44 protein-coding genes and 4 tRNA genes (1 of these 48 cut by a window edge) are annotated in these 49,662 nt (G+C 61.5%); 24 read left to right on the forward strand and 24 right to left on the reverse strand.

Annotation, left to right across the window (positions count from 1 at the left end):
• The 3 genes from xdhC to guaD all read left to right on the forward strand — a co-directional run.
• Nucleotides 1-38, forward strand: the end of a protein-coding gene (gene xdhC, locus BLU17_RS26140) for a xanthine dehydrogenase accessory protein XdhC (RefSeq protein WP_092003498.1). Its footprint begins 1,012 nt before the window's first position; the window shows 38 of its 1,050 coding nt (coding positions 1,013-1,050); its start codon lies beyond the left edge, outside the window; its stop codon occupies nt 36-38.
• Between the two features lie 37 nt (nt 39-75).
• Complete coding sequence (locus BLU17_RS26145) at nt 76-1,119, forward strand: adenosine deaminase (protein ID WP_092003501.1); 1,044 nt, start codon at nt 76-78, stop codon at nt 1,117-1,119.
• 184 nt (nt 1,120-1,303) lie between these two features.
• A complete protein-coding gene (guaD, locus tag BLU17_RS26150; RefSeq protein WP_092003504.1) occupies nt 1,304-2,611 on the forward strand; it encodes a guanine deaminase in 1,308 nt (435 codons plus the stop codon).
• 81 nt (nt 2,612-2,692) lie between these two features.
• Here guaD and BLU17_RS26155 read toward each other — a convergent pair whose 3' ends face one another.
• The gene (locus BLU17_RS26155; protein WP_092003506.1) at nt 2,693-3,397 is read right to left on the reverse strand and encodes a DUF4136 domain-containing protein; all 705 of its coding nucleotides are present in this window, start codon (nt 3,395-3,397) and stop codon (nt 2,693-2,695) included.
• Nucleotides 3,398-3,787: 390 nt separating this feature from the next.
• Between BLU17_RS26155 and pepN the strand changes: the two genes are divergently transcribed.
• The 5 genes from pepN (at nt 3,788) to BLU17_RS26175 (ending at nt 9,686) form a co-directional block, all read left to right on the forward strand.
• Nucleotides 3,788-6,487 (forward strand): aminopeptidase N, encoded by a 2,700-nt coding sequence (gene pepN, locus BLU17_RS26160; RefSeq protein WP_092003509.1) that lies wholly within the window; start codon nt 3,788-3,790, stop codon nt 6,485-6,487.
• A gap of 260 nt (nt 6,488-6,747) precedes the next feature.
• On the forward strand, nt 6,748-7,764 hold the full coding sequence (locus BLU17_RS26165) for a class 1 fructose-bisphosphatase (RefSeq protein ID WP_092003512.1): 1,017 nt from the start codon (nt 6,748-6,750) through the stop codon (nt 7,762-7,764).
• Between the two features lie 65 nt (nt 7,765-7,829).
• Nucleotides 7,830-7,905 (forward strand) — tRNA-Thr (locus tag BLU17_RS26170).
• An 815-nt stretch (nt 7,906-8,720) separates the two neighbouring features.
• Nucleotides 8,721-8,870, forward strand: a complete 150-nt coding sequence (locus tag BLU17_RS33325) for a hypothetical protein (protein ID WP_176929199.1) — start codon at nt 8,721-8,723, stop codon at nt 8,868-8,870.
• A 225-nt stretch (nt 8,871-9,095) separates the two neighbouring features.
• The gene (locus tag BLU17_RS26175) at nt 9,096-9,686 is read left to right on the forward strand and encodes a chorismate mutase (protein WP_092003515.1); all 591 of its coding nucleotides are present in this window, start codon (nt 9,096-9,098) and stop codon (nt 9,684-9,686) included.
• A gap of 31 nt (nt 9,687-9,717) precedes the next feature.
• Here BLU17_RS26175 and BLU17_RS26180 read toward each other — a convergent pair whose 3' ends face one another.
• Together BLU17_RS26180 and BLU17_RS26185 are read right to left on the reverse strand one after the other, a co-directional pair.
• Nucleotides 9,718-10,884 (reverse strand): exonuclease domain-containing protein, encoded by a 1,167-nt coding sequence (locus BLU17_RS26180; protein ID WP_092003518.1) that lies wholly within the window; start codon nt 10,882-10,884, stop codon nt 9,718-9,720.
• A gap of 275 nt (nt 10,885-11,159) precedes the next feature.
• Nucleotides 11,160-11,363, reverse strand: coding sequence for a cold-shock protein (locus BLU17_RS26185; protein ID WP_092003521.1), 204 nt, complete (start codon nt 11,361-11,363; stop codon nt 11,160-11,162).
• Between the two features lie 1,144 nt (nt 11,364-12,507).
• Here BLU17_RS26185 and BLU17_RS26195 point away from each other — a divergent pair.
• Entirely contained in the window at nt 12,508-13,680 is a 1,173-nt protein-coding gene (locus BLU17_RS26195) for a porin (protein WP_092003528.1), read from the forward strand.
• 62 nt (nt 13,681-13,742) lie between these two features.
• Here BLU17_RS26195 and greB read toward each other — a convergent pair whose 3' ends face one another.
• Nucleotides 13,743-14,312: a transcription elongation factor GreB gene (gene greB, locus BLU17_RS26200; protein ID WP_092003531.1), complete on the reverse strand. Its 570-nt coding sequence runs from the start codon at nt 14,310-14,312 to the stop codon at nt 13,743-13,745.
• A 135-nt stretch (nt 14,313-14,447) separates the two neighbouring features.
• Here greB and BLU17_RS26205 point away from each other — a divergent pair.
• Nucleotides 14,448-14,524 (forward strand) — tRNA-Arg (locus tag BLU17_RS26205).
• Between the two features lie 73 nt (nt 14,525-14,597).
• Nucleotides 14,598-14,674: transfer RNA gene (locus BLU17_RS26210), tRNA-Arg, on the forward strand.
• 85 nt (nt 14,675-14,759) lie between these two features.
• Here BLU17_RS26210 and BLU17_RS26215 read toward each other — a convergent pair.
• The 5 genes from BLU17_RS26215 to BLU17_RS26235 form a co-directional block, all read right to left on the reverse strand.
• Nucleotides 14,760-15,236 (reverse strand): phage protein NinX family protein, encoded by a 477-nt coding sequence (locus BLU17_RS26215; protein WP_092003534.1) that lies wholly within the window; start codon nt 15,234-15,236, stop codon nt 14,760-14,762.
• 133 nt (nt 15,237-15,369) lie between these two features.
• On the reverse strand, nt 15,370-17,733 hold the full coding sequence (locus BLU17_RS26220) for a RelA/SpoT family protein (protein ID WP_092003539.1): 2,364 nt from the start codon (nt 17,731-17,733) through the stop codon (nt 15,370-15,372).
• 117 nt (nt 17,734-17,850) lie between these two features.
• The gene (rpoZ, locus tag BLU17_RS26225; protein WP_006400783.1) at nt 17,851-18,054 is read right to left on the reverse strand and encodes a DNA-directed RNA polymerase subunit omega; all 204 of its coding nucleotides are present in this window, start codon (nt 18,052-18,054) and stop codon (nt 17,851-17,853) included.
• Between the two features lie 40 nt (nt 18,055-18,094).
• On the reverse strand, nt 18,095-18,832 hold the full coding sequence (gene gmk, locus BLU17_RS26230) for a guanylate kinase (protein ID WP_425434143.1): 738 nt from the start codon (nt 18,830-18,832) through the stop codon (nt 18,095-18,097).
• 14 nt (nt 18,833-18,846) lie between these two features.
• Entirely contained in the window at nt 18,847-19,785 is a 939-nt protein-coding gene (locus BLU17_RS26235; protein WP_092003541.1) for a YicC family protein, read from the reverse strand.
• Between the two features lie 299 nt (nt 19,786-20,084).
• On the opposite strand from BLU17_RS26235, the gene rph reads away from it, so the two are divergent.
• The 5 genes from rph to BLU17_RS26260 all read left to right on the forward strand — a co-directional run bounded on the left by rph (nt 20,085) and on the right by BLU17_RS26260 (nt 24,250).
• Complete coding sequence (gene rph / locus BLU17_RS26240; RefSeq protein ID WP_092003542.1) at nt 20,085-20,825, forward strand: ribonuclease PH; 741 nt, start codon at nt 20,085-20,087, stop codon at nt 20,823-20,825.
• A complete protein-coding gene (gene rdgB, locus BLU17_RS26245) occupies nt 20,818-21,477 on the forward strand; it encodes an RdgB/HAM1 family non-canonical purine NTP pyrophosphatase (RefSeq protein ID WP_092003544.1) in 660 nt (219 codons plus the stop codon). The genes rph and rdgB overlap by 8 nt, the downstream gene beginning before the upstream one ends.
• A 44-nt stretch (nt 21,478-21,521) precedes the next feature.
• The gene (gene hemW / locus BLU17_RS26250; RefSeq protein ID WP_425434144.1) at nt 21,522-22,691 is read left to right on the forward strand and encodes a radical SAM family heme chaperone HemW; all 1,170 of its coding nucleotides are present in this window, start codon (nt 21,522-21,524) and stop codon (nt 22,689-22,691) included.
• A gap of 65 nt (nt 22,692-22,756) precedes the next feature.
• Nucleotides 22,757-22,846, forward strand: a tRNA-Ser gene (locus tag BLU17_RS26255).
• A 153-nt stretch (nt 22,847-22,999) separates the two neighbouring features.
• Entirely contained in the window at nt 23,000-24,250 is a 1,251-nt protein-coding gene (locus tag BLU17_RS26260; protein WP_092003550.1) for a tyrosine-type recombinase/integrase, read from the forward strand.
• Between the two features lie 871 nt (nt 24,251-25,121).
• Here the strand turns inward: BLU17_RS26260 and BLU17_RS26265 are convergent.
• The 10 genes from BLU17_RS26265 to BLU17_RS26305 all read right to left on the reverse strand — a co-directional run bounded on the left by BLU17_RS26265 (nt 25,122) and on the right by BLU17_RS26305 (nt 31,991).
• Nucleotides 25,122-27,992 (reverse strand): DUF927 domain-containing protein, encoded by a 2,871-nt coding sequence (locus BLU17_RS26265; protein ID WP_092003553.1) that lies wholly within the window; start codon nt 27,990-27,992, stop codon nt 25,122-25,124.
• Nucleotides 27,993-28,142: 150 nt separating this feature from the next.
• Nucleotides 28,143-28,547 (reverse strand): hypothetical protein, encoded by a 405-nt coding sequence (locus BLU17_RS32660; RefSeq protein ID WP_143189338.1) that lies wholly within the window; start codon nt 28,545-28,547, stop codon nt 28,143-28,145.
• A gap of 9 nt (nt 28,548-28,556) precedes the next feature.
• The gene (locus tag BLU17_RS26275) at nt 28,557-28,904 is read right to left on the reverse strand and encodes a hypothetical protein (RefSeq protein ID WP_092003559.1); all 348 of its coding nucleotides are present in this window, start codon (nt 28,902-28,904) and stop codon (nt 28,557-28,559) included.
• Complete coding sequence (locus BLU17_RS33330; RefSeq protein WP_176929200.1) at nt 28,897-29,160, reverse strand: hypothetical protein; 264 nt, start codon at nt 29,158-29,160, stop codon at nt 28,897-28,899. Before BLU17_RS33330 ends, BLU17_RS26275 begins: the two co-directional genes overlap by 8 nt.
• Nucleotides 29,153-29,365, reverse strand: a complete 213-nt coding sequence (locus tag BLU17_RS32665; RefSeq protein ID WP_143189339.1) for a hypothetical protein — start codon at nt 29,363-29,365, stop codon at nt 29,153-29,155. The genes BLU17_RS33330 and BLU17_RS32665 overlap by 8 nt, the downstream gene beginning before the upstream one ends.
• Nucleotides 29,358-29,534, reverse strand: a complete 177-nt coding sequence (locus tag BLU17_RS26285; protein ID WP_092003565.1) for a hypothetical protein — start codon at nt 29,532-29,534, stop codon at nt 29,358-29,360. The genes BLU17_RS32665 and BLU17_RS26285 overlap by 8 nt, the downstream gene beginning before the upstream one ends.
• Nucleotides 29,535-29,866: 332 nt before the next feature.
• A complete protein-coding gene (locus tag BLU17_RS26295; RefSeq protein WP_092003568.1) occupies nt 29,867-30,163 on the reverse strand; it encodes a hypothetical protein in 297 nt (98 codons plus the stop codon).
• Nucleotides 30,160-30,378 carry a helix-turn-helix transcriptional regulator gene (locus BLU17_RS26300; protein ID WP_092003571.1) on the reverse strand — a complete coding sequence of 73 codons (219 nt, stop codon included), beginning with the start codon at nt 30,376-30,378 and terminating at the stop codon, nt 30,160-30,162. The genes BLU17_RS26295 and BLU17_RS26300 overlap by 4 nt, the downstream gene beginning before the upstream one ends.
• Nucleotides 30,379-30,541: 163 nt before the next feature.
• Nucleotides 30,542-31,414: a hypothetical protein gene (locus BLU17_RS32670; RefSeq protein WP_143189340.1), complete on the reverse strand. Its 873-nt coding sequence runs from the start codon at nt 31,412-31,414 to the stop codon at nt 30,542-30,544.
• A 322-nt stretch (nt 31,415-31,736) separates the two neighbouring features.
• Nucleotides 31,737-31,991 carry a hypothetical protein gene (locus tag BLU17_RS26305; RefSeq protein ID WP_092003574.1) on the reverse strand — a complete coding sequence of 85 codons (255 nt, stop codon included), beginning with the start codon at nt 31,989-31,991 and terminating at the stop codon, nt 31,737-31,739.
• A 185-nt stretch (nt 31,992-32,176) separates the two neighbouring features.
• On the opposite strand from BLU17_RS26305, the gene BLU17_RS26310 reads away from it, so the two are divergent.
• Both BLU17_RS26310 and BLU17_RS26315 read left to right on the forward strand, forming a co-directional pair.
• Entirely contained in the window at nt 32,177-32,770 is a 594-nt protein-coding gene (locus tag BLU17_RS26310; protein WP_092003577.1) for a recombinase family protein, read from the forward strand.
• 234 nt (nt 32,771-33,004) lie between these two features.
• A complete protein-coding gene (locus tag BLU17_RS26315; protein WP_092003580.1) occupies nt 33,005-35,215 on the forward strand; it encodes a nuclease-related domain-containing protein in 2,211 nt (736 codons plus the stop codon).
• A 510-nt stretch (nt 35,216-35,725) separates the two neighbouring features.
• Here the strand turns inward: BLU17_RS26315 and BLU17_RS26320 are convergent.
• Nucleotides 35,726-35,926 (reverse strand): hypothetical protein, encoded by a 201-nt coding sequence (locus BLU17_RS26320; RefSeq protein ID WP_092003583.1) that lies wholly within the window; start codon nt 35,924-35,926, stop codon nt 35,726-35,728.
• A 349-nt stretch (nt 35,927-36,275) separates the two neighbouring features.
• On the opposite strand from BLU17_RS26320, the gene BLU17_RS26325 reads away from it, so the two are divergent.
• Nucleotides 36,276-38,132, forward strand: a complete 1,857-nt coding sequence (locus BLU17_RS26325; RefSeq protein ID WP_092003586.1) for a DUF6538 domain-containing protein — start codon at nt 36,276-36,278, stop codon at nt 38,130-38,132.
• A gap of 123 nt (nt 38,133-38,255) precedes the next feature.
• On the opposite strand, the gene BLU17_RS26330 is transcribed toward BLU17_RS26325, so the two are convergent.
• The gene (locus BLU17_RS26330; protein ID WP_092003589.1) at nt 38,256-39,188 is read right to left on the reverse strand and encodes a replication initiation protein; all 933 of its coding nucleotides are present in this window, start codon (nt 39,186-39,188) and stop codon (nt 38,256-38,258) included.
• Between the two features lie 1,008 nt (nt 39,189-40,196).
• Here BLU17_RS26330 and BLU17_RS26340 point away from each other — a divergent pair.
• Genes BLU17_RS26340 through BLU17_RS26350 form a run of 3 tightly spaced genes read left to right on the forward strand, consistent with a single transcriptional unit; the run spans nt 40,197 to nt 41,960 of the window.
• A complete protein-coding gene (locus tag BLU17_RS26340; RefSeq protein WP_092003596.1) occupies nt 40,197-40,559 on the forward strand; it encodes a hypothetical protein in 363 nt (120 codons plus the stop codon).
• Nucleotides 40,549-41,142, forward strand: coding sequence for an HAD domain-containing protein (locus BLU17_RS26345; protein WP_092003598.1), 594 nt, complete (start codon nt 40,549-40,551; stop codon nt 41,140-41,142). The genes BLU17_RS26340 and BLU17_RS26345 overlap by 11 nt, the downstream gene beginning before the upstream one ends.
• Entirely contained in the window at nt 41,142-41,960 is an 819-nt protein-coding gene (locus BLU17_RS26350) for a replication initiation protein (protein WP_176929201.1), read from the forward strand. The genes BLU17_RS26345 and BLU17_RS26350 overlap by 1 nt, the downstream gene beginning before the upstream one ends.
• A 682-nt stretch (nt 41,961-42,642) precedes the next feature.
• Here BLU17_RS26350 and BLU17_RS26360 read toward each other — a convergent pair.
• Both BLU17_RS26360 and BLU17_RS26365 read right to left on the reverse strand, forming a co-directional pair.
• The gene (locus BLU17_RS26360; protein WP_092003603.1) at nt 42,643-43,260 is read right to left on the reverse strand and encodes a DUF4276 family protein; all 618 of its coding nucleotides are present in this window, start codon (nt 43,258-43,260) and stop codon (nt 42,643-42,645) included.
• A 2-nt stretch (nt 43,261-43,262) separates the two neighbouring features.
• Complete coding sequence (locus BLU17_RS26365) at nt 43,263-44,519, reverse strand: AAA family ATPase (protein ID WP_092003606.1); 1,257 nt, start codon at nt 44,517-44,519, stop codon at nt 43,263-43,265.
• A 1,125-nt stretch (nt 44,520-45,644) separates the two neighbouring features.
• Between BLU17_RS26365 and BLU17_RS26370 the strand changes: the two genes are divergently transcribed.
• Nucleotides 45,645-46,253 (forward strand): recombinase family protein, encoded by a 609-nt coding sequence (locus BLU17_RS26370; RefSeq protein ID WP_092003609.1) that lies wholly within the window; start codon nt 45,645-45,647, stop codon nt 46,251-46,253.
• Nucleotides 46,254-46,641: 388 nt separating this feature from the next.
• The gene (locus BLU17_RS32675) at nt 46,642-46,860 is read left to right on the forward strand and encodes a hypothetical protein (protein WP_143189342.1); all 219 of its coding nucleotides are present in this window, start codon (nt 46,642-46,644) and stop codon (nt 46,858-46,860) included.
• A 209-nt stretch (nt 46,861-47,069) separates the two neighbouring features.
• Here BLU17_RS32675 and BLU17_RS26375 read toward each other — a convergent pair whose 3' ends face one another.
• Nucleotides 47,070-47,699 (reverse strand): hypothetical protein, encoded by a 630-nt coding sequence (locus BLU17_RS26375; protein ID WP_092003612.1) that lies wholly within the window; start codon nt 47,697-47,699, stop codon nt 47,070-47,072.
• Nucleotides 47,700-49,662: the final 1,963 nt, after the last annotated feature.

A 49,662-nucleotide genomic window follows, 5' to 3' on the forward strand; every position in this document is an offset into this window, starting at 1 on the left:
CGAGCGCCGCCCAGGCGCCCGCCCCCCATTCCGCGTGATGTCAAACCCCGAACCTATAAGCGAACCGAACCGACCATGACGATCACGACCACCGCTGCCCACGTTGCACCGCTCGTCGAAAAGGCCGCCAGCGCGCCCAAAGCCGAGTTGCACATCCACATCGAAGGCTCGCTCGAACCCGAGCTGATCTTCGCGCTCGCGCAGCGCAACGACGTGAAACTCGCTTACGACTCGATCGAAGCGCTGCGCGCCGCTTACGCGTTCACCGACCTGCAGTCGTTCCTCGACATCTACTACGCGGGCGCGAGCGTGCTGCTCACCGAGCAGGACTTCTACGACATGACGATGGCCTATTGCGAGCGCGCGCTCGCCGACAACGTCGTGCACGCCGAAATCTTCTTCGACCCGCAAACGCATACCGAACGCGGCGTGGCGATCGAAACGGTGGTCGCGGGCATCGACCGCGCGCTCGGCGACGCCGAACAGCGCGGCCTGTCCAGCAAGCTGATCCTCTGCTTCCTGCGTCATCTGAGCGAAGCCGACGCGCTCGCCACGTTCGAAGCCGCGCGCCCGCTGTTCTCGCGCTATGCGCGCCTGATCGGCGTGGGGCTCGATTCGTCCGAGCGCGGCCACCCGCCTTCGAAGTTCGAGCGCGTGTTCGAGAAGGCGCGCGCGATGGGTCTGAAGCTCGTCGCGCACGCGGGCGAGGAAGGGCCGCCCTCGTACATCTACGAAGCGCTCGATCTGCTCAAGGTCGATCGCGTCGATCACGGCGTGCGCAGCATCGAAGACGCGGCGCTCGTGGCGCGCCTCGCCGATACGCGCGTGGCGCTCACCGTATGCCCGCTCTCGAACCTCAAGCTCTGCGTGTTCGACGACATGACGAAGCACACGCTCAAGGATCTGCTCGACGAGGGCGTGGCGGTGACCGTCAACTCCGACGATCCCGCCTACTTCGGCGGCTACGTCAACGAGAACTACCGCGCGATCATCGAAGCGCTCAAGCTCGACGACGACGAGGTCTACACGATCCTGCGCAACGGCTTCGAGGCGTCGTTCGTGACGCCCGCCGAGCGTGCGGCGCTGATCGGCAAGCTCGACGCGAACTGGGCGAACTGATCCGCACGTCAAGCCCCGGCCCGGGCTGCAACCCGATCCGGCCCGGCGCGCGAGCGCCGGACCGTGGGCTTCGTCGTGCGCGGCGGACATGAAGCCGGCGTAAGCGCCGCCTTTTCAGGAGCGGCACGCGCCATGCGGACCAGGCATTGGACAAGTACCTGACTTTTTCGGAGACGATGTTCCCATGACTCAATCGGCTTACCGCGCGAAACTGTTGACGTTCACCGGCGACCCTGCGCAATCGTCCGACGCCGCTGTCTTCGACGAAGACGGCGGCGTGATCGTCGAAGACGGCCACGTGGTCGCCTCGGGCGCGTGGTCCGCGCTTCGATCGCGCGTGAACGACGCCGCGACGGTCCGCGACCTGCGCGACAAGCTGATCGTGCCGGGCTTCATCGACACGCACATCCACTATCCGCAGACGGACATGATCGCCTCGCCGGCGCCGGGCCTGCTGCCGTGGTTGAACACCTACACGTTCCCCACGGAGCGCGGCTTCGCAGACGAAGCCGTGGCGCAGGACACGGCGCGCTTTTTCGTCGGCGAACTGCTCGCCTGCGGCACGACCACGGCGCTCGTCTACTGCACCGTGCACAAGCAGTCGGCCGACGCGCTTTTCGCGGCGAGCGAAGCGAAGAATCTGCGCATGGTGGCGGGCAAGGTGCTGATGGACCGCCACTGCCCCGAGTTCCTGCGCGACACGCCGCAAACGGGCTACGACGACAGCGCCGAGCTGATCGGCCGCTGGCATGGCCGCGGACGCCAGATGTACGCGCTCACGCCGCGCTTTGCGCCCACCTCGACCGAAGCGCAGCTCGAAGCGTGCGGCGCGCTCGCGAAAGCGCACGCGGACGTGTTCATCCAGAGCCACGTGGCCGAGAACCCGGACGAAGTGAAATGGGTCAAGGAACTGTTTCCGGGCCACCGCAGCTATCTCGACGTCTACGACGACTACGGGCTGTTGCGCCGCCGCGCCGTGTACGGCCACTGCATCTGGCTCGACGACGAAGACCGGCGCCGCATGGCGCACACGGGCGCCGTCGCCGCGCACTGCCCGACCTCGAACCTGTTCCTCGGCAGCGGCCTGTTCGACTTCGACAAGGCAAGCGCGACCTCCATGCCCGTGACGCTCGCCACCGACGTGGGCGGCGGCACCTCGTTCTCCATGCTGCAAACGATGAACGAAGCGCACAAGGTCGCGCGCATGGGCGGCCATCACCTCACGGCCACGCGCATGTTCTGGCTCGCGACGGCAGGCGCGGCACAGGCGCTCGATCTCGCCGACAAGATCGGCACGCTCGCGCCGGGGAGCGAAGCGGACTTCGTCGTGCTCGATCCGCGAGCCACGCCGCTGCTCGCGCGACGCACGGCGCGCGCCGAATCGCTCGAGGAACTGCTGTTCGCGTTCGCCCTGCTCGGCGACGACCGCGCCGTATTCGAAACCTGCGCAGCGGGCCAGCGCGTGCACAGCCGCGACGGCGCGCCTCGCTGACTTCCGCGGGCCCGCATGAAAAGACGCGCCGGACATGGTGTCCGGCGCGTCTTTTCAATTTCGAAGCGCGGCGATACCCGCCTACTTCGCCGGGGCGCTCCCCGCGGCGCCCTGCGTCGCCGGCGCACCGCCCGGCCCCGCGGCCGCCGCGCCCGTCTCGTTCGGCACGCCGCCGCTCTTGCCGACCGGAATCCGGATCTCCGTCACCGTGCCGTTGGCCAGCGGGAAGTTCGCGAGCGCGCTCTGCACGAGATAGGGCATGACGCGCACCAGCGACGGCTCGTCGCCCGAGGTGCGCGCCGTCACGTTATAGAGCTCCTTGCCGCCCGCCTTGTCGGTGATGCGAATGCCGAGCGCATGCGAATACACGGGATACGTCTGGTTCACATAGGCGGGTTGATACGGTCCCCATGGCCCCCACGGGTTCCATGGCCCCCAGTACGGCCCCGGCCAGGGGTTGTAGAACACGGGCTGAGCGACCGTCACCGTGTCCATGCGGCTGCCGTAGGCGAGGCCCACGAGATAGTGCGCCTGCGGCTCCTCCACGAGACGGAACGCATGCATGGCGAGACCGTTGGCGACGAGCTGCTCGTAGGTGCTCTGCTCGATGCTCTGGCTCTGCTCGGGGCTGCGTTTGAAGGCAAAGGTGCGCGTGGCGTCGCTGCCGCCGTTCCACGCGGAGAAAGCGGTCACCTGGCTCGTCACGTAAGTCGTGCAGCCGGAGAGCGTCAGTGCGAGCGCCGCCAGCAACAGGAGGGCGCGGCGGGTCCATCGATCGTGCATCATGGTCTTCTCGTAGCAAGGTTGCTTCAGCGGGAAAAGTCAGTCGTGGGGACCGCTCTCTCCGATACGATCTTTCCGCCGCGCTTATTCCATATGTGTTCCATGCGCGTTCCGGGCGCATTCGACGCCGGTCGCGTGGTTTCGCGGTCCGCTTCTTATCCAGCCGCGGCGCACCACAGGGCCCGATCATACTGACTCGCGCCGCGGCGTGAAAGTTCGGGGGCCGCCTGCCCGGCTCCGGGCGGCTTCCCGCATCCCCGGACAAGCGGCACGAGCCTTTGTACAATGGGGCGAAACGCCGTGCTCCGTTGAGGGCCGCCGCCCGCGGGGCGCTCCCGCAGGCGCAGCCGGCCACACCGATCCCTACCGATCCGAGACGTCACTATCCAGACCATGTCCGATACCGCCACGCCCACCGTGATCCGCCGCGAAGATTACGCGCCGCCCGCCTTCCTGATCGATACCGTCGACCTCGAATTCGACCTCGTGCCCGAGCGCACCGTCGTCAAGAGCACGTTGCGCGTGCGGCGCAACCCCGACGCGAAACCCGCAGCGCATCTCGAGCTGATGGGCGAGCAGCTCGAATTCATCGGCGCGGCCATCGACGGCGAGCCCTATGCGACCGTGCGCGCGCACGAGCACGGCCTCACGGTCGAAAACGTGCCCGACGCCTTCACGCTCACGCTTACCGGCGCGTGCGATCCGGCCGCCAACACCACGCTGTCGGGCCTGTACGTCTCGGGCGGCAACTTCTTCACGCAGTGCGAGGCCGAGGGCTTTCGCCGCATCACGTGGTTCCTCGACCGCCCCGACGTGATGGCCACCTACACCGTCACGCTGCGCGCCGACAAGACCGCATATCCGGTACTGCTTTCGAACGGCAACCTGATCGCCGAGGGCGACCTGTCCGACGGCCGCCACTATGCGAAGTGGGAAGACCCGTTCCGCAAGCCGAGCTATCTGTTCGCGCTGGTGGCGGGCAAGCTCGTGGCGCTCGAAGAGCACATCACGAGCGGCTCGGGCAAGGAGAAGCTGCTGCAGGTGTGGGTCGAGCCGCACGACCTCGACAAGACGCGCCACGCGATGGACTCGCTCATCCACGCGATCCGCTGGGACGAGCAGCGCTTCGGCCTCGAACTCGATCTCGACCGCTTCATGATCGTCGCCGTGAGCGACTTCAACATGGGCGCGATGGAGAACAAGGGGCTCAACATCTTCAACACGAAATACGTGCTGGCGAACCCCGAAACGGCCACCGACGTCGACTTCGCCAACATCGAGGCCGTGGTCGGCCACGAATACTTCCACAACTGGACCGGCAACCGCGTGACCTGCCGCGACTGGTTCCAGTTGAGCCTGAAGGAAGGGCTCACGGTGTTCCGCGACCAGGAGTTCTCGGCGGCCATGTCGGGGGGCGACGAAAACGAGGCCGCGCGCGCGACGAGGCGCATCGAGGACGTGCGCGTGCTGCGCCAGATGCAGTTCGCCGAGGACGCCGGCCCGATGGCACATCCGGTGCGCCCCGAGAGCTACGTCGAGATCAACAACTTCTACACGATGACCGTCTATGAGAAAGGCGCGGAAGTCGTGCGGATGTACCAGACGCTGCTCGGCCGCGACGGCTTCCGCAAGGGCATGGACCTGTACTTCCAGCGCCACGACGGCCATGCCGTGACCTGCGACGACTTCCGCCGCGCGATGGCCGACGCCAACGGCCGCGACCTCGCGCAGTTCGAGCGCTGGTACAGCCAGGCGGGGACGCCGCGCGTGGCGGTCACGACGAGCTATGACGAAGGCACGCGCTGCTACAGCGTGACGCTCACGCAGGGCTACACCAACGGCTCGCCCGCCGCGCGCGAGACGCAGAAGGGCCCGCTGCACATTCCGTTCGCGATCGGCCTGATCGGCCCGGACGGCGCGGACCTGCCGCTGCGCCTCGAAGGCGAGACCGCCGCGCAAGGCACGACGCGCGTGCTGGAGCTGACCGAAACGCAGCAAACCTTCACGTTCGCCGACGTGCTGGCGAAGCCCCTGCCCTCGCTGCTGCGCAACTTCTCGGCGCCCGTCGTCGTCGATTACGACTATGGCAACGACGAGCTTGCGTTCCTGCTCGCGCACGACAGCGACGCGTTCAACCGCTGGGAAGCGGGCCAGCGCCTCGCCACGCGCGAGCTGCTCGCGCTCGCCGGGCGCGCCGCCGCGAGCCAACCGCTGGAAATCAACGACGCGCTCGTCGACGCCTTCCGCCGCGTGCTGACCGACGAATTGCTCTCGCCGTCGTTCCGCGAACTCGCGCTCATGCTGCCGTCGGAAACCTATCTCGCCGAGCAGATGGCGCAATCCGATCCTGCCGCCGTGCACGCCGCACGCCAGTTCGTGCGCAAGCAACTGGCGGCCGCACTGAAGGCGCAATGGCTCGCGGCCTATGAGCGCAATGTCACGCCGGGCGCGTACGAGCCGACGCCCGAGGCGGCCGGTCATCGCGGACTGAAGAACCTTGCGCTCTCGTATCTCTCCGAACTCGACGATTCCGCCGAAGCGGTACGGCTCGCCACGGCGCAGTACGAAGCCGCGAACAACATGACCGACCGCTCGGCCGCGCTTTCCGCGCTGCTCAACGCACAAACGGCCACGGGCGGCGCGCTTGACGACCCGGCGCGCGCGGCGCTCGAAGACTTCTACGTGCGCTTCGAAAAGGAGCCGCTCGTCATCGACAAGTGGTTCGCGCTGCAGGCCACGCAGCGCGGCACGGCGCAACGCCCGACCATCGAAACCGTGCGCGCGCTCATGGGCCACCCCGCGTTCAACATCAGGAACCCGAACCGCGCACGCTCGCTGATCTTCAGCTTCTGCGCCGCGAACCCCGCGCAGTTCCATGCGGCAGACGGGTCGGGCTATACGTTCTGGGCCGACCAGGTGATCGCGCTCGACGCGCTCAATCCGCAGGTCGCGGCACGCCTTGCCCGGAATCTCGAACTGTGGCGCCGCTTCACGCCCACGCTGCGCGACGCGATGCGCGCGGCGCTGGAACGCGTCGCCGCAGAAGCGAAATCGCGCGACGTGCGCGAGATCGTCGAAAAAGCGCTGGCTTGATCCGACGGAAAGGAAAGCGATGAAGAAGCGCGACGCATTCACGGCGCCGCGCGGCAGACAACCAGCCGGCCTTCGCGCCGGCTTTTTTTTGCGCATTCTTTCCGTTTTTTTTCGGGGGCACCCCACGCCCGATCTTCGCCCGGAAGTGCCGCCCGGCGCGGCAAGCCGCGCTGGCGCTTTATTTTGCACGGCTGTGCGGCGGCCGGCCACAGTCGAGCGGGTAGAATTGCGCTATTCCCAAGCGTATCCGGAGTACTGCAATGGCTTTGCAACGTCGCACCACCCTTACCAAGTATCTGATCGAGCAGCAGCGCCAGCACCGCAACCTGCCCGCCGACTTGCGTCTTTTGATCGAAGTCGTCGCGCGCGCGTGCAAGGCGATCAGCTTCAACGTCAGCAAGGGCGCGCTCGGCGATGCCCTCGGCACGGCTGGCAGCGAGAACGTCCAGGGCGAAGTGCAGAAGAACCTCGACATTCTCTCGAACGAAATCCTGCTCGACGCCAACGAATGGGGCGGCAACCTCGCGGCGATGGCTTCGGAGGAAATGGAAACGTTCTTCCCGATCCCGGCCAACTATCCGAAGGGCGAATATCTGCTCGTGTTCGATCCGCTCGACGGCTCGTCGAACATCGACGTGAACGTCTCGATCGGCACGATCTTCTCGGTGCTGCGCTGCCCGGACGGCCAGCAGGCGACCGAAGAATCGTTCCTTCAGCCAGGCACGCAGCAGGTCGCCGCAGGCTACGCCGTGTACGGTCCGCAAACCGTGCTCGTGCTGACGACCGGCCACGGCGTGAACTGCTTTACGCTCGACCGCGAACTCGGTTCGTGGGTGCTCACGCAGAGCGACATGCGCATTCCGGAAGACACGCGCGAATACGCGATCAACGCTTCGAACGCGCGCCACTGGTATGAGCCGGTGCAGAAGTACGTCGGCGAACTGAACGCAGGCAAGGACGGCGCACGTGGGGAGAATTTCAACATGCGCTGGATCGCCTCGATGGTCGCCGATGTGCACCGCATCCTGAACCGCGGCGGCATCTTCATGTACCCCGCCGACCGCCGCGACCCGTCGAAGCCGGGCAAGCTGCGTCTGATGTACGAAGCGAATCCGATGTCGCTCATCGTCGAACAGGCGGGCGGCATGGCGACCAACGGCGAACAGCGCATTCTCGACATCCAGCCGAGGAGCCTGCATGAGCGCGTTGCGGTGTTCCTCGGCTCGAAGAACGAGGTCGAGCGCGTCACGCGCTACCATCGCGAAGCAAAAAAATGAAAAAGATAAGGAAAGGGCTTGCATAGTTCGAGTCACTTTCCTATAATCTTTCTTCTCTGATGCACGCCGGAATAGCTCAGACGGTAGAGCAGCGCATTCGTAATGCGAAGGTCGGGGGTTCGATTCCTCTTTCCGGCACCAGGATTCAAGCAAAAAGCCCAGTCTCATGACTGGGCTTTTTGCTTTTACAGGCCAACAGCATCACGAGCGATTCAATCAGACGCCCCCGAAGGGGGCTTCAGGCGCGTCACATTTCCGAGCTGGTGCATCTGCATAATTTGGGCTCGTCAGGCAACCTGACGAGCCTGGGCCGGGACGTCGAGGAAGCCGCTTCGCAGCGATTCTTCGGTCTTGATGTCAACGCTGGCGGCAACTTCAACTCATCACTCGAGCCTGCCATCCGTTTCCACACCGTATCAGGCCCGCATTCATGCCAGGCGGACACACGCACCACGGCTATAGCGAATTATCGAAGCGCTCAATACGCCTCGTCCGCGAAAGCGGCAATTTACGCGGCTTCGATTGTTAAATCGCTGTCAAATCGTATCGAGCGCAAGTATTAATCGGTCAATTCGATGGAAATGGACGCTTACATAATTTTAATTGTTATTAACGTTTACGCATCAACGTCCGAGCATAATCATCCGTTGTAGCCAGAAAGCGCGGCGCGCCAACGCGGCATGGCGCCTGTGCGGCAGAGGCCACACGGCCATGAGGAGAGCGATTGAAGGATTGTGCAACTGCAGCACTCGCTGCGCGCGGAAGCCGCTTCACCTGACTCACGGCGCATACAGCTGAGTGAAGAACAACCCAGCAATTGTATTCTTACGCCGTTAATAAGTTATATCGCTGTACGAATAAAGCAACATAGGCGCGCGAAAAGCACTGTTACGGCGAGCGGGACTAGCGCAGTCCAAGTGGAGAGCCGGATAATTGGCTCATATAGGAGAAAGATCATGGATGCCAAACCGCCAAGGATTCCGACCCCGGACCAAGTTTTCAGCCCGGATCCGGAACCGGTGGCTGTCGAGTTCCTCGGCGACGAATTGCCCGCGCATGTGCGAGCCTTTCTTGACGAGCAACGCAAGTCGCACGAACAGAAGTGACGGGAAACGCACACGTCCGCTCACGCGTGATTACGCGCGGAATGACCGTGCATATGCATAACGGTGTCGCGCTTCCGCGCTCACCGCGGTCGTAGGTGCCACTGGCGCACCAACTGCAAGTTCGTCGCCGGGCGGTGGCCGACACTACCGCCGCGCCAACAAACGCAAGCGCGCCCTAACCGGCTATGCTTCGCTTTTTGCCACCGGCGTCTTTCTTCCCACCCGATGACCTTCCTGATCCGCGCGAGCGCGCGTTGCGCTGCCGCCCTGCTCTTCGCCATGCCGATTGCGTCCGTCCACGCGGACGGCGCCGACACCGCCCTTACCAATCTCGTCGCGCTCGTGTCGCAGCGGCTCTCGCTCGCCGAGCCCGTCGCGCACTGGAAATGGCAGCACCAGAAGCCGATCACCGATACGCCCCGTGAAGACGCCCTGCTCACCGAAGTGCAGAAGCGCGCTTCCGCGGCCGGCGTCGACCCCGCATTCGCGCGCGCGTTCTTCCGTGACCAGATCGACGCCAGCACGCAGATGCAAAAGTCGCTGTTCGATACCTGGCGCGCCTCCCAAGCCCCTTCCGACCCTGCCCCGGATCTCGCCGCTGTCACGCGGCCGCAACTCGACCGGCTCACGGGGGAACTGATCGGCGCGCTTGCGCGCGTGCAGCCGCTACGGGGCGCACCGGATTGCCCCGCGCGCGTCGCCCGATCGGTTGCGGACTGGAAGGAAATCACGCGATACGACTCGGAGCGCACGAGCGCGATGCATCACGCGCTGGCCCATGTCTGCGAGTCAGGCGGTGTAGGCGGCCTCGCCTGAATACCGCCTGCCTCTCCGCTCATCGCATGCGTTACACCGGGCTCGCAAGGTCGTCGGCTTCCGAAGGTTGCAGCACCTGCACACGAAGACCGCGCTCGAAGCGGCCTTGCAGAATGCGCCAGGTGGAAAGCTCGAATCGCCGCTCGGTGCTCGGGTCCATCACCAATCCGGCCTCGGCGGCGCTCGGAAAAGCGCCCACGTAGCACCAGCGATCAATCACGTGAAAGACGTCGGCGCCATTTGTCGTGTCTTGCTCCTGTACGAGCACCGCACCGCCGAACGGCCACGGCGCCGCGTTCAGGTCGGCCGGATCGCGCTTCGAAACGCGCTGCACACGGTTGAACGAGGGCTTGAGCGCGGCGATCCACTGCGCCTCGACAAGGAGTGCGCCCAGTTCGCCGCCCGTCGCGCGCCACTCCACCCTGCGCACCAGTTGCGCCATACGTTGCTCTCGCGCCGAACGCCGCTCGCCGCAAAGGTGCGCCCGGACGCGCTGGCGCACGCGCACGCTGCGCCCGACATAGAGCGGAACGTCGCTTTCGCCATAGAACGCATACACGCCGTGGCCGGCCGGCGCCGTTTCGATGAATTCGTCGGTAATGTCGCCGGCCAGCACGTGGCGCCGCGTCGTGCGCTCGATCTGCGCCGCCAGTGTCTGCGCCGGCACGAGCGTCGGCAGGCGTTGCCAGAACTGCCAGAGGAGGTCGGCGTCGGCGAGCGCGCGATGGCGGTCCGACGGCACGAGCGAGTGGCGCTCGACCAGCGCATCGAGACCGTGGCGCTTCTCGCCCGGAAAGAGCGCTCGCGACAGACGCACCGTGCAGAGCACGTCGGGATTGAAGGAATAGCCAGCGCGCTCGAATTCGGCGCGCAGAAAACCGCGGTCGAACGCGGCGTTGTGGGCGATGAAGAGTTTCCCGGCGAGCCGCTCGTGCAGCTCGGCCGCGATGTCCGCGAAGCGCGGCGCGCCGCGCACCATCGCGTCCGTAATGCCGGTGAGCTGCTGGATAAAGGGCGGGATAGCCTGGCCGGGATCGACGAGCGTGCTCCATCGCGTCACCTGCCCTCCCGCCACCTCCACGACGCCGACTTCGGTGATCCGGTGCTCGCCTACCGCCCCCCCCGTTGTCTCTAGATCGACGAAGACGAGGGGAAGATCGCCGACGGCCGGCGCGGCGCTCAAGGGGAATTCAAACATGGTGAAACGGCGGGGAAATGGAAAACGGCCCAAGTATGCACCGTTTGGACGCCGCGCGCCGACGGTTCTGGCAACGTAAGTCCCGTTTACGGTTTTCGCGAAAGCCGATTCCGCATATCTGGTTATCTCAGGGTTTATCCCAATTAAATGTGCGACAAAAAAACGCGGTCAGTGTCGATGCATGAATATCAATATGCAAAAACAAAAAGCCCCGGGATTGCCCGGGGCTTTTTCAGCATGAGCGCTCTCGTACACCGAGCGCTGGCGCGCAGCACTTACAGCGGCTGGATGTTCGCAGCCTGCTTGCCCTTCGGGCCGACCTTGACGTCGAACGAGACACGCTGGTTCTCCTTCAGCGACTTGAAGCCGTCGATGCGGATTTCCGAGAAGTGCGCGAACAGATCGTCGCCGCCGGCGTCAGACGTGATGAAGCCAAAGCCCTTCGCATCATTGAACCATTTGACGATACCGGTTTCCATGTTTCAGTTTCCCTCAAGATTTTAATGACGCGGGCCATTACCCCTCACGCCGCATCCAACCAATTCCCGCTATCCCGCGCAAATGAATTTCACATTTTGCAATTGATTGCTGCGGAACGAAAATCAGCATTGGTGTTATACGAGGAACGACAATCGCCAGTCAAGCGAATTTTTTATAACAGCATTCCCGATTTCACGATAAAAGCGGTACGCATCAACAAGTCTCGAGAAAATCGCATGCGCCGCGAATCAATTTCGAATCTGTCTTTTTTACCCGCCATTATCTTTTGTGCTGTTTCGGCCGGAAAGTTTTCCCGAGATGTAACAATCCGTGTCAAACGTAAGTGTTTCTCCCGGTTGTTCGAGTAATACATTCAATTCATGATTGGTATTGTTAGCGGCATAGGAGGTCATCATGCTGACGACTCTGCGGCGATGGATTCATTGGCTTGTGCAAACGGACGGGATTACGTCGACGGCTGAAGAAGCCGAAGCCTACGGCGCATGGCACGGGGACCACTGGCACAACCTGCTATGTTCCCCTATGGACGCCCGGCACTACGTAATGGAAGACTGGAGCCTGCAACCAGAACCGCCGCACGCGAACACCAGATAAAGCTGGCGCGCAAGCTGGTTTAAGCGGGCAAAAAAAAGCGCGGCTGGAAGGCCGCGCCGACAAAGGTTTGGAGATCTTTTTCGTCAACGAAAAAGTCTGCTTCGGAAAGCAGCATTTACAGTATAGCCGCACACATGTCTGACGATTAAGCATTGGACGCACAACCATCTGTTACGCTGGGCGCAATAATCCGTTCAGGCCGTTTAACGCGTTTTTCACAATCAATTGCTGTAGCGATCGCACAACGCCCGTGCGATTGACAGCCCCGCGCCCTCCCCGGGAAATCAGCCCAAAGCCTTTACTGGCAGGGCCTGGAGCGGGCGAAATAATAATTTCCGTTGCCGCAATACTTTATTGCGCAAATCGGAATCCCTCCTCTTCGAACACGCTCTCTACACTCTGGCTGTCTGGAAACCGACTTGGACGGATTAATTCGTACTACGCGGACTTGGCATCGCTGCGCTTCGCGTAGACGGTTTCCCAAACAGGGTTCAACGAAACCCACCTCTGTTCTCGGAGTTTACAAAGATGAAAAAGACTCTCATGGTCGCTGCCCTGACGGGCGTTTTTGCAACGGCTGCGCACGCGCAAAGCAGCGTTACGCTGTACGGCCTCATCGATGCAGGCATCACCTACACGAACAACCAGAACGGCCACAGCGCCTGGCAAGCCACGAGCGGCACCATCAACGGCAGCCGTTGGGGCCTGCGCGGCGCTGAAGACCTCGGTGGCGGTCTGAAGGCCATCTTCACGTTGGAAAACGGCTTCAGCATCATGAACGGCACGGCTTCCCAGTCGGGCCGCATGTTCGGTCGTCAGGCGTTCGTCGGTCTCGCAAGCGACCAGTTCGGCGCGGTCACCCTCGGTCGTCAGTACGACTCCGTGGTCGACTACCTCGCACCGCTTTCGAACACCGGCACGCAATACGGCGGCACGATCGCTGCTCACCCGTACGATAACGACAACCTGAACAACTCGGTCCGTTTCAACAACACGATCAAGTACTCGAGCGTCAACTACGCTGGCTTCAAGTTTGGGGGCACGTACTCGTTCTCGAACAGCACCGACTTCGCGAACAACCGTGCATACAGCTTCGGCGGTTCGTATAGCTGGGGCGGCCTGAATGTTGCAGCCGGGTACCTGCAGTTGAACAACGACGTTCCGAACGCTCCGTTCACGAACGCGAACGGCCCGGCTTCGACGGCAGCCGGCGCGCAAACCGGCGAATGGACGTTCCTGGCAGGCCGCCAGCGCACGTTCGGCGGCGGCGTGAACTACACGTTCGGCTCCGCTACGGCTGGCTTCGTCTACACGCAGACGAACCTCTCGGGCACGGCGAACGGCGGCATCTCGGCCAAGCAGTCGGGCACGACCGCCGGTGTGGGCTTCAATGGCGACAGCGCACGCTTCCAGAACTTCGAAGGCAACATCCGTTACGCTCTGACCCCGGCTCTCAGCCTGGCCGGCGCGTATACCTACACCCGTGCCAATTTCGGCGGCGGCGTGAACCCGAACTACAACACCGTCGCACTGCAGTCGGATTACGCACTGTCGAAGCGCACCGACGTCTACCTGCAAGGCGACTGGCAGCACATCTCGTCGAACTCGGACAATATCGGCCCGTTCCTGAACGGCCTGTCGTCGGCTTCGCGCACGCAAGACCAGGTGGCTGTGACGGTCGGTATGCGTCACCGCTTCTAAGCAGCCCGTTGCTGGCCACTTCGGCCAGCACCGCAGTTGAAAAAGGCGCCGCTTGCGGCGCCTTATTTGTTTGTGGCCCCGGCAGACGGATAACGCACGTCGAGCACATCGATCGGCTCCGGCCCCGCCGGCGTATGCAGCGTGACCTGATCGCCGATCTTCGCCTTCAGGAGTGCGCGCGCAATAGGGGAGATCCAGCTCACGTGGCCACGGTCGAGGTCGACTTCGTCGATACCGACGATCGTGACGGTATGCGCCTCACCGTCCTCCGTGCCATATTCGACAGTCGCCCCGAAGAAGACCTGGTCGACGCTTTCCTGCCGGCTGCTGTCCACGACCTCGGCCAGATCGAGCCGCTTCGTAAGAAAACGGATGCGGCGGTCGATTTCGCGCAGCCGGCGCTTCCCGTAGATGTAGTCCCCATTCTCGGACCGGTCGCCGTTGGAAGCCGCCCAGGAAACGAGCTTGACCACCTCGGGCCGCTCCTCGTCGATCAGATGCAGCAGTTCGCTGCGCATACGCTCGTAGCCGGCAGGCGTGATGTAGTTCTTCGTGCCGGCGGGAATTTCCGGGTGACCGGCTTCGAGATCGTCGTCGCTGTCGGTCGATTCTTTGACAAAGGCCTTGTTCATGATGAATTGCTGCGGTGATGGTGCCTGGCGGTGTTGATCCTTACTACACGCAGGTTACACGAAGCGCGCCGCAAGACAAATCGCGACAAGGGCCTTCCCTTTTTTTGATCCTTTGCTATAATCTCACTTCTGCGTGCGGCTGTAGCTCAGTTGGATAGAGTACTTGGCTACGAACCAAGGGGTCGTGGGTTCGAATCCTGCCAGCCGCGCCATTTTTTCGAAGCGTTTCCCATCGTTTTTTCGGGAAGCGTCTCACGCAGTATGCAAGTTGTATCGTTTTAGCGTGCGGCTGTAGCTCAGTTGGATAGAGTACTTGGCTACGAACCAAGGGGTCGTGGGTTCGAATCCTGCCAGCCGCACCATCAATCGAAGGGCCTTTCCATACGGAAAGGCCCTTTGTCTTTTCAGCACCGCGATAGCGGCGCGCCTGCCCGGCTCAAGGCGCCGTTAGCGCGGCGGCGTCCCGATGTCGCCGATCTGCGCACCGGGATGCGGCAGGTCCTCCACGTCGCCTATTGCACTGGGCTCAGCCGCCGGCTCCATGCCCATGCCGATCAGCACTTGAGGTTGCCGCAGCATCTCCCCCACTGTTTCTCCGAAGCGGCTCGCCACGAACGCGCGTAGCAGCGCCTCGCGCGCCGTCTCGCCACGGGCTTCGATCGGCCGCCCATTCTCGAATTCGGCCACGCACGACGCCGGTTCGCCCTCGCGCAGCTCGACGCGCGTGGCGCGCTCGAGCACCACGCCCGCCGCCTCCCACGAGTCGCTGGGCATGAAGCGCCCATCCCATGGACGACCGCGATCGTTGCCGCGCACGGCGACTGTCTCGCCACTGTCGGTGAAATAAATTTCGCGCACGAAGTCCGGCAAGCTGCGCGCCACCCAGTAGTCGAGCGTGAGGCCGGTCAGTTCAGCTACGTTCATTGCGTGCCCCTCGTTTCAGGTCGAAGGAAGTCGTGCAGCAACGGTGTTCGCGCCATGGATCGATGCGTCGCGACAATACGACGATACGACTACGCGCCGCGAACCGCCGCCCGTCCGGCACCAGTCGTCCGGCTCAATAATCCGCGCGCTCGCGTTCGATACGCATCCCGCCGTCGTGGCGATGATGGCCGTCTTCGCTTGGCCGTTCGCGCGTAATGCGCATCACGTCGGGGTTCGTGCGCACACGGCGCATGACGTTCGCGAGATGCACGCGGTCGCTCACCTGGATCACGAAACGCAGCAGGTTCGATTCCTGCGCCAGATCGTCGTCCATCGCGATGTGCACGATGTTGGCGTCCGCCGACGTAATGTCGGCCGCCACACGCGCAAAGACGCCCTTGGTGTTTTTCACGAGCACCTTCACGGCGACGTCGAACAGACGCCCCGGCTGCGGCGCCCAGGCCACGTCGATCCAGCGGCCCGGATCGCGCCGGTGAATGCGCTGCGCCACACGGCAGTCGGTCGTATGGATCGCCATGCCGAGGCCAATGCCGATGTAACCCATGATGCTGTCGCCGGGAATCGGGCGGCAACAGGCCGAAAGCTGCACGGACATGCCTTCGGTGCCCGTGATGACGACAGGCGGCGCGGCCGGCGCATTCGCGTCGCGCGGCGGATGATGCTCGGCGTCGTCGGCGTCCTGGCCGCTCATCAGCACTTCGATGCGCTTGGCCATGACCGCCGCCACGCGCCGGCCGAGACCGATGTCGGCGAAGATTTCCTGGCGGTTCTTGTTGCCGGTCCACTGGACCAGCTTTTCCCACACCTCTGGCGTGACTTCCGACAGCTGGTAACCGTAGCCCTTGAGCGCCTGATCGACGAGCCGCTCGCCAAGCTGCACCGATTCCGTGAGACGCATCGTCTTCAGATAGTGCCGGATCGCGGAGCGCGCCTTGCCGGTGCGCACGAAGCCGAGCCAGGCGGGATTCGGCTTCGAGTACGGCGCGGTAATCACCTCGACGATGTCGCCGCTCTTCAGTTCCGTACGCAGCGGCAGCAGTTCGTTGTTGATCTTCACGGCCACGCACTGGTTGCCGAGGTCGCTATGGATCGAGTACGCGAAATCGAGCGCCGTGGCGCTGCGCGGCAGCGCCATGATCTTCGACTTCGGCGTGAACACGTAGACGGCGTCCGGGAACAGGTCGATCTTGACGTGTTCGAGGAATTCGCTCGAGTCGCCCACTTCGCTCTGGATGTCGAGCAGCGACTTGAGCCACTGGTGCGCGCGCTTTTGCACGTCGTTCAGGTCCGCGCCGCCGTTCTTGTAGAGCCAGTGCGCGGCCACGCCCGCTTCGGCGATCTCGTGCATCTTGCGCGTGCGCACCTGGAACTCGATCGGCGCGCCGAACGGACCCACTAGCGTTGTGTGCAAGGACTGGTAGCCGTTCACCTTCGGAATGGCGATGTAGTCCTTGAACTTGCCCGGCACCGGCTTATAGAGCGCATGGAGCGCGCCGATGCAGGTGTAGCACTCGAGCGCCGACTCGACCACGACGCGAAAGCCGTACACGTCCAGCACCTGCGAGAACGACAACTGCTTGTCGCGCATCTTCTTGTAGATGCTGAAGATGGTCTTCTCGCGGCCGGTGACTTCGGCGTCGATTTTCGCGTCGGCGATCGCGCGCTGCACGGCTTCAAGAATCTTGCCGACCACTTCGCGACGGTTGCCGCGCGCGGCCTTCACGGCCTTTTCGAGCGTGGCGTAGCGATTCGGGTTGAAGTTCGCGAAGCTCAGGTCCTGCAACTCGCGATAGGTGTTGTTCAGGCCAAGGCGGTGCGCGATCGGCGCGTAGATGTCGAGCGTCTCGCGCGCCACGCGGCGGCGCTTTTCGGGCGGCACCGCGCCGAGCGTGCGCATGTTGTGCAGACGGTCGGCGAGCTTCACGAGAATCACGCGCACGTCGCGCGCCATCGCGAGCAGCATCTTGCGGAAGTTTTCCGCCTGCGCTTCCTCGCGGTTGCGAAACTCCATCTTGTCGAGCTTCGACAGGCCGTCGACCAGTTCCGCGACCTTCGCGCCGAAGCGCTCGGCGAGTTCGGCCTTGGTCACGCCCTGGTCTTCCATCACGTCGTGCAGGAGCGCGGCCATGATCGACTGCGCGTCGAGCTTCCAGCCGGCGCAGATTTCCGCGACGGCGACGGGATGGGTGATATAGGGTTCGCCGCTCTGGCGATATTGCCCGAGGTGGGCTTCGTCGCTGAAGTGGAACGCCGCCTTGACCTCCTTGATCTCCTCGGGGGTGAGGTAACCGGAGAGCGCGGCGGTCAGATTGGCGATGGAGACGACCCCGTGCTTGCGGGGCTGCTCCGGCGTCGCGGTCGGTCCGAACAGATGGCGAAACGACTGTTCGAGAACCGCGTCGATGTAATTGCGCGCAGGGCTCGCAGTCTCGGCTTCCTGGTCCACCTCGGTGGCCGGCGAGGGCGTGGTGCTCATGTTCCCCTCCGTATCAGGTTTGGCGTTGACGGTTCAAGCGGATCGAGGCAAGGTCGATGCAACTGCGCGCGACACGAACTACATGATGGCTCGCGAAATAACGTGACGACGGCGCCGTTAAACGGGCACCTTCTTCAGCATTTCGAGGCCGACCTGGCCAGCCGCGATCTCGCGCAGCGCGACGACGGTAGGCTTGTCGCGGCTCTCGATCTTGGGCGTGTGACCTTGTGCGAGCTGGCGTGCGCGATACGTCGCGGCGAGTGCCAGTTCGAAGCGGTTCGGAATCTGTTTCAGACAGTCTTCGACGGTGATGCGGGCCATGTCGGGTTCCTTCTCATTCTCAGCAGGTTCTTATTCTACCTTATGTGCCCGATGCGCCGGGCTGCGGGTGATGGATACCGAGCTGCACGAAGAGCTCCGTATGCCGCGCGTATTGCGAAGCGAAGCGCAAGCGCGTTGCACTCACGATATTGCGCAGTTCCTGCAGCGCGGTATCGAAGTGCTCGTTGATGACGACGTACTCCGATTCGCTCGCGTGCGCGATCTCGCTACCCGCCGCCAGCAGGCGTCGCGTGATGACATTGGGCTCGTCTTCGCCACGCTTTTTCAGGCGGTCGGCGAGTGCCTCGAGCGACGGCGGCAGGATGAAAATTTCCACGGCGTTGCGGAACTGCTTCTTCACCTGCTGAGCGCCTTGCCAGTCGATTTCGAGCAGGACGTCATGGCCGATTTTCATCTGGTCCTCGATCCACACGCGCGACGTCGCATAGTAGTTGCCATGCACTTCCGCGCTCTCGAGGAACTCGCCCGCGGCGTGGCGCGTGAGGAAGTCGTCGACGGTCGTGAAGTGATAGTGCTCGCCGTCGCGCTCCTTCGAACGCGGCGTGCGCGTCGTGTACGAAATCGACAGGCGAATCGCGCTGTCTTCGGCGAGCAGCGCGTTCACGAGCGTCGACTTGCCCGCGCCCGAAGGGGCCACCACCATGAAGAGGTTGCCCGGATACATGCCAGCGTACGGATTGCGCTTCTTGTCCTGCTGCTTGTCCTGCGCCTTGTCCTGCTTCGCGTCCGCATTCGGGGCGCTGCTGTGGTCGGTCATGTTCGTTGCTTCCTTCATTCGAGATTCTGGACCTGCTCGCGCATCTGCTCGATGAGCAGCTTGAGCGTCATCGAGGCGTCCGCGAGTTCCTTCGCCGCCGCCTTCGAGCCGAGCGTGTTCGCTTCGCGGTTGAGTTCCTGCATCATGAAGTCGAGACGCTTGCCGACGCGGCCGCCCTTCTCGATCACGTGGCGCGTTTCGTTCAGGTGCGCCGTGAGACGCGAGAGCTCTTCGGCGATGTCGATGCGAATGCCGTACATCGTCACTTCCTGGCGAATGCGCTCGGCGATTTCCTCACGCGAAATGTTGCCGATGCTGCCGCCGTTGCCGTTGCTGTCCGGCGCGGCGATGCCGAGCGCCTCCTGCAGGCGCTCGACGATCTTCTGCTGATGCTTCGCAATGAGCTCCGGCACGAGCGGCGTGATGCGCGCGACGATCGCCTCCATTTCGGTGACGTTCGCAAGCAGCATGTTGGCGAGCTGTGCGCCTTCGCGCCCGCGCACGTCGATCAGGTCGGCGATCGCCTGCTTGCCGCAGCCGAGCACCGCGTCGCGCAGCACTTCGGGCGCCACACCGCTTTCGGCCAGCACGCCGGGCCAGCGCAGGATCTCGCCCGTGCGCAGGCGGCCCGATTCGGGGAACGCTTCGAGCACGGCGCGCTCGAGCACGGCGAGCTGGTCGAGCGCGTCGCGGTTGAGTGCGCCCGCGTTGGCGCCCTGCTCGCTCTTCTGGATGTTGATGCGGATGTCGACCTTGCCGCGCGAGAGCTTCGTCATCAGCATCTCGCGCAGCGTGGGCTCACACACGCGCACGTCTTCGGGCATGCGGAAATTCAGGTCGAGAAAGCGCGAATTCACGGTGCGCAATTCGACGGAGACACTGGCGCCGCCCGTGCCCGATGCCGCAGCAAGCTCGCGCGTGGCGCTGGCATAGCCGGTCATGCTGTAAATCATGGTTCGTCTCGCGAAGAAGCCGTGGCGTCGTGCGGCAAGGCACGGGGCACGGCGGAGGAATCGAGGCGCCCGGCGGGTAGTCGCGAACGGACGGGAACGGACGATAGCGCGGGGCGGAGAAACCGTATTATCCCATTTTTGAACGCGCACTCTCGCGCGCGCGGACCGCGCAGCGCGCCCGGCCGCGGCGGCATCCTTTCCGCCTTCCCGGGGCCTGCCGGCCGTGCCCGTCGCGGGACACGCGAAAACGGTAAAATTACGGTTTCCCTTCCCTCTCGCGCTCCGGCGCACGCTCCACGATGACCCAATCCAACCAGCGCCCTTCCGGCCGCGCCGCCGACCAGCTGCGCGACGTCCGCATCACCCGCCACTATACGAAGTACGCCGAAGGGTCGGTACTCGTCGAGTTCGGCGACACGAAGGTGCTGTGCACCGCGAGCGTCTCCGAAAGCGTGCCGCCGTTCCTGCGCGACAAGGGCCAGGGTTGGCTCACGGCCGAATACGGCATGCTGCCGCGCGCGACGCACACGCGCAGCGACCGCGAAGCCGCGCGCGGCAAGCAGACAGGCCGCACGCAGGAAATCCAGCGCCTGATCGGCCGCGCGATGCGCGCGGTGTTCGACCTCGAAGCGCTCGGCGCGCGCACCATCAACCTCGATTGCGACGTGCTGCAGGCCGACGGCGGCACGCGCACGGCGAGCATCACCGGTGCGTTCGTGGCTGCCCACGACGCCGTCTCGAAGCTGCTCGCCACAGGACGCATCGAGCGCTCGCCGATCACCGACTACGTGGCCGCGATCTCGGTGGGCGTATACGAAGGCGTGCCGGTGCTCGATCTCGACTACGACGAAGACTCGCAGTGCGACACCGACATGAACGTCGTCATGACGGGCTCTGGCGGCATGGTCGAAGTTCAGGGCACGGCGGAAGGCGCGCCGTTCACGCGCGAAGAACTGAACGCGCTGCTCGACCTCGCGCAAGGCGGCATCCGCTCGCTGATCGAGAAGCAAAAGGCGGCGCTGGAGATTACGCATGGCTGATCTGCAGCCTGACCCGAAGCCTGGCTTGCAGGCCAGAACGGCGGCCAACGCGCTCTCGCGCGTCGTGCTCGCCTCGAATAACGCGGGCAAGCTGCGCGAATTCGCGGCGCTGCTCGGCGCGGCGGGCATCGAACTCGTGCCGCAAGGCGCGCTCGACGTGCCGGAAGCCGAGGAGCCGCACGCCACCTTCGTGGAGAACGCGCTCGCCAAGGCGCGCCACGCGGCGAAGCTCACCGGCCTGCCCGCGCTCGCCGACGACTCCGGCCTGTGCGTGCGCGCGCTGCGCGGCGCGCCGGGCGTCTATTCGGCGCGCTACGCTCAACTCGCCGGCGGCGAGAAGAGCGACGCGGCGAACAACGCGCGGCTCGTCGCCGAGCTGAAGGACCATGCGGATCGCCGCGCCTACTACTACTGCGTGCTCGCGCTCGTGCGTCACGCCGACGACCCCGAGCCGCTCATCGCCGAAGGCCGCTGGCACGGCGTCGTGCTCGACGCGCCGCGCGGCGACAACGGCTTCGGCTACGACCCTTACTTCCATGTTCCCGAGTTCGAAGCCACGGCGGCCGAACTCGATCCGGCGCTCAAGAACGCGTCGAGTCATCGCGCGATCGCCCTGCGTCAACTGCTCGCGCGGCTCCAGGAGGAAGCGTGAGCCAGCAGCATCGAACCGGCATCGACGTGGTCCGGTCGTTCACGATGCCTGGCAGCATTCGCCTGACTTCGCTGCCGCCGCTCGCGCTCTACGTGCATTTCCCATGGTGCGTGCGCAAGTGCCCCTATTGCGATTTCAACTCGCACGAGTGGAAAGGCGAGCGCTTCCCCGAAGACGATTATCTCGACGCGCTGCGCGCCGATCTCGAACAGGCGCTGCCGCTCGTGTGGGGGCGGCAGGTGCATACGGTGTTCATCGGCGGGGGCACGCCGAGCCTGCTTTCCGCGGCGGGGCTCGATCGCCTGCTCTCGGACGTGCGCGCCCTGCTGCCGCTCGACGCCGATGCCGAAATCACGCTCGAGGCGAATCCCGGCACATTCGAGGCCGCGAAATTCGCGCAGTTTCGCGCGAGCGGCGTGAACCGGCTTTCGGTGGGCATCCAGAGCTTCAACGAAGCGCATCTCAAGGCGCTCGGGCGCATCCACGACGCGGCGCAGGCGCGCCATGCGGTCGAGGTCGCGGCGAGCACCTTCGACAACTTCAATCTCGATCTGATGTTCGCGCTGCCGCAGCAAACGCTCGCGCAATGCCAGACCGATATCGAGACGGCGCTCTCGTTTGCGCCGCCGCATCTGTCGCTCTATCACCTGACGCTCGAACCGAACACGCTGTTTGCGAAGTTCCCGCCCGCCCTGCCCGACGACGACCAGTCCGCCGACATGCAGGACTGGATTCACGAGCGCACTTCGAGCGCGGGATACGGGCGCTACGAGGTTTCGGCATACGCCCGGCCGAACCGCCAGAGCCGGCACAACCTCAATTACTGGCGCTTCGGCGACTATCTGGGCATCGGCGCGGGCGCGCACACGAAGCTCTCGTTTCCGAACCGCATCGTGCGCGAGGCGCGCTACAAGCATCCGGCAACGTTCATCGAACAGGCCCGCGCAGGCACGCCGGTCCAGGAAGCGCACGAAGTGAGCACGCGCGATCTGCCGTTCGAATTCATGCTCAACGCGCTGCGGCTCGTGGAGGGTTTTCCGGTGCATCGCTTCATCGAGCGCACGGGCTTGCCGATCACGACGATCGGACCAGCGCTTCAGGAAGCGGAGCAGCGTGGGCTGATCACGCGCGATTACGAGAAAATCGCGCCGACCGAGCTGGGCCAGCGTTTCCTCAACGATCTGCAGGCGCTGTTTTTGAAGGACGAGCGCTGAGGCCGGAGCGGTTGGACTGCGCGTCTGCCGCCGTGCGCGGGTTTCAGGTTACAATGCGCGGCTTCGGAGGTGTGGCAGAGTGGTTGAATGCACCGGTCTTGAAAACCGGCGAAGGGGTAACCCTTCCGTGAGTTCGAATCTCACCGCCTCCGCCAGAACAGCGTTTCTAGGCGGCCCGCAAAATCCCGGAAACCCCCACCACATGGGGATTTCCAGCGAATCCGAAGTCTCAGAAAGTCTCACAAAAAACCAAAAAATACCCGAAAATGGCGGGTACTTTTCCGGGTACTTTTTGACGGATTCCAATCATGGCCGAGAGCCTGTTACGCGATCTCCAATGCCGCAATGCCAAGCCTCGCGATAAGGCTTATCGCCTCAACGATGGCGGCGGACTGTGCCTCAACGTCAAACCAAACGGGCTGCGTTACTGGCAATTTCGCTATACCAAACCTGACGGCCGAGAAGGCCTAGTGCAGGTCGGACCATATCCACGCATCACCCTTGAAGCCGCACGAACAGCGCGGCACGACCTACGTGCGGCTGTATCGCGTGGCGATGATCCCGCGACGCTACGGAAACAGGACAAGGCCCGCCGCAAGATCGAGGCGGCCCGCTCCCTGACGTTCGAACAGTGCGCCGCCGAATTCATCAAAGCGCGCAGTGCTGAATGGGCGAACGCCAAGCACACTCAGCAGTGGACGAATACGCTCAAGACCTACGCGTATCCCGTGATCGGCTCACTACGCCCGCAGGACATCGACACCGATCTTGTGTTGCGCGTGCTTCAGCCGATCTGGACAAAGAAAAACGAAACCGCCTCGCGCCTGCGTGGCCGGATCGAAAACGTGATGGACTGGGCGAAGGTACGCAGCCTGCGCGCCGGCGAAAACCCCGCTCGCTGGAGCGGCCACCTAGACCAGTTGCTAGCCGCACCGTCGAAAGTGCAGAAAGGCGGCCATCATGCGGCCCTGCCTTATCCAGATATCGGACCTTTCGTGATGGAGCTGCAAGCCGCGAACGGTACTGCTGCCCGCCTGCTTGAATTCACGATCCTGACGGCGGTCCGCACGGGCGAATCGCTCTATGCGGATTGGGAAGAGTTTGACCTCGACGCCATGCTATGGACCGTTCCAGCCGAACGCATGAAAGCCAAACGCGAGCACCGTGTGCCACTCTCGACGGCTACCGTCGCACTGCTCCAAAAACTCCCGACCTTCGGCGCTACCGGCCTCGTTTTTGAAGGCGTGAAGGAAGGCCGTGCGCTATCGAATATGGCGATGCTCGCCCTCCTGAAGCGCATGAAACGCGGCGAACTTACGACCCACGGCTTTCGCTCGACGTTCCGCGACTGGGCGGCCGAATGCACGGCATTCCCGAACGAGGTTGCAGAGATGGCACTCGCGCATGCGATCCGGGACAAAACGGAAAGCGCCTACCGCCGTGGCGACCTGTTCGAGAAGCGCCGGGCACTGATGCAGGCATGGTCCGACTACATCGACCAGCAAACCGGTGCGAACGTAATCGAAATGCCAGGCAGAGGTGAGGCCGCTGCCGGATAGCGCAGATGAGACAGGCTGGCGGATTGACCACCGCACGGATCGACTACCCGACCACCCGAGAGTGACCACCTGACCACCAAGGTAGCCACCCGGTAGCCACTCGCTCAGACGAGCGAAGCGCGCCCATTTCAGCGATAGCGGCGCGGCGGGGGCATTCTTTGCGCTGCTGTTCGGCGCGCGCACGCAAGGTAATAGAGAGGTATGTCACTCAAAAGCAGGCGCACCAGACGGCGGGATTCAGGTCGCCACTGGCTACTGACTACCCCCCAAGTGACTACCCTGAAATTTTGTTGCGACCGCAGTCCCGACGAGGCTCGAATTACCCGCGTAGGGAAGTTGCCGGGAAGGACCCATGACACCCCACCCTTACCGCAGCCGCAACGATCAGACCAAGGCGTCCTCACTTACGGAGTTCGATAGCCCGGGTGAAACTACTGTGTTTTCTTACAGTAGATCGGGCGCTAGCGCATGCCAGTATTGGGCGCGTGCCCGTAAAGATGCTATTGCCATCATTCCCTCTCTGTCGTTTTTTCATGGGAACAATGGGAACACGGCTTTCAATCGCCCTGTATCCCAATACAGTCTTGGCTTACAGCGTTCCCGCTCCGTATGGGAACAGGTGGAATGGATTCTGGGAACAAACTGGCTGAAATCCATGCAGCACAGGCGTTACAGCCCGTTCCCATGCCTGATTCGGTCGTTTGGGAACAGCATGGATGCATCGTTACGGAAATTGAATTAATTGTGGATGGCCGAAAACCCGTGAGTCTCGCACTGGAACAGGTCGGCAAAGTGACTTTGAATGCGGCCAATCACCAGCTGCGGCGCAAAGAAAACGCCCGCGCCGCCACCGCAGCACGGACGCAGACTGCTAGTCGATATCGAGAGAAAAGATTGAAGACTGGATACGGTACGCGCGCATGGAGCCAATCGAGCCGATACGCACCTTGCAGTCGTATCGGCCGCTTCCTTCAGGCTTCAGCGCCCCCATGTCGGCCAGCAGCCGCGCAACCGCCCGGTGATCGAATCCGCCGCATACTTCTTTGCGGAATGGCTCAGTCAGGATCAGGTATTCCGTATCGCTGCGTTCCGCATCGGCGGCGGACATTTTCTCTCCATACTCGGCCATGTATTCACGATCCGAATTCACGGACTTGTCAGCCGTTACGGAACGCTTGAATCCGGCACGGTGCATCGTCTTGCCAGCGTGATCGTCATCGACGCGCTGCACCCACGTAAAGCGCGCATCGCCATGCGCCTCCAGAAAGCCGCGCACCTGCCGCAGCATCGCAGTAGCTTCGGCATTGCCCACGCCACCACGCTCACGCACCCACGCGCGGAAACACGCGTGCGCTGCCTCAATCGCATAGCCCTCGCCCCATCCCGTACAGCCCGCCGCGCTAGCTATCTCTCCGGCTGCACCCACGAGCGCAAACCGCTGCGCAACACGCGAAACCTGCCCGTCCGCGCCGTCCGGCACCCACGAGGCCACGAGCGGCGCAATCATGCCGCTCACCAGCTCGTGCATCTCGCCGGCACGATCCGACACGTAGCGAATGAACTCCAGCGCCGCCACTCCGTGATATAGCCCAGCAGCGCGCGTTACGCGGTCCGCCAGTTCCTTCGAGGACGCGCAGCCGTGCAGTTCCTCGAAAAGCCCGTAACCGTGCCCGGCATCGGCCGGGACCGTCGCAAGACGCACGTCTTGCCCCGCCTTCGCCATCTTGTTCGCCTCGCCCATGATCGCCGACAGCGTTTTTTCGCCACTCGACAGGAACAGCAGCCGCCAGGTGAGCACAGGCTTCGCCGTCGCATTGCGCGTGGCGCGACCCTTGCCCTGTTCGTTGCCGATCATGTAGACGATATCGCCCACCTCTTTCGGCTCAACCTGCCCGATTTCATCAAGGATCAGCAGGCCATCGCTATGCTGCGCAGCCGTCGACTCCATCGCGTTCGACGTAGCCCGCCAGCTCCGCATGTAATCGCGGCCACCGAACACCGAGGCAGCGGCGCGCAGCGCGGTTGTCTTGCCAACCGTACTGTTGCCCATCAGGTGGAAACCGCCCGAGCCTTGCCCGGAAAAGCGCAGCAACGCACCAGCGAAGGCGGATGAGACGCAGAACATGAGGCGGCTATTGCCAACGCATAGCGACGCCAGCTCACGCTGCCAGTCGTCCAGCGTACCGCGCTGCTTGAAATGGCTCTCGATACTGCCATCCGTCTGGAAGATCGTCAGATCGTCGGCTGCACCGATGGTCTGATCAGGCAATACGAACGCATCGCCATGCCAGCCAATGCGGCTTGTGCAGCGTGCGCGATCCTCGCTGCGTGCCGTCTGGATATAGCTCGCGAGCCGCTGCTTTGCCGACGATGACGGATCGATATTCAGCCCCATGTCCATCAGGATCGCGCGATACTCCGCGCCGTCGCCCGCCAGCATGCGGCGCGGCATCGCCCAGCGCTTCGCATTGCCATCCCTGTCCGCGAACTCCAGCAGTACGCCCCATTCCGTATTGGCTTCGTTGCGCGTCTCCGCAACGATATCCAGCGGATCGCAGATCCATTGCGCAGGCAACTTGTTCCCCTCACGGTCGTAGCCTTCGAACCATACACCTCGCCCGTCCACCCGGAACCGCGAACGACCGTCACCCGCCTGCGTGGTTTTCGGCCGCTTGGCGGCCTTCTGGCGCGTCGCAGCCCCCTTCACATCAACCGCACTGTCCGGGCCGCCCACAGGGGCCGCCTCGCGTACGCAAGCGCCAATCGCCGCGAACGCCTCCACCCCGAGATGCGCCGCCATATCGTTGAAGTCTGTCGCGCTGGCGGGCCGCTCATCGCCAAAATCCGGTACGGCAACGAAGCCGCCCACCGCCGAGGCGGCCGCACGCGCCTTCGTGACACCCGGATTCCCCTTTGTGCGGTAATCGTCGTCGGCGCACAGGACGATGCGCGTTTTCGGATACAGCTCGCGCAGCGACTTCGCCACGGCCAGCAGGTTGCCCGCATCAAACGCCACGGCCACGGCATGACCCGTGACCTCCGCCAGCGTGGCCGCCGTTGCGTAGCCTTCGGCAATGAGCAGCGTGAGCGGCGCCGTATCGACCTCCATGTCGCCCACAAGCGAAAAGCAGCCTGACTTGCGGCCGTTCGGCAGATAGCGCTTCTGTCCATCCTCAAGGATGAATTCGAGCGTCCAGAGCTTGCCCTGTGCGTCGCGCACGGGCACGACCAGCCCGCCATCGCACGCGGCTGTGCCGACGCGCAGATCGCCGCGATAGAAGCGCAATGCGCCCGCCTTGATGCCCTTGCGCACGAGATATGCGTGATCCGCCGGAGCCGGTTTCGCTGCCTGCCAGATTCGCTCCGCCTCGACGGCTGCCGTTTCGTGACGCGCAGCCTCCTGCTCGCGTTCATGCGCCTCACGTTCAGATCGCTCATCGTCGCGGCGCTTGCGTTCGGTCGGATCGAGCGGCTTCGCTTTGTGCGCGCGCGGATCGAAGCCGCCCGCCTTCGCGAGGTGGAACAGCGAATTGATCGTGATCCGGCCGCCCTTGAACGATTTCCACGTATCGCGGGCGTCGCGCTCGTTATAGCTGGCGGCCGACTGACTCCATTCGCTCCAGAGTGCGAGCCCTTCCTCGCCAAATTCGGCCTTGAGGGCCATCCCCACCTTGCGCCACGTCTCGCGATCATCGGCCGGAACGTAGCCGAGCGCGACACGAGCGCGCTCGAATTCGGACATGGGTTTGTCAGTCATGGATTTCCGTAATCAGACCGGCGAGCCGCCATCCTGCTTAGTAGTGCGAATAGCACAGGAAAGGCGCAAGCCCGCCAGAAAATGAACCACTAGCCTTGATGGGCTGGCGGCTGTATTGGCTTTCGAATGTGTGCGTCACGGTTTTGCATGGAACACCTCCGCTTTCTCGGCATGGCTACGAAGCAATTCCAGCGTTTGCCCCATGCTGGGCGCGAGGACTGCCGCAAACTCCGGCTCTATGCCGCTCAGCACGCGCCGCACGCGACCATCCACATCGAGAAAGAACGCGACAGCGCACACGGCCTGCGCACCGGCTTCCTGCGCTGCGCCGATAACGTCAAGCTTCGTCGTCTCGATGCGCATAAGCTTGTTTCGCTCACCTTGCGTCCGTAGCTCGACTACGGTTGCCAATGCACCGCGGCGTGCGCCGGCTTTCGACTCGCGACGGCTTCGCTTGCGTGCAGGAAAGGCAAGGATCGCGCTGTCAGTCGGTGTCGTCGTGCACGTGTCGCAGACGGCTTCCTGAGAGGTAATTCGCATGGTTCCCCCTCAGTGGGTTACGCGCTGGTCGCGCGTGACCATGCCGAGTGCCGCCAGCACGTGCTGCTGCACGCGCCCCATCAGCCCGGCCGCGAACGCCTCGCGGCTTACCGCCAGTCTGTGCGAGTCGAAATCGCCCGCTTCATGCATCGCCGTCGAAAGGCCACGGCCGAACGCTGCCGCCTGATGTGCCGCGTAGTCGTGCAGGCGCACAGCGCCCTTCAGCTCCAGCCAGGCATCCGCACAGACCGCACCGAGGTTGACGGCGAATTGCAGTTCAATCGGTGCACCGGTATCGAGCGGCGGCGCGTTTTCAATGGCTTCGAGAATTGCCGTGCGCGTAGTGGTATCAGCCATGATTCGGCACCTCCATCATGCGATCCAGCTCGACGCTGACAATGGACGTAGCCTCCTCACATCTACCCGCATACTCCGCCGCAAGATCGCTCCCCATGATCGCGAGGCGCTTCACGAGGTCGCTATTCTCGATTGCCGACTTGATCGCATCGAAGAGGTTCTGGATTGCATAGAGATCGTTCGCAGCAATCTGGAGACTAAGGCCCGCAGTGTCGGCCACGGCCGCCAATTCATTGATGTCGCGCGTATCAGCCATGACGCACCTCCGCAGGCGCGATGCGACGAATAGAGAAACCAATTCCGTCGTTCTGCTCACACATGCGACGAGCGTCCGATAGGGCTTCGCCATAGACAGCATGCACGTTCCCCTTGTGCGTGTCCGAAACCATGACGCCGTTGATCTTACGGCCAGCGTCAAACCAGACCGACATCCAGAGGGGCGAATCGCTGCGTTCAGCCATTGCGCACCTCCGCACGGACGAGAAGCGAAATGGCGACAAGCGCGGCACCCGTAGCATCGAGCGCGGATTGATACGTGTCTGCGGTTGCAGCGGCGCGCAGGGCGTCGCGGATAATGGACTGAATGAGTGCGGGGTTTTGCCCAGAATGGGCGTGCGTGAGCTGGCGCATGGTGCGGCCTCCAATCAGGATTGAAAGCCCGCTGTCCACTGTCAAATGGGGTGAGCGGGCACATGGCAGGGTTGACAGACCGGGATTGGAACCGGCAGGGCCGAAGCCCTCCCCACCAAGGCCCGCCCATTGAAAAGGCGCGCGAAGGCGTACGGACGTAAAAAAACCGCGCTGCGGCGGTTGTCCGCCAATCGTCAGGCTGTCAAACCCGGTCGCTGTTGTTTCAGCAACGCCCGCAGCATACTGCGGACCGCCGTTTCGTGCAACCCGACCCGTCTGGAGCGTCCCAGAAAGGGGGATGGCGGGTCGCACAAAGTGACTTTGGGTTCGCATCATGCCGGGGCCTTCGGATCGAGCATGAAAACCGCTTGCTTGAGCAGCTCGACAACACGCTTGGCGCGCATGGGCATCCGCTCCGCGTCGCGCTCGAACACTGCCGCGCCCACGCAGATAGCGCGAGCCGCCTCCTGTCGTGCGCCGTCCTGACAGCGGCTGTATGCCGCCGCATAGCGATCGCGCTGTCGGGCGATTTGAGCAGCATAGTGCACCGTATCGGCTGCTTTCTTTGCGGCAGCCGCCGCGTCACGATCACTTTTCGCCTGAGCTTCGTTGCATGCGAATGCGCTCATACTTCACCTCGCTTCGGCAGAGAGGCGATGTATGCGTCGATGTCGCTTTCGAGAAAGCCAACCGCTCGCGGTCCCAATGCTACTTGTTTCGGAAACGTCCCGGCCGCGATACGGCGATACAGCTCGCTTTTGCTGATGCCGATACGCTCAAGCACCGGTCGTATGCGGACTATCCGCTGTCCGCTTTGAGCCGATGCAATGCTATTTGCAGCCATATCCACCCCTTCATCTCATCGATAGACGCCCTTGCGGACCCGCAAGGAACCGGGGTGAATTGTTGTTTGCCGAGAGGTAGCCAGTCCACGGAGTATTCGCAAGCGATCTAGGCGGCGAATCGGCGGAGGTGGTCAGTGGGTAGTCAGTCGCGATGCGCGCCCATCACGCATCTTCAGCGTGAATCGAATTTCTCGCCTTATGCACGCGATTTTCCAGCGCCTCCTGTGGCAGCCATCCGAGTGCGACGCGGCATTGAAGTGCGAGTAGCCGATCAGGGAGTCGGCGCGGGTCTGCACCGTCACTCCCGGAAAGCTGGGAAAGAAGCGCCAGCGGCGGCGCGGGGAATTCGTCATCCATACGGCTATCGAACCATCGCACGTATTCCGGCACATCCGACGCCTTGCGCGATCTTATGGCCGCGCGCACAGCCGGGTCATCTACGTGATCTGATGATGGGACAGACAGCCAACTCTCGGCCAGATCAGCAAGGCGACTGAGTAAGTCACACGCGTCAGGTATGTACTTGAGATCGAACCGCTGTGAAATACCTTTTAGCTTCGGCTCGACAAAGGTCTCAAAGTTGTGCGCGACATTCCTGCGAGGTGATGCGGCAGCCGCCCCCGCCATCAACCTTATCGAATCCGCGAACTCAAGAGGGAGACTCGCCGGTCCGTCTCGATGATCGCAGGCATTTTCCATCGCATCGGCAGCGACGGATAACGCGTCACGCAATGCCACAATTGCCGCCCGCTGTGCATGCAGTTCGCGACGGTCATTGTCATATGGAAAAGACGCAGCGTGCCAAGCGAAGTCATACCAAGTGACCCAGCACTCCGGTGTCCAGTGCTTGACCCACGGATCACGATAGAACGACTCCATCGCTGGATCGTTAGCCAGTCGCCGCGCGGCGGCCAAGTCACTTTCGTCACACGCGGCAGGAGAGCACTCCATCTTGTCGAGCTGAGCGCACACGACACGCGGCACCCAAAGCGGATGATCGGTTTTCAATGCGCAGCCTTCGTTTGCGCCCTTCATGAGAATCAAGCCAGCCGGTGAAGGTATCCGGCGTTCGGGTGGCCGCCCTAGGCTTGACAAATGATTGTCTCAGGAAGTCCCGTAGTAGACTAGCCGCGAATGCAATCTAAGCTCAACGCCAGCGATTTGCCCGGATATTCGATATGTCAAGAAAGGTGATTTCGATGCCGAGCGCCTTAAGAACTCGCAGGCGAAGACATAGACATCAACCATCCACTATGCCGCTTAGACGAACTGAATTCGTTACCCTCAAAGAGAGTAAGAAGCGCGTCACTGCATTAGCAAGCAGCGTGTTGATGGCACTCAAGCAGCGCAAAACCGATTAGCCAGGCGGCCGCAAAAGCCGCATGGCGTGTTGCCGCTTTGCCGCTTCCGAAACGTCGTCGAGATAATCAGCAATCGCGTCGTAGCTCGCGAATCTGCGACCGCCCTCCACATATGTGGGGATTGGAAACGTTCCGGCAGAAATTTGATTGCGGACCGTACCTTCGGACAACAATAAAAGTTGAGCCAACTGGGGCGGAGCAAGCCGCACACCATAGCTTTCCAGAATGAAAGCGCGAGTGAGCAGTTTCATAGCAGACGGTCTCCCGTTCACAACGATCTAGCAACCCTCAATGTAGAGGGAAAGCTGCAATTGCCCGGCTCATTAGGGTGTACCCGATTGAGCCAGCGTCTGCGGCTCGAAAACGTAGCTCAATAGAATTGACCAGTTGTGAGCCATCCATTAATATTGAGCCAGTAATTCAAATGAACCATCCCATGCGAAAGCTCTACTACGGTCGTATCTCCACCACCGATGGACAATCAGCCGGCAGCCAGTACGCTGATGCTGAGGCGCACGGCATCGACAAGAAAGACGTGTTTATCGATGAAGGCGTTAGCGGCTACCACGTCCCACCAGATGAGCGCGAGCAATGGCGCAAGGTAGAGCATGACTTGCGGCACGGTGGCGTGCTCATTGTCCGATGGCTTGATCGAATTAGCCGCCGCTATGACGAGCTGCACCGAACCATGCGCCGCCTCATGGAATTGGGAGTGCGTGTCGAATGCACGCTAAATGGCATGGCGTTTGACGGTCGAGCTACAGACCCAATCGAGAAAGCGACGCGCGATGCCGTCTTGGCATTCATGGCTGCCCAAGGCGAAGCCGACTATAAGAACCGTGCCGAAATGCAGCGCCGAGGCGTCGCCATCGCCAAGTCCGAGGGCAAATACAAGGGCCGACAGCGAGCAACTAGCTATACCGACATCAAGGGCTGGCGGGCCGAGCACGGAGCTACGATTGCCCAAGCCGCGCAGCACTTCAGCGTCAGCCTTGCAACGGTCAAACGAGCGTGCGCGGCGGACGAGTAGCCTGTATCGGTCGATACGCGACCTGACGGTTTTACCCAGCTCTAGTAGGGAGCGGCCATGTTTGACCACCCCTCGAAAAAACGGCTGCTCAGATCGCCCCATACGCCGCTCGTGAACATCAGCTCAGGGTGACACTTCGCTGATCTCCTCGCAGCGGTGTTTGTCGGCGCGGCAGGTCCGAAAAGGGTCGCCGCCCCGGCAAAAATATAATCTGCAAATATTCCGGTTCCAAAAATGAAAAATCCGCTACGCCGACCGAAAAGCAAACAACCGCTCACATCCCGGGCGCCTGCCCGCTCTGAGCAGGAGGTCCTAGCCGAACTCCTGAAACTGTGCACGAAACCCGGCTACGTGCATGCCGTCGCAGCCCTGTGCTTCCGCGACAACATGCTGACTTACGCAGATCGCGTAACCGAGGCCGATTTTCAAAATCGCTTCGATTCCAGTCGACTGCTGCGCACTGAAATCAATACACTCATCGGCCTCATGCTCAAGGCCCCGCGCGACTGGACAATCCCCAGCCCCGCAGTGTTAGCTGAATACGTGGAAGCGAGCGACCAGCTATTGCAGGAACTCCACGACGCGATGTCCGGCGCATTTTCGCTGAGCAAGGTCCTAGCGGGATTGAAACGTGGTGAGCAAGTGAACCCCTTCGATTCTGGCGATGCGATGCGCGAGCCGATCTTTTACGCCGCGGAATCGGCCTACAACTTCCAGTACGTGGATATCGCGGCACAGCGCTACGCAGCCGACGCAACTTGGCTCGAGGCTAATGTCGGCTTCACGATCGCTCAGGCCTGCGCCGTTGCCGAAGCGGTCGATCGACTGCTGGTGGATCGATTCCCCGTTTTCATGATGACTCTACGCGAGCTGCCTCGCGACCGATGGTCCATGTTGCCGGCGTTTTACCTGACCCCCGCTGAAGTCGCGGCCTACGCCAGCCTAGAACCCGAGTTGGTCGAGCGTATCCTGCTCAAATTTACCGTTCCAGAGGGCAACATAAACCCTGGTTTTGCCGCACTGCAAGATTTCAATCAGATCACAGCGACGCCCCTGCTACGGTCGCCTAGCGGGGAATTTATCTGTCTGCAAAACTACGCGCTCGCAGAAGCAATATACGACTCGCCGTTCTATTGGATGCAAGACGACAAGGCCTATCGACGGAACCGGGATCGGCACAGAGGGGAGTTCACCGAGAACTTCGTCGCTGAGCGTCTCTCGACCGTATTTGGCACCAACCGTGTCCTCACAAACATCGACGTTTGGCAAGGCAAGACCAAAGTCGCCGAGATCGATGTTCTCGTGCTCTGGGCCGACCGCGCGATTATCGTCCAAGCGAAAGCCAAGCGCCTCACCGTCGAGGGGCGCAAGGGTAATGACCAAGTCCTCCGGGACGATTTCAAAAAGAGCGTCCAGGATGCCTACGACCAAGGCCTGACCTGTGCCGAATGCATCGGGGATTCTCGGTATCGGTTCACCCGTGCCGATGGCTCGGAGATAAATTTACCTAACATCACCGAGATCTTCATGTTCTGCGTGGTCAGCGACCACTACCCGGCATTGAGCTTCCAGACACTTCAGTTCCTTAAGACGCGCGAGGTTTGTCGGGTGCGGGCCGCCCTAGTTACCGACGTTTTCTTGATTGACGTGGTGACCGAGCTGCTGCCAACGCCACTCCAATTTTTGAGTTTCATCGCCCGGCGCGCCCGTTACGCCGGCCGCCTACTGGCCGCGCAGGAATTGACGATCCTTGCCTATCACCTCAAGCACAATCTTTGGTTGGAGGACAGCACCACGATGCTACAAATCGCCGAAGACTTCACCGCCGGCGTGGACATCGCAATGATGGTTCGCCGCCGCGGGTTGGCCGGCGATGCAACACCCGAGGGGTTCATGACGCGATTCGAAGGCAAAACGCTCGGGCGTATCGTGCGGCAGATCGAAACCCGACCCGAGCCCGCGATCCTGGAGCAAGGATTCCAACTGCTTGAGATGAGCGGCGAGACATTCGACAACCTCAGTCGCATAATTGATCAGCAGGCCCGTCGTGCTGCGCAGGACGACAAACCGCATGACGTGACGATGATGTTCGGCGACGGCAGCGGTTTCACCGTTGTGTGCACTGCGGAGCCGGACGACGTGGCAGCTCCGACGCTGGCCTCCTACTGCACGCACCGAAAGTATCGTCAGAAGGCAGATCGATGGTTTGGCTTGTGCCTGATGCCCCAAGACGCGCAGTTACGTTTCGGCCTACGGCTGTCTGATCCCTGGGAGCAGGACGATGCTCTGGAAGCGGCGACCGCCGACATGATTGAGCCCATGTCCGCAGAACTCGTCTACCAGCGCGCATTCCGTGGCGGGAAGATGCGCACCAAAGTCGGCCGCAATGATCAGTGCCCGTGCGGCAGTGGACGTAAGTACAAGAAGTGCTGCATTGACGAGTAGGCATCCGGACTGGAGGCAGGCGCAATTTCAAGCTCATCGACCCAAGCCCGAATGTATTCAACCCGATGACGCCGGAAATCGCGGCTCGTTAGCCACTCCGCGACAGATACACCTATTTTCGAAGTAGTGTATTGCCTGAACTACAAATCGCCGACCAGACCCGATCAAGTCCAAATCTCTACAAATGCCACTCTCGCAAAGTCACTTTGCACGGGCCGTAAGGCCCGTTTTCGTTCGCTACGCGAATGGCGGCGGCGCAGGAGACTCTTTTGCGCGTAGCGTTCCAGACGGCCGCCTATCAGCAAAAACGACACCAGTCCGGCGCGCAGTCAACCCACAACTAGGGACGGGCTCCTAGTTGTTCCCATTTTTATGTGTATTTTGGGAACAACTTGGGAACAAAAAAAATCATATAAATCAAGCCACTCCTAAGCCTGTTCCCGCCGTTCCCGCTGTTCCCATCCGCTTACGTCTCGCGACGGCCGCAGAGCGCCTGACTAGCCTCAAGCCTCACTGCGGCATCGGATGCAACATCAGCAATTCAGCGTCCGATGCCCCGGCGTGCGGGTGCCGCGCCACATGCCGCTGCCAATCTTGCACCCCCAACGGGCCGTATGTTGGCACCATTTCAACCTCATCAATAAATGTAGCCCGCACACGCTTCAGGTGTTCAAGCGTGCGCCCGTCATATTTGAGTTGATCGCGATCCATCGCGGTTTCCACATTGAGTGATTGGGACGTTCAGCGTAAGCGGCTCCAGCGGGCAAGCCGCTAACCGTTTTCCTATCCAGAGTTTCTTTTCACAGGAAAATCCAGTTCCCGATACTGCGAGCGCCGTGGTAGGCGGCGCGATGCATGCGAATTTCGGGTACTTTTTCGGGTACTTTTTCAGAAAAATTGCCAAAATCCCCTATCAGTCTTGATCGAAAGGGGACACCGCCTCCGCCAATTTAAGCCAAGCCATTGATTTGCCGATATAGCAGGGAGTTTTTCACCCCCTCTGGTACAAATGGCTGGTACAAGTTCCGCGCGGAGTTCGACGTCGACTGAAGAGGTCGATATGCTCCCCAATCTCCGCGCCACCCCCTATGGCTACACCTATCTAAAGACCGTTCCGGCAGACTTGGTGCCGGTTATAGGCAAGACCGTCATCAAGAAGTCGCTCGGACGCGATTTCAAACTCGCCAAAGTACGATGGGCCGAACTCGAGGCCGAAACGACGCGACTGTTCCACGACACTCGCCAGCAGATGGCGCTCGGGCGCAGCGCTGAAGACGCGCTTGCGGCGTTCCTGAAAAAGGACCCGCATACCCGGCTGAAGGCGCTGCCAGCCGGGCGCAAGGGGCTCGCCGAACAGTTGTCCGCCCTGTATCTCGCCGGCCTGTCGGACGACTACTCGGCACGCAAATACGGCGAGCGCTGGAAAGATGCGACGGAACCAGATGAATTGGCTCGAGAGCTTGACGCAGTACTCGGTGACATCAAGACAGCGGTTGTCACTGGTGACGTTACGCCGTTTGAGCCGACCGTCACGCAACTGGCACTGTGGCGAGGCTACCGGCTAGTCGACCAGACCGGCGAAGACCTGCAGGCGTTGACGTACGAGTTTCTGCGCGCAGCCAAGATGGGCTGCGAAGTGCTGGCAGCTCGTCAACGCGGAGAATTTGCCGAGCCAGCGTCGCCAGGGGGCGTGCCCCCACTTCCCGCCGCATGGGAACTGGACATTCTGCCCCGCCCCGGTCAGCAGGTCCAAACCAAGCTCTCGGACGTCACGCCGCTCTACACAAAACGGCTCGCCATCTCCGACAGCAAGACCCGGAGCACCAGCCTGTCAAGGTGGCAACGGTTCGTAGACTTCTGCCGCGACAAGCCGCTCTCCAAGGTCACCTCGACGGACGTTTACGGATTTCTTGAAAGCCGCCTGCATGCCAATGAACAGCCCTGGAGCATGTCGTATTGCAGCGTAGCCAAACGGAGTCTGGCAGAGGCGTTCGCGCTAGCCAAAACCAGGGGGCTCTGCACACACAATCCAGCCAACGAACTGGATACGATGCCGAAAATTTCCGCATCGGAGGAGAAAAAGCGGAAGAAGCCGCGGTATCCATATTCCGTCTCGCAACTGAATATCCTCTTCGCGTCGGACTGGTACAAGCCTGAGGCCCAAAACTGGAGGCAGCGAGTCAAATGGGACCTGGGCGCGCGTTACTGGGTGCCACTGGTGTGCCTGTTTCACGGACTTCGCATACGCGAGGCCTTGCAGTTGTGTGTATCCGATGTCGAGTTCGGCGTGCACCCACTGCTCAGGATTCAGGTGGAAGTAGAGGCCGCGGGCGACGGCGACACCGACGGCTTGCCAACCAGGCGCCTCAAGAATGAAGCCACAAAGCGGGCCGTCCCCGTGCATCCCGTCCTGGTGCAACTCGGTTTCTGCGAATTCGTGTGGAAGGCAAAGGAGTTTGGAGAGCGCTCGCCACTGTTCCCCTCCTCGTTGCCCGAAAAGGGCGGCAAAGACCCGATGTGGGGACGGGCGTACGAGCAGCGTTTTGTGCCCTTTGTCCGGGATGCCCTCGCTTTTGGCCGCGGCTTCGGGACCCACAGCTTCCGGCATACCCTTGAGGATTGCCTGCGGAACGCCCAGCTGGAGGAACTCTGGCCAGCAGGGCTCGGGCAGTATTATTCCGGTCGCACCTTACCCAGCGACAAGGACAAGGAGTTTTTCCGGCAAATGGGAAGCGAGCGTCTTTACGGCGAAGGGTTCGACCCGAGCCGCATACTCCGGTACGTCGAGAAAATCCAGTACGCCGGCCTGACGCTTCCTCCCCCGTTTCAGCAATGGCTTGGTGGCCGGCCGGTGGTTGATGGTCATTTGGTGTCTGCTCTGGACCAGCAATGGGGAGACGCCTGGAGACGGCAATAATCATGCGGCTGCCCGGAGGTTCCTGGGCGCCGCAAGGGGCAGAGGCCGGGAACGTGACTACCCCGGCCCTGGCTGCCTCTCCACAGTGCGCGCACGTGGTGCTGTCGTGCACAGCGGTCAGGCCTAAATATCGCCGTATGGGTCGTCGGACGGCACGGTCTCCGCAACACGCTCCGGCACTTCAGTCTTCGCTGCCGGCGCAGGCGCAGTGTCTTTCGCATCTTTCTTTTCTTTCTTGTCCTTCTTGCCTCTCTCGACGACGACTTTACCCGCCACCAGTCCGCATTCAGCCCAGCCGGTGGCCTCCTTGACCTTGGCAAGCGCGGGTTCGAGCACGTCAACGAACTTGCTCAATTGCATGCCCTTTCGCCCCATCAGGTCTCGAAGGGTTTCCGGCAGCATGGGATAGGGGGACAGATGCGTCGAGTAATACGCGTACAGGCCTTTTGCGAGGGGTTTGCCCTTGAGGGATTGCAACACAGACCGCCGCAGCAGCGTCCATTGACCGCCATCGAAGAGCCTCGCCAGTTCGACATCGAGCAAGACGTCGTAGTCGTGCTCCGTTTCGGACTCGCATTCAGGGCCGAGCATCTTAAGAATCAGCCTGGATTTGCCGACGAAAAGGCCGGGGACCGAGAACTCGAATTCCGCGTGAAAAAGACGGTCAAGCGAATCGTCGAGCAGTTTTCTGGTCTTTCCGCCGGGAGTTCGACCGAGCGCCTTGATTACTTCGGCGCGATTGAAATAGACGCGTGCTTCGCGATGTCTTTCTTGGCCGCTGTTGACGACGCGCCTAAGCAGCTCGTAAAAGACATCAGCGTCGCCTTGGTCGAGCCCTTGACCGGCGGTCTGAAAGACCTTTATGCCGCTCGTGTCAGTCGTCGCCAGTTGCGTCTTCGAGAGATATTGGGGACGCCGGGCTTTCGGTCCGTAAGTCAGGGTGCTAAAGATGGCGCTTCGTGCGAGCGCCTGCGCGGTAACGAAGTTCGTCCCCAGGCCGTGGGGGAGTTGCAGGTTGTGCCATGCTGCCAGCGTGTTGTTCGGCGTCGCGGTCATCGTTGTTCCTGCCAGGATTACATGGCCGCCCGTCGGACGGCAGCAAGTATACGTCGGGAGACGACCCATGATTGGAACAATGGGGACCTGCGGCTGGCAGAAAGGGGACCTGTAGCTACCGGCGAGGGACCTGTGGAACCGAGAAGCTGGAATACTCGGCGCTATTACGCGCACTTTTCGGGGATTGAGGGCGGGCAATACATCTTTATAAAATTACTAAGCAATGGTATTGCAAAGCTGAATCAGCTCGCTTCGCTCGCCATCTCCCGGGCGAAGAATTCTGCTGCCTGCGGCGGCTACGCAGACCTTCGCGCATGGTGGATTTTGCTTACCAGGACGGGCGGCTAGTCGCCACCGAGGCTAAGGGATGTTGCCCGCCGCGGTCACCTGCATCGATACGCCGAACCCCGACGTAAATCCGTTCGAGTATAGGCGTTGGCAGGCATGCATGTGCCCTGGTCAGCCGGCGCCCGTGCTGCGATGTGCACGAAGCTGGCGCAGGTCATTTGCCCCGATTGGGGGGTGGGGACCTGTGGCTATGCGACCGACAATCACGGCTCCCAAGAGCCCTTCTTCCCGCCAAGAATGAGTAGCCCCGCGGCCACGGCTACCGCGACGCGGTCGCGCCCGTTCCGAGCGGTAGCGAGGCGGCGAGGAAGAGCAGCCACCCCACCTTCAACGCTCGTGCGCTGCAGACGGCCTTCATCGCCCCGCAACCCTGCCAGCCTGGCCCGCGTCAAGACGGTCACCATCCAGCCATCAATGCGGCCCACCGAGACCCCGGCCTTAAACGCAGATGACACCTTCCAGCACACTGCATCCTTCGCCGTTGGCAGAAAAACAACACTTGGTATAACGCGTAATTTGCAGTTCGCAAGCGACCGTCGACTTCTTGTTGACGCTCGCCGAACACCATTGATAGCGTGGTCTTTCCGGGTGACTTGTGGTGCCTTCATGAGCCGACAGTGTGTCCCAGGCAACTTTCCGCGAGCGTCTCTGCAAGGCGCTGTGTCTGGCGCACAGCCCAAGCTCGTGCTGCGCAAGACCGGTGACAAGTACAGTTCCGGGCCTACGGATGCCGAACGGTACGAGCGGTACATCGTATGCGACGACCTCGCCCAGCAGTTAGCAGCGTACGCGACACGGAAAATGACGTCGAACGCCTGGTCCTTACAGGCGACCGTGTCCAAGATTGAAGTAGGAATCCTCAAGAAAGTTCGCAGTGGGATATGGGAGTTTTCCGACGCCGAGATTGCCTGGACCATCGGACGCACACGCCAGATTCTGTCGGACACGGCGGCGGGCGAAACATCTATCGGGCCCGACTCGAATATTCTGGGCCAGGCCCGGGACGACAGCCATGACGAATGAAAGCACGCGCCCGGCGCTCGTACTGGACCAGCCCACGCCAACGCTTTTTGTCGACTACGACGGCACCCTACACCGAGGACACGGCGTGCTCGACGAGCACGGCAACGTGTCGCTCGATTCTGACGAGCCAGCGTTCGAATATGCGCCACTGCTCGCGAGCATGCTGGAGCCTTACCCCGACGTGGAAATCGTCCTTACGACACGCTGGCTGCAGAAGCTCTCCCTTGAGCAGGTCGTTTCTTTTCTCCCCAGGGCGCTGGCCAAACGGGTCGTCGGTACAACCGCCGGCATCAAGGCTCGTTTCGGCTACATCAAGAGCGGCATCGACCGCACCTACATCATCCGGTCGTACGTATTCGAGAAGCGGTTGAAGAACTGGCTGGCCATCGACGATTCCGTCTACGGAGCATTCGACCTCCGCACCGACTTCCTCGACCTGACGGAGCATCTGGTGCTGCTAGACCCGAAGAAGGGCATTAGTGACGCAATGGCCCAGCAGCGCATCGTGGATTGGCTGGTCGACGTCCATGGCGACGACTCATGCTGTCCGGCGCCGACTGGCCCAAAGGATACGGAGCGCTAATGTCGATAGATATCAGCCTTTGGAAGGACCGACCGCATCGGGCTGCCAGCGGGACGCAGGTGCTCCAAGAAGTGCGCAACCTAACTTGGGTTTCGGCGCAAGTGCTGAGCATCATCTACTTTACCGCGTACTCAAACCTCGCATTGGCGGATGTAACCGATACGGGGAGTCGCTACACATTACACGAAATCGACCGGACGCTTTTCGCATGGCTGATGGGTGTCGACAGCGGCGACGTCAACCACCTGAAACGGCTGCTGAGGAGCGCAAATCAAGTATCGTTCGAAGAGACTCGTACATCCCGAGCACGGCGACCCCGTTCGGAAGTTTGGATGGCAACACAGTTCGTGCAATCCGTGGCGGCGGACGAGACTCGATTTCGTGTCGAAGTGTGGACTGACCTGCTGCGCTATCTCCGCTCGCAAGAATCCCCCGGCACGCTGCCTTTCGAGTTCCAACCAGATTTTTCGTCGAAGTATGCGCGCTCGCTGTACCTCAACCTTTCTGAGCGAGAGCGCCAAGGTCACGGCTCCGTCGAATGGATTCCATTGGACGTTGTTCGCGCTTGGCCGGGAGCGTCACGGGCCAGCACCGCACAAACTGATTACTTCCTTCGGAAGGTCCTGGAGCCCGCGATACGCGAAGTCAATGAACGGTCAGACGTGGAGATAGAGTGCGAAGCGGCACCCGACGAACCCGGCTCGAAGGACATCAGTGTTCGCTTCCTGATTCGGCGCAAGGACCCCACCGCAATGGGATGGGAATACCTCCGGACTCGGTCGCAACTGTTTTACACCCTCGCCGACGAGCGCCCGTAGGAGCTATTTATGAAGGTGCATGTTCAGACATACAATAACAGGCAAAATGGTGCCGGTTATTGCGAGCGACCATTCACACGGACTGACGAGGGCAAATGCAGACACTGGGGCGAACACCGCGATTTCTGACGCCGGAGGAAATGGAGTACCTGGTCGGAGAGCGGCTGAAAAGACTCCGGGTGAATCGAAACCTGGACCAGGTCACAGTCTCCAAACGCGCAGGCAATGCGTACGGGCGCTACGAAATCTGGAGTGCGGCAGCGGGTCGTCGCTACACACGCTCATCGTGGTCCTTCGGGTACTAGGTCGCGAGACGTGGCTCGACACCATCGCCCCGGTGCCGACCATCAACCCTGAGATGATGACCCGGCAGGCGAAACCTCGTCAGCGGGCCAGCAAGCCGAGAAGCAAGCCGGTTGGCTGAGAGCGCGGCAGAGGATTCTCCCGTCGAGTTCGTTCGTCGGAAAAGGGAGTCCACAGTTGAATGCCGTGCATGACACGTGGACAAAGGGGAGTGGCGACACGTCGCAAGAGAACTCAACGCGTGGTGGCACCATTTGCATGCTTGGTCAGAAAACCGCGACACGCTCCTACCTTGTTACAGCGGAACCCTGACCTCGTTGCGTTCGCGACAGTGCGGTAAAACCTGCTGCACGTACGTGATTGCCGAGTACGGTTCCGCTCATGCGAGCGCATCTGCTAGGGCAACACGAAACGCCTGGAAGCTTGGCGACCGGTTTGCCTCTGGCGACATGTGTGCCGCGATGCGCCGAGCAGTGTCAATCTTAGGCAAGCCTTCCTTGAAATATCCGTGGGTCTGCATGACACGCTCGAACGCCTCCCAAGTACCACCCAAGATGGCGTCGGGGTCTCGCAGGCCCCGCCGCTGCGGTACGTCGGCCGAGACGCAGGGATACTCGGCCTTGACCGCTTCCCAATCTCCGAAATACCAGGCTTCTAACTCCTCGACGGCTATGCGATTCACCAGCTGCCATGGTCCGGCGCCGGCTCGGCTGCGGGAAACTAGGCCAGCTCGCTCGGCCACTGCCTCAAGTCGTCGCTTCAGTTCACCGCAGTCGTCATCATCGCGGTCGACAATGACGAACAGCCGCCAGTCGGGGGGAAGCCATTGAGCGTAGGCTCTTAACCTCGCATCCAACTTAGCTAACAAGTCACCCTTTCCTTGAAAGGGGTGAACTTCGGAAGTGCAGGCCGCAGGTAGCATTCGCTGCAACAATTCACGTAAGAAGGCCTCCATCGAAGGCTCTTCGACCAAGAAAACAAGGTGATTGGCCGCCATAGTCACGACCCAGAGGAGAGTGGTCGCGTAGGTGCGCCTTGGTTCACCAATGGGTCGCCAACCCCGAGTTGTCCTTCCATCCACAAGTGCCCTAACAACGCGCCCTGAGCCATAAACGCATTCACTCCCGGCAGGTCGGCAGCACGGCGTGCCTGTGTGTAGCCCTGGTCATCTCGCCAAAGCACACGCACTTCCTCAGGACGCAAGCCGTTCAGAAAAAAAGGCGAATGAGTTGTCACCAACAACTGGGTAGACGCAACTGCAGCGCGGCACTCCTCCGCGAGTTCTGGCAGAAGTCGCGGATGCAGATAGTTCTCAGGTTCTTCAATTCCAATGAATGGGGGAGGAGTCGGGTCGTTTAGCAACAGCAAATAGGCCAGCATTTTCAATGTCCCGTCCGACGCAAAGCGCGCAAGCACTGGGCTGCTGAACGGAGCGTCTTTTATTTGGAGAAGCAGCCGACCGTCTGGCATGGTCTCGGCCAGCACGCGCTCTATTCTCGGCACGCGACGTCGCAGTACACGGAAGATATGTTCGAGCCTGTCACTATGCTGCTCAGCTAGGTACTGAATGACGTTGGCTAGGTTGTCGCCAGTTCGGCTGAGACGCTCTTGGGGGCCAGCCTCCGGCTGGCCGCGCGCGCTGTCAGCAGATAGATATGACACGTGCCATCCAGTGATAAATTCGCGCAACGCTGCGATGCGCGGATGGTCGGCGAACTGTCCCAAGGCATTGACCGCGAGCAAGTCCTGAGACTTCAGGGGCGTTTCCACCCGGTGGTCCTGCTCGTCCGGAAGTTCGCCACTAATGGCGCGCCCTTTGCCCTCCCGATAGTCCAGGAACCGGAATGGTTGCCCGTGACTACCGCGTTTCCAGCGCAGCCACTCTTCGACGACCACTGGACCGCCCTGTCGTTCATCAACGGCCAAGTGATAGGTGATGAGCGGGTACCCCGGCTCCCGATATTTGATTTCGATGGTGAGGGGGCCGTCACTTCCACGAGTTTTCAACTCCTTGGCTCGACCTCGTTTGTCCCAGGCACGACGCAGCCCCATTTCAAAGCACTCAGCCAAGAAGGCGAAGACGTCGAACACCGTGGACTTGCCACTCCCGTTAGGGCCCAATAGCACTGTCAGCGGGGTGAGTCCTTTGAACTCTAGTTCGCGCAATGCACGGAAATTTTGGACCTTAAGGTATTCGATTCGTGCCGGAGCACGCTGTCGCGACGTGCCTGCTTGCGTGCGGTCAGTTTCAGGCATTTTTATGTCCCGGGTGCTTGCAATAGGAGGAGAAGCGCGGTGGAGCGCATACGGGAGACGTCATGCCAACCGCCCTCCATCATCAGATACGAATTCCGCATAATAGCGCTTGCCATTGCGAAATTGGTGCGACGAGTAGGCCAGAGCACTCAGATATGACGTTGTTTTGATGAGCATTCGCCCGAATCACTCCGGACCGGACGGGTAACGACGTTTTTCCGAGCCCCCGCCGGATGTGTTCCTACTAGGAACACTTTTCCAAGCCCATCGCCGGGTGGGTCCTACCAGGACACTTTTTCGGAGAGCTCCGCCCAGTGTCTCCCACTTGGACACTCGCGCGCCTGGCACGAGCTACACGCCCTCGCCTTCAACCAACCAATCGGCCCGGAGCGTGTTGCCATTCAGACCTCGCTTGAACACTGAACCGCCCCATCCAATGCCCAGACCGTTTCCCGGGCGTGTCCTTTAAGGACACGAGCCGGCGCCAGGTTGAATGTGTCTCTTAACGACACTTTTTGCGTCGTGCCGCGGTCGCCGTCTCCGGCGCCGGTGCTCGTAGGGGTGCGCTGCCCGCCACGCGAAAGTCTGCTCGCGTTGCGCCTCGGTCAAATGTGTCCTACTAGGGGCACTTTTGCGTCGTTCCCTGGTTGCCGCCTCAGGCGCCCGCGCCCGTCGGGGTGCGCTGCCTGCCGCGCGAAAATCTGCTCGCGTCGCGCCTCGGTCAAATGTGTCCTACCAGGGGACCGGCTGCGCGCATCGCCCCCGCTGCGCGATAGCTTTCTTGATACGTATCAAGAGGGGCGCCCCTGACGCTTGTGGTCTTCGTCGTGGCGACTTGGTCTTGATACGTATCAAGGCCTATTCATGAGCTACCCGCGCGAATTGAACAGTGGATATCGACAATCCTCGCCGCTCTGGCGAGCTGGCCTTCTTGATACGTATCAAGAGAGCTGTTTCGGGTCCGGACCTAACGTTACGCGGATGCGACTTCCCGGCGCTCTCGTGAAGCTCACGAAAACGACGGGTTTCGCGACAGAGCCGGTCGTCATGGTCTGTGTACCACCCTATACCCCCCAAGATGTTCAAGATTCTCTTCAACAATCAACGACTGGAATAGGGTGCCGCATGGCAATTATTGGATACGCTCGCGTGAGCACCGTCGAGCAGACCCTCGACCTTCAGCGCGATGCTCTGAAAGAAACGGGCGCGACAACCATCTATGAAGACACGGCAAGCGGCAAGAATGCCGACCGGCCGGAACTCGTGCACTGCCTGAAGGCGCTGCGGGAGGGCGACACCCTCGTCGTCTGGCGACTGGACCGGCTGGGGCGGAATCTCCAGGACCTCATCCGCATCGTCGGTGAACTCGACGAGCGCAGCGTGAAGCTCAGGTCTGTGAAGGAGTCAATTGACACGGGCGGCTCCGTCGGGAGGCTCGTCTTCCACCTATTCGGTGCGCTCGCTGAGTTCGAACGCGAACTAATCCGCGAGCGCACCCTCGCGGGCCTTGAGGCCGCCCGAGCACGCGGTCGCCGTGGTGGTCGGCCGCCCGCGCTGGACGCGAAGCAACGCAAAGCCGCGCTAGCGATGATGAAGAACCGTGACATGTCGGTCGCCGAAATCAGCCGCCAGTTCGGCGTGTCGCGCTCGACGCTGTACAGCATTCAGTCAGCAAGCAAGCGGGAAGCCAACCGGGGAATCACTGGCAACATCCAACGCCGCGCCTGCGCTTGAACGTCGTTCGGTCCGGCGTCGAAGTCCTACATACGCGCGCGAGTCGCCCCGAAGCGTGCCTTTTAAGCGCACTCATGCATTTCGCATAACCCCGGTTGCAGTCGGTGCTGGCCATCACCGCAGCCGCGGTTCAGTCCTGCGCTAAAGAAACGCTTGCAAATGTCGTAAACCTGAAGAGGACTGGTCAATTTTTGAGAGGAACACTCAATGAATAAATATCGAGTCTTTTATAGTTTCCGTAAAGGCAGTAACTCGACGAGCAGTAACATTGATGTTGAAGCGGAGTCAGATTTCATGGCTGCCAAGATTGCCGAGGGGCAAGCTCGAAAGAGAAATAGTGGTCGTGATAGCTATGAGTTTCTCGTAACGAAAATTGAGCTCCGGTAAAATGGAAAATGATGGAAATGACGACGAGTATCTGAGCCTATCTGAGGATTGGTCAGAACTCGTAGACGGCTATGGTGCGAAGGAGCGGTCTATAGCGGGCCTGAAGCTTTTGGGGAAAAGTATATTTAATGTTGGTAAATTTACTTTTACAGAAGCCCTTCCAAAGATGGCAGAGCGGGCCGCCCAAATGGCAGAAGAAGCTGCCAAGAATAAAAAATAGACTATTGCATTGAAGACAAGAACCGCCTGTAGCCGCGCGCGCCGTTAGTTCGTCGACGGCTTTGCTGTCCGTATTGGCATCCACGCTGACGACCGGTCGAAATGGCTGCGGCGCGCGCGCAGTCAATGGCCCTTCGCAGCGCACAGTCGTCCGACTGGCAAACGGGATAAGTCGCCGGTCTTGCTATGTCTTACCGCTCGCAATCGAATCTATTGAAGCCAAAGACGCTCGCCGTGCGGTAGCTTTTGCACGAAGTACAGATAGGGAAGTTCGCCCGAGTAACCCTGCCGCCGGGCTTCCTCGAAAAGACGGCTTGATTGTTCGCGAACGCCGTGAAATCCGGGCTGGTTGGCGAGACGCTGTAGCAGTGCGCCCAGCGAATTGATGTTGCGCTTGTTGCTGTATTCGGCGATGAGCGCATGGTGCTCTGCCATTTCGCTCGACGGACGACGCCAGGTCCATGCCGTTCGGCCACGTTCTGGCCGCCGCACCAACTTATATCCGAGCCACATCAGGCGCGGTTTGTCTGCGACGACCAGCAGCCTTTCGCCATCCGTGCCATCACCATCCGTCGCGAGCAACAGCCACTTAACCTGCTGGCCCCCTTCGGGCCAGTACATCACGAGCAGCGCGTTGGCCAGTCCGCGCTTTCGCTTTGTCACGCGCTGCGCCGGCGTACAGCCGATGCCATATCGTAGGTGAAACTTGCGGGCCAGCGACTCTGCCTTGCTCGCGGACACAGTGCCCTGCGTGTACCGGTAGTAGCCCTTTGGAATGACGTCGAGCACGCGCGCGAGCGCGGCCGTCTTGCTGCGTGCAATCGGGGTAGAAGCAGGCATGAGGGGATGCTCCGAGGAGTTGTCATGCCGGCGTATAGCGAAAAAGGAGCGCGTGTTTGCGGTGTGAAGCGGCGCTACGCGGAAACACGTAATGATGTTCCGTGCGGAGCACGGGCAAATAGTGCTAGCTTTCGCGTGCTGAGCCGAGCGCAGGAGCATCGGCGCGGGCGTGAGCATAGCGGACTGCTCCCACCGCGCATCATTTAGTTGGTCGCGATAAGCCTCGCACGGCACAGCTCCAACTCCTTGCTAAGCGCGTCTATTTCACTTTGCATGTCCCCTGCTCGCCGCAGCAGGCGCCCCACCTCATTCCAGTACGCATAGCCCAAGTCTCCGTCCCCCATCGCCAGTTCGTGAATCTTTCGGAGAGCGACGTCGAGGTCTATCTGGTTGTCAGAAGGCATTATGTTTTCCCGTAGTGAAGCCGCCATACAGTGGCTGAAGGCATCGAGCGGCCCCGGCGCGACTGCATCATTCCCAGCGGATAAGCTGCATCTTAAGCGCGATAGAGCTATACGGCGATAGGCACAAAGCAGCGCGAGGGAACCACGCCGGCGAAAGCTGGCGTTGCCCGCATGCATGACGGTCTGCCCGGTGGCTCCTACTTCGTCAGGACCCAGCGGGCAGACCGCCAACTGCACACATACATACACCGGGGGAGACCCCACGTGACGACTCGCCAAGTCGTCGCAAACCGCCGTAGCTCTATGCCGGGTAATGCTGGCTGGTAGGGCTGCAACGGGCGCTGGATGACGACAGTCATCCTTCGACCCACTCGAAGACGAAGAAGTTGGGCGACACGGACACGGGAGCCTGGGCAACCAGGCCGAACCCTGTTCAGCGTGAAGCGGTGAGAATCCGCACCGGGGGGCGTTCGGAAACGAACGGCGTTACCCGGTCTCGGCAGGTGGGCTGATGAGGCGTCAGAAATGGCGCAGGGGCACGAGGGGAAACCTGGACTGCTCGGCACCACGCGGAAATGCGTGGGTCTCTGGATAGCTTAAGCCTGTAATTGGGGGTGTGAGTCCCCCATCCGAGTAAAAACCATTGGATATGCCCTTCGGGGTGATTAGTCTGTGAAGGTTCGGGAACGGTAACCCGATGCTATGGAACATCGTAGGGCGAAAGTGGCTTCGGCCATGAAGCGTATGCGACTTCCGGAACCTGAGGCTCCATATCTCAAATCGTGGGTTTGACGCGTTGAGCTAACGTGGGAATCTCTGACGGCCATTTGACCAGGGTGGCACCTGGGACGGCGCAAGAGAGGGAGCGGCGGATAGTAAAGCTCGAGCCGAATGCGAGACCTAATCAGTCAAGCATGACGCGAGCCCCGTTTGGGGCGCTTGAAAACTGCCAGCGGTTGAAAGGTGTATGTACCCAACGATGGGAAGGGCTTGGCGGCCCGTTTGCAGCTTATGCCGGACGCGATGCTTGGCGGCATTGCATCTGAACCTCTACCCTGGCCGGTAGAGCAGCGGCATGGAAAACTAGAATGCTGGTCTCGATATTTCTCACTCAGCCCCGCCGCGCGGCGGGGCTTCTCACGATAGCGCTCGTGGCAGTGAGCACAACCTCATCTGACTAGACATTGCCGCGCGAAGCAACCCACTCGACAGGCTCACGGAATGCAAACGGTCAGAATTGGAAAAACGTCAACACCGGCTCATAAATTTCGCACTCTGGATAATGCTGCAGAAACAGATTTACCCTCATGACCTCGTAATGCAGCTTCTCATTGGGCGTTCTCCAGAACGCAGGCATTCCCACAAAAATCCCATAAGCCTCAAGCTTTCTGAAGAACTTATCGAACGTTGGGCTCCATGCGTTCTTACCGGCGAGCTTCCTCTCCCGAACGTGCTGTGTCATTTGTAAGCGGTCCATCTTTAACGTCTAGTCCTGATCGACAGGAGCGAGGAGCATAGGGGTCCACCAATTCGAGGTGGACACCTATGCCTGACAAAGA

This window comes from Paraburkholderia lycopersici, assembly GCF_900096975.1.
GTDB classification, from domain to species: Bacteria; Pseudomonadota; Gammaproteobacteria; order Burkholderiales; family Burkholderiaceae; genus Paraburkholderia; species Paraburkholderia lycopersici.

What these genes read in the sequence shown, in the direction of transcription:
- BLU17_RS26215 (WP_092003534.1), bottom strand. Translation starts at nt 15,236, where the DNA reads ATGAACGTAGCTGAACTGACCGGCCTCACGCTCGACTACTGGGTGGCG.
- BLU17_RS32675 (WP_143189342.1), top strand. Translation starts at nt 46,642, where the DNA reads ATGGAAAATGATGGAAATGACGACGAGTATCTGAGCCTATCTGAGGAT.
- BLU17_RS26330 (WP_092003589.1), bottom strand. Translation starts at nt 39,188, where the DNA reads ATGACCGCGACGCCGAACAACACGCTGGCAGCATGGCACAACCTGCAA.
- BLU17_RS26185 (WP_092003521.1), bottom strand. Translation starts at nt 11,363, where the DNA reads ATGGAAACCGGTATCGTCAAATGGTTCAATGATGCGAAGGGCTTTGGC.
- BLU17_RS26180 (WP_092003518.1), bottom strand. Translation starts at nt 10,884, where the DNA reads ATGTTTGAATTCCCCTTGAGCGCCGCGCCGGCCGTCGGCGATCTTCCC.
- BLU17_RS26345 (WP_092003598.1), top strand. Translation starts at nt 40,549, where the DNA reads ATGACGAATGAAAGCACGCGCCCGGCGCTCGTACTGGACCAGCCCACG.
- BLU17_RS32665 (WP_143189339.1), bottom strand. Translation starts at nt 29,365, where the DNA reads ATGGCTGAACGCAGCGATTCGCCCCTCTGGATGTCGGTCTGGTTTGAC.
- BLU17_RS26310 (WP_092003577.1), top strand. Translation starts at nt 32,177, where the DNA reads ATGCGAAAGCTCTACTACGGTCGTATCTCCACCACCGATGGACAATCA.
- rdgB (WP_092003544.1), top strand. Translation starts at nt 20,818, where the DNA reads ATGGCTGATCTGCAGCCTGACCCGAAGCCTGGCTTGCAGGCCAGAACG.
- greB (WP_092003531.1), bottom strand. Translation starts at nt 14,312, where the DNA reads ATGAACAAGGCCTTTGTCAAAGAATCGACCGACAGCGACGACGATCTC.
- BLU17_RS26275 (WP_092003559.1), bottom strand. Translation starts at nt 28,904, where the DNA reads ATGGCTGATACCACTACGCGCACGGCAATTCTCGAAGCCATTGAAAAC.
- BLU17_RS26365 (WP_092003606.1), bottom strand. Translation starts at nt 44,519, where the DNA reads ATGCCTGAAACTGACCGCACGCAAGCAGGCACGTCGCGACAGCGTGCT.
- BLU17_RS26360 (WP_092003603.1), bottom strand. Translation starts at nt 43,260, where the DNA reads ATGGCGGCCAATCACCTTGTTTTCTTGGTCGAAGAGCCTTCGATGGAG.
- BLU17_RS33330 (WP_176929200.1), bottom strand. Translation starts at nt 29,160, where the DNA reads ATGGCTGATACGCGCGACATCAATGAATTGGCGGCCGTGGCCGACACT.
- BLU17_RS26285 (WP_092003565.1), bottom strand. Translation starts at nt 29,534, where the DNA reads ATGCGCCAGCTCACGCACGCCCATTCTGGGCAAAACCCCGCACTCATT.
- gmk (WP_425434143.1), bottom strand. Translation starts at nt 18,832, where the DNA reads ATGACCGACCACAGCAGCGCCCCGAATGCGGACGCGAAGCAGGACAAG.
- BLU17_RS26195 (WP_092003528.1), top strand. Translation starts at nt 12,508, where the DNA reads ATGAAAAAGACTCTCATGGTCGCTGCCCTGACGGGCGTTTTTGCAACG.
- BLU17_RS26370 (WP_092003609.1), top strand. Translation starts at nt 45,645, where the DNA reads ATGGCAATTATTGGATACGCTCGCGTGAGCACCGTCGAGCAGACCCTC.
- BLU17_RS26375 (WP_092003612.1), bottom strand. Translation starts at nt 47,699, where the DNA reads ATGCCTGCTTCTACCCCGATTGCACGCAGCAAGACGGCCGCGCTCGCG.
- BLU17_RS26350 (WP_176929201.1), top strand. Translation starts at nt 41,142, where the DNA reads ATGTCGATAGATATCAGCCTTTGGAAGGACCGACCGCATCGGGCTGCC.
- BLU17_RS26320 (WP_092003583.1), bottom strand. Translation starts at nt 35,926, where the DNA reads ATGGATCGCGATCAACTCAAATATGACGGGCGCACGCTTGAACACCTG.
- BLU17_RS32660 (WP_143189338.1), bottom strand. Translation starts at nt 28,547, where the DNA reads ATGCGAATTACCTCTCAGGAAGCCGTCTGCGACACGTGCACGACGACA.
- guaD (WP_092003504.1), top strand. Translation starts at nt 1,304, where the DNA reads ATGACTCAATCGGCTTACCGCGCGAAACTGTTGACGTTCACCGGCGAC.
- BLU17_RS26265 (WP_092003553.1), bottom strand. Translation starts at nt 27,992, where the DNA reads ATGTCCGAATTCGAGCGCGCTCGTGTCGCGCTCGGCTACGTTCCGGCC.
- BLU17_RS26295 (WP_092003568.1), bottom strand. Translation starts at nt 30,163, where the DNA reads ATGAGCGCATTCGCATGCAACGAAGCTCAGGCGAAAAGTGATCGTGAC.
- BLU17_RS32670 (WP_143189340.1), bottom strand. Translation starts at nt 31,414, where the DNA reads ATGAAGGGCGCAAACGAAGGCTGCGCATTGAAAACCGATCATCCGCTT.
- BLU17_RS26235 (WP_092003541.1), bottom strand. Translation starts at nt 19,785, where the DNA reads ATGATTTACAGCATGACCGGCTATGCCAGCGCCACGCGCGAGCTTGCT.
- BLU17_RS33325 (WP_176929199.1), top strand. Translation starts at nt 8,721, where the DNA reads ATGGATGCCAAACCGCCAAGGATTCCGACCCCGGACCAAGTTTTCAGC.
- BLU17_RS26325 (WP_092003586.1), top strand. Translation starts at nt 36,276, where the DNA reads ATGCTCCCCAATCTCCGCGCCACCCCCTATGGCTACACCTATCTAAAG.
- pepN (WP_092003509.1), top strand. Translation starts at nt 3,788, where the DNA reads ATGTCCGATACCGCCACGCCCACCGTGATCCGCCGCGAAGATTACGCG.
- BLU17_RS26305 (WP_092003574.1), bottom strand. Translation starts at nt 31,991, where the DNA reads ATGAAACTGCTCACTCGCGCTTTCATTCTGGAAAGCTATGGTGTGCGG.
- BLU17_RS26260 (WP_092003550.1), top strand. Translation starts at nt 23,000, where the DNA reads ATGGCCGAGAGCCTGTTACGCGATCTCCAATGCCGCAATGCCAAGCCT.
- BLU17_RS26165 (WP_092003512.1), top strand. Translation starts at nt 6,748, where the DNA reads ATGGCTTTGCAACGTCGCACCACCCTTACCAAGTATCTGATCGAGCAG.
- rpoZ (WP_006400783.1), bottom strand. Translation starts at nt 18,054, where the DNA reads ATGGCCCGCATCACCGTCGAAGACTGTCTGAAACAGATTCCGAACCGC.
- hemW (WP_425434144.1), top strand. Translation starts at nt 21,522, where the DNA reads ATGCCTGGCAGCATTCGCCTGACTTCGCTGCCGCCGCTCGCGCTCTAC.
- BLU17_RS26145 (WP_092003501.1), top strand. Translation starts at nt 76, where the DNA reads ATGACGATCACGACCACCGCTGCCCACGTTGCACCGCTCGTCGAAAAG.
- BLU17_RS26315 (WP_092003580.1), top strand. Translation starts at nt 33,005, where the DNA reads ATGAAAAATCCGCTACGCCGACCGAAAAGCAAACAACCGCTCACATCC.
- BLU17_RS26220 (WP_092003539.1), bottom strand. Translation starts at nt 17,733, where the DNA reads ATGAGCACCACGCCCTCGCCGGCCACCGAGGTGGACCAGGAAGCCGAG.
- BLU17_RS26175 (WP_092003515.1), top strand. Translation starts at nt 9,096, where the DNA reads ATGACCTTCCTGATCCGCGCGAGCGCGCGTTGCGCTGCCGCCCTGCTC.
- BLU17_RS26155 (WP_092003506.1), bottom strand. Translation starts at nt 3,397, where the DNA reads ATGATGCACGATCGATGGACCCGCCGCGCCCTCCTGTTGCTGGCGGCG.
- BLU17_RS26300 (WP_092003571.1), bottom strand. Translation starts at nt 30,378, where the DNA reads ATGGCTGCAAATAGCATTGCATCGGCTCAAAGCGGACAGCGGATAGTC.
- rph (WP_092003542.1), top strand. Translation starts at nt 20,085, where the DNA reads ATGACCCAATCCAACCAGCGCCCTTCCGGCCGCGCCGCCGACCAGCTG.